This window comes from Flavobacterium sp. 9, from assembly GCF_002754195.1.
Classification (GTDB): domain Bacteria; phylum Bacteroidota; class Bacteroidia; order Flavobacteriales; family Flavobacteriaceae; genus Flavobacterium.
On sequence record NZ_PEEU01000001.1, the window covers coordinates 403,701 to 461,371 of the forward strand.

A 57,671-nucleotide genomic window follows, 5' to 3' on the forward strand; every position below is an offset into this window, starting at 1 on the left:
ACTTTACGGAATGAAAGATGGTCCTTTTGCACGAATTATCGGCGTGAATGGAAATGCTAAATTCGAAGTAAAATATGAACCTGACGCTTATATTGAGTTTTTAAATACGGCGATCGATAAAGTTCCTTCGTTGTATGATTATCAATTAAAAAAGCGGTTGAAATGATAATCTCGCAAAGACGCTAAGTCGCTAAGTTTTTTTAAAGTAATTATTTAGCGTACTGTTTGTCATTTCGACGAAGGAGAAATCTCCACGAGAAGCTCTACAAAGATTGGATTCTCGTTGCGGAGTTACTTGTGGAGATTTCTCCTTCGTCGAAATGACATAAAATGAGAAAAAAAACTTTGCAACTCTGAACCTTTGCACCTAAAAAAAAGCTATGAAATATAAAATTGCTTTTCTGGTTTTACTATTTGTTTCGGGGAATGCATTTTCCCAAAATAAATATCGGCTAAAAAATATCTCCACTACTGACGGGCTTTCGCAGAGTTCTGTTATTGCTATTCATCAGGATAAATTTGGGCAAATGTGGTTTGGTACGCGCGACGGACTCAATAAATATGACGGAAGCAGATTCACGGTTTTTAGAAACGATGTTACAGATAAAACCTCGATTAGCAACAATGATATTTTATCGATTGAAGAAGATAATTTAGGACAATTATGGGTTGGAACTTACAACGGACTTAATTGTTATAATCCTGTTACGAATACTTTTAAAAGATATCTGCATAACAAAACCAATCACACGATAAGCGGAAATGCTATTTGGGCAATCAAGGAAATTGGCGGCGAAATGTGGTTTGGAACATCAAAAGGATTGTCGATTTATAATAAAAAAACGGGATTGTTTACTTCTGTTTTTCATTCAGATACAGATAATACGACTTTGCCGAGTAATAATATTACCAGTATCGTAAAATCTAAAAAAGGAGAAATCTGGATTGGAACTACTAAAGGTTTATGTCAACTTTCAAGCCGAAAAAACGATAAATTTTCTTTTAAAAACTATCCGCTAAATGCTACTGATCTCCTAAATATTCAGTCGATTAAGGAAGATAATATAGGAAATTTATGGATTGGAAGTAAAAACAAAGGACTTCTGAAATTTGATCAATCGGCGAACAAATTTGTTTCTTTTTTATCTGATTCTAATTATAAAGAAATTAGCACTGATATTCGCGCTTTGGCATTTGATAATCAAGGTTCTTTGTGGGTTGGAGCTTATGACGGAATCTATATTTTAGGAAAAGACAAAAGCATTCAAAAAATAAATAATAGCACTAATAACAGCGGAATTGACAAAGTAAAATCGGTATTTATTGATAAAAAAGGTTCGGTTTGGATTGGCTGTTATTACAAAGGCGTGAATATTTGGGATGTATCCAATGTGAATTTTTCAAACTATAATCAGAATTCCAAAAAGATTCCGATGAGTTTTGATGTCGTGAGTTCTATTATTGCCGACAAAAATCAGAATGTATATTTTGGAACTGAAGGCGGCGGAATTACGATTTATAACAAAAATACTGAAGCGATAAGTTACATAAATAGCAAAACGAATCAGACGAACAAAAATGACATTAAATCAATGTGTCTTTCTGAAGATAATATTCTCTGGATCGGGACTTTTTCTAAAGGATTATCGGCTTACAATGTGATTTCTAAAAGAATCGAAGACAACCGAATTGCAAAAGATCTAAGTGATTTATTGAAAGAAAGCGGCGTTTATTCTCTTAAAACTGAAGGAAACGGCGTTTTATGGATTGGAACTTTTGGCAAAGGTTTGATTCGGTATAATACTATTTCTAAGACTTTTCAGGTTATTGGAAATGATCCAACTTCTGCCAATTTTCTGACGAATAATATAGTTCGAACTATTTTGGTAGACAAAGACAAACTTTGGATTGGAACTCAAAACGGACTTAATTGTATTTCGTTAAAAGATTTTCAGCACAATAATTATACGATAAAACATTACTTTTTTGATGCTTCGGCTTTGTCCGGCGATGATATTCTGACTTTGTTTAAGGACAGTCAAAATAAGGTTTGGGTTGGAACTAAAGCGAAAGGATTGCATTATTTTGATGGAAAAAAATTCAACAAAATCAATCTAAAAGTTGGAAACACAATTATTACTTCGATTCATTCAATTCTTGAAGATGCCGAAAAAAAGCTTTGGATTAGTACCAATCAGGGAATTATAAAATACAGTACGACTCAAAAAACGATTATACTTTATGATCAGAAAGATGGTTTGGCAAGCAATGAATTCAATGATAATGCGGCTTTAAAATTAGATTCGAATAAATTTTATTTCGGAAGTCCATCTGGAGCAACTTATTTTGATGCCAAGAAAATATCTCTAAATCAATACGCACCACAGGTTTTAATCACTGATTTGAAGATTAAAAATCAAACGGTACGCGCCAACGATACGACTGGAATTCTGGAGGAAAGCATTGGTTATACCAAAACGATTACGCTGGATTATGACAAATCTAATTTCTCGATCAATTTTGCGATTCCAAATTACATTCGATCAAAAAATAATCAATACAGTTACCGTTTGACAGGATTGGAAAACAACTGGACAACGACCAAAAATACGGAAGCAATATTTGCAATTCAGAATCCGGGAACTTACACTTTTGAGGTAAAAGGCGCCAACAACGACGGTGTTTGGAATAAGGTTCCTACAACTTTGACAGTGATTGTAAAACCTGCTCCGTGGCGCAGTATTTGGGCATTTTTGTTCTACGGAATTGTAATAGGTTTGGGATTATATGGTTTAATTTGGATTATGAAATCGAAAGCAAGTCTGAAACAAAAACTGGAATTAGAATATCTTGAAACAAAACGTATCGAAGAAAATAACAGGGCAAAATTGGACTTTTTTACCAATATTTCGCATGAATTCAGAACGCCTTTGACTTTGATTTTAGGTCCGTTACAACAGATTTTAGCCGATTATAACGGAACTAACGAAATGTACAAAAAGCTGTTGGTTATTGAAGGAAGTGCGAATCATCTTTTGAGTCTGATTAATCGTTTGATGGATTTTAGGAAACTCGAAAACGATCAGGTTGCGCTGGAATCTGCTAACGGAAATATTGTAAAATTCACTAAAGAAATCTTTTTGTCTTTTATCGAATATGCCAAAGATGGCGGTTATACGTATACTTTTGAATCATCAGAAGAGGAAATACTGGTTTATTTTGATCGCTATAAATTAGAACGTGTTTTTTATAATTTGATTTCAAACGCTTTTAGATATACTCCAAAAGGCGGAAATATCAACATCAAAATAAATCACGATCACGAAAATCTTTTTATAAATGTAGAAGATTCAGGAGTTGGAATTGCGGAAGAACATATCGATAAAATTTTTGATTTATTCTTTGAAGTTCCGCTGCACAATAACGTTCAGAAGAATTATAATAAAGGAACCGGAATTGGTTTATCTATCGTCAAAAATATCGTAAAACTTCATAAAGGAAGCATCGATGTGATTAATAAAAAGCCTGAAGGTGTTATTTTTAAAGTAACGCTTCCGTTGGGTCGCGCGCATCTTTTGGACAGCGAAATTATACAGGATTTTAAAATCAGTGATGATATTGCGCAATATACGGCTCAACTGGAAACTCCTGAAATAACAAATCATGAAGACATTGATGATCTTGTTGTTAATGCCGAAAAACAAACAATTCTGATTGTTGAAGATCATAAGGTTTTGAGAACTTTTATGAAAAACTTACTCAAAAAAGAATACAATATTATTGAAGCTGAAAACGGAAAAGTAGCATTAGAAAAAGCATTACAATTTATGCCGAATTTAATTATCAGCGATGTTATTATGCCTGAAATGGTGGGAACAAAACTTTGTTCTCTGATAAAAGAAAACATTAAAACGAGTCATATTCCGGTAATTTTATTGACTTCGAGATCTTCATTGGTCTATAAATTTGAAGGTCTTGAAAGTGGCGCCGATGATTATATCAGTAAGCCTTTTAATTTAATGGAATTTAAACTTCGCGTTAAAAACTTATTGAATTCTGCCGAAAGGTTGAAACTTAAATTTTCAAGTGAAGACAGTTTTGTTCCGTCGGAAATCACGGTTTCGTCTTTGGATGAAGAACTATTGAAAAAAGCTTTTAAGATTGTAGAAGATAATATCTCAAACGAATTATTTGATATTCCGTTTTTCTGTTCGGAATTAGGTGTAAGTCGTACGATGTTATTCTTAAAAATTAAAGCCTGGACGAATTATACGCCAAACGAATTTATTCATGAAATAAGATTAAAACGTGCGGCTCAATTATTAGAACAAAACAAATTGAACGTCTCTGAAGTAAGTTATAAAGTTGGTTTTAACAACCCGAAATACTTTAGCAAATGTTTCCAAAAAAAATATGGAGAAACTCCATCACAATTTGCTGACAAATTTTCGAAACCAATGTCGGTATTTTAAAAAATCCAATGTTTTCAAGGCTTAAAAAAGGGTATCTGTATTTTTAGATACCCTTTTTTGTATTTCTATATCGTTTTCGAAATATACATTTGCCATATGAAATTCAAAAAAACAAAATTCGTATTGCTTCAAATTCTGTTTGTGGCGCTGATAATAGGAATGAGTTTATTGCTTTTTTATTTTATCTAACATTAACCTTAAACCAACAAATGAATGTTTACAAACCAAAAAATTAAGTCGCTTAAATGGTGCTTTCTGGTAGTCTTTTTACTGGGAAGTATTATTGTAGAAGCACAGGAAAGAAAAGTGACCGGAAAAGTTACTTCGAGCGAGGATTTACTCGGACTTCCTGGTGCCAATGTATATGTTAAAGGCTCGTCTGTCGGCGCAACTGCGGATATGGACGGAAATTATAGCGTTTTTATATCTGAAAAAAATGCTGTTTTAGTTTTTAACTTCGTAGGATATCAAACTGTAGAAGTTCCTGTAGGCAATAAAACTGTCGTGAACATAAGCTTAAAACCGGATACTAAAAACCTTGACGAAGTAATTGTTGTAGGTTATGGTACGCGTAAAAAGAGTGATATCACGGGATCTGTATCTTCGGTTACGGCAAAAGAACTTACGGCTTATCCATTATTAAATGCAGAGCAAGCTTTGCAAGGTCGTGCAGCGGGGGTTTCTGTACAATCTAATAATGGTGGCGAACCGGGCGCTCCGGTAAAAATCAGGGTTCGTGGCGGAACTTCGATCAATGCAAGTGGTGATGCACTTATTGTTGTCGATGGTTTTGCGGGCGTTGCAATGCCGGCACCTCAGGATATTGCTTCTATCGAGGTTCTTAAAGATGCATCTGCAACTGCAATTTACGGATCGAGAGGTTCAAACGGGGTTATTATGGTTACAACCAAAAAAGGAAAACCTGGAAAACCGGTTATCGAATTCAGTAATTCAACTTCGGTACAATCTGTAAATCATAAATTGGATTTATTAGACGGAGATCAATTTGTGGCGTATAGAAAAAGTTTTACAACGCATACTTCGGGCGGAGCAAACACAGATTGGCAAGATGTAATTTATCGTGAAGGAATGGTTTCGAATACTTCGCTTTCGTTTTCCGGTGGTTCTGAGAATGTGAGATATTATGTTTCCGGAAACTATTTTAATCAAAACGGGGTTGTAATTAATTCAGGTATTGACAAATACACGATTGTAAGTAATCTTGAAGCTGATTTGTCTGATCGTTTTAAAGTTGGTTTGAATTTATTTCAAAGTAAGCAAAACAAAGACGGAATCATTAGCCAAACCGGCGCCGGAGGAACTGGTGCAGCGGGTGTAATTGCGGCGGCGTATAGATTTATGCCTGATAAAGGAATTTATAACACTGACGGAACTTATACGACAACGGCTCCAATTGGGGACGATATTGATAATCCATACGCAACTGCAATGGAAAATATTCTGGAAACGGTTTCTATCGTAAACAGATCAAATTTCTTTGCACAATATAAAATCACTAAGGATTTAGATTTTAAAACCACTTTAGGTTTAACCGATAATAATTCTCAAACGGGTCGATTTATTCCTTCAACTTTAATTGCCGGAAAAAATATCAAAGGAGAAGCTTCTGTAAACAATACGAGATTTTCTTCGTTCTTGACGGAAAATTATCTTACGTATAAAAAGGAAATTATTGCCAGAGGAATCCTGACGGTTCTTGGAGGATATTCGTATCAAAAGAATAAAAACGAAAGTTCTTATGCTGCTTCAAGAGGATTTTTGACGAATACAAATTCATATCGCAATTTAGGTGCAGGAACTGTATTCTTAAAACCGGATTCTAATTTATCTGAAACAGAATTAATTTCGGCTTTTGGAAGGTTGAATTTTGATTATGACGATAAATATTTATTTACGTTTACAGCGCGTCGTGACGGTTCTTCAAGCTTTAGTGAAAACTATAAATACGGAACTTTCCCTTCTGGAGCAATTGGTTGGAATATTGGTAAAGAAAATTTCCTAAAAGACAACAAAACTATTTCGAATCTTAAATTGAGAGCGAGTTATGGTGCAACCGGAAATCCATCGATTGGCGCCTACTCTACTTTGTCGAGATTCTCTGAAATTTATGATGTAAGCGGTGACGTAATTGTAAATGCGGTTCAATTGACTTCATTGAATAATCCGAACTTAAAATGGGAAACGTCTTATCAGCAAGATTACGGAATTGATTTAGGTTTGTTTGATAACAGAGTAAGTCTTACGGCAGATTATTACAAAACAATTACCAAAGATTTGTTGTTTAACAGACCTTTACCGGGAGTTTCAGGAATTGCTTCTCAGCTTCAAAACGTTGGAGAATTAGAAAATAAAGGTTGGGAATTGGGTATTAATTCTAAAAACTTTATTGGTGCTGATTTCACTTGGTCAACAAGTTTCAACATCTCTTCAAACAAAAACAAAGTATTAAAACTAGCCGATAATAAAGATCTTTTAATCAACTCAACGCCTGGACATTTCCTTGCAACAGATTCTCAGATTTTGAGAGTTGGTCAGCCAGTTGGTGCTTTCTTCGGATTTATTTATGATGGTGTAATTCAGCAAGGTGAAGCGGTTCTTCCGGGGAACTTTGAAACTGTTGCTGGTGGGGAAAAATTCAGAGATGTCGATGGTAACGGAAAATTAGATTCTAATGATAAAACGATTATTGGTAATCCAAATCCTGATTTCATCTTTGGTTTAAACAATGATTTCACTTATAAAAATCTTGATTTAAATATTTTCTTCCAAGGTTCTGAAGGAAACCAAATCCTGAATTATACTTTGATGGAATTGGCTTCTGGAAACAACAATGCAACTACAGAAGTTTTAGACGCTTGGACGCCAACGCACACGGATACAAATGTTCCGGCAAATGCTGCAAGAACAAAAAGGGTTACGTCAAGATTTGTGTATGATGGAAGTTATATCCGTTTGAAAAATGTTTCTATAGGATATAGTTTAGATGAAAAAGTGGTTTCGAAAATTGGATTGAGTAAAGTTCGTTTCTACATCAGTGCGCAAAATCTTTGGACAATTACAGATTATCCGGGTTCTGATCCTGAAGGAAATTACCTGAATGATACTAATGCGAGAAGTAACACGAACTTAGGTTTAGAGTACGGAAGTTACCCAAATGTGAGAACTTTCACTTTTGGATTTAATTTAAAATTTTAGTTTGAAAATGATCTTAAACACATAGAAACATAGATTTTCCTTTGTCAAAAAGAGGAAATTTAAAAAACTAGTTTTCACACATAGTTATACGCAAAATGCTATGATGATTAATGCAAGTGAAACGCCTTATTTAGCATTCCTAAAAGCTATGCTTCTATGTGTTAGAATTATTACACCAAATACCTAAAAAATAATAACATGAAAAAATATATAGCTTTATTTTGTTTTGGAATAATGACTTTGGGCTGTTCTGATCTTGAAGAACATCCGGTTGGAATTATTCGTCCTGAAAACTTTTTTAAGAATACAGATGACTTACAAGCTGCTGTAAACGGAAGTTTTGCCAATATTGCCCACAATAATTATTGGGGAAGAGAATTTACGATTGCGTTAATGCTTCGCGACGATATGGCTGATATTGGCGACAGAACCACTCAGGCTGCCAGAATCGATGTCAATGATATGAATATGAATGATACTAATGCGCTTGTTGCTAACTTTTGGCCTCAATCGTATGTAATTATTACTGCTGCAAATCAGGCAATCGAAGGCGCTAAAAAAACTCCCGGAGATCCTGCAAAAGTAAACGCAATTGTAGCTCAGGCTTATTTTGCGAGAGCTTTTACTTATTATCATTTGGTGAGAATCTTTGGTGATGTTCCTTATATTGATTTTATTGTGAACGATGTTTCTCAGGTAAATTCTCTAAAAAGAACTAAAGAAGCTGATGTTTATCTTAAAATTATTTCTGATTTAGAATTTGCAAAAAAATGGCTGGATGATAAACCAAAAGTAAAAGCTGTTCCGGGAAAAGGTACTGCAGCAGGTTATTTAGCATCGGTTTATTTGACTTTGAAAAACTACCAAAAAGCTTATGATGAAGCAAAATACGTTATCACAAACGAAGCTAAATTTGGTTTGGGATTAGACGCAGATTTTCAGGATTTATTTAATGCTACAAAAACAGCTTCGCTAAAAGAACCTTTGTTTACAATTGATTTTAATAACTTAGTATCAGGAAACTACGGACAAGATTATACTGCATTTTTTACTGGTTCTCTTAAAGACGAAAGTTATAGTTACGGACAAGGATTTTCGGTTGCTGTTCCTTCTTTAAAAGCCTTTAATACTTGGGATCAAAGAGATTACAGACGTGCTGTGAGTTTTGATACTATTATTAGAAAAAAAGTAGGTGGCGAATTAAAGATTTTCCCTTCGAGTGATAATGAAAAAGCGCCACGTCCGCATATTGCAAAATACTATCGTTTTCCAGGTAAAGCGGGCGCAAACGGAAGAACTTCTCAGCACAATTATATCACGATGCGTTTTGCAGAAGTATTGTTAACCGCTGCTGAAGCTCTAAACGAAATCACTCCAGGAACTGCCGAAGCTGATGGTTATGTAAACCGAGTGCGCGCAAGAGCGAGAAATAAAGCCGGGAAACAGGTTTCATTTCCTGCAAATGTAACGGCTGGAATGTCACAATCTGATTTTAGAAAAATGGTTATTGACGAAAGAAGATTAGAATTTGCTTTTGAATATATCAGATGGTACGACATCAAAAGATTGCAAAACGGACCTGAAGTTTTTGGTCCAGCTGGATTAGAACCGCACGCAAATTTTAATCCTAATAAAGATTATTTATTTCCGTTGCCGGGAACTGAATTGGCGATCAATCCTAATTTAAAACCGAATAATCCGGGTTATTAAAAGATTAATTAAAAATTTAGAATTAAAAATTAAAAATCTTGGAAAGCGTAATAGCTATGTGTTTAGTTTTTCATGCAGATTTTATCCACATTTTTGTCATTTCGACGGAGGAGAAATCTCCACAAGTAGCTCGACAAAGATTGGCTATTTAGCAGGCGGAGTTTCGTGTGTGATTTCTCCCTTTGGTCAAAACGACAAAACCATCACAAATTTTTAATTTTTAATTCTCAATTTTTAATTCAAAACAACAACATTAGATTAATTAGTAAGTATGAATAAAGTTAGTTTCATTTCTTTAATTCTTGGGTTTGCACTGCTGACAACAGCGTGCAAATCCGGAATTAATTCTTCAACAAAAGTTACCACGACAACGAATAGTCTTCTGGAAAACAGATACAAAATGTTACTGGATTATCCGGTTGATTCTATGTCGATGCCAAGAAGTATGACGATTAAAAGCAATTTGATCAAAAAAGTTCCTTCGAGAGACTGGACAAGCGGATTTTTTGCCGGAAACTTATGGCAATTATACCGTCTTACAGGCGATGATAAATATAAAACACAAGCTGAAAAATGGACTCCTTTTAGCAAAAAAGAAAGTGTAAATAGTAATTCGCACGACGTTGGTTTCAAAGTGTTTTGCAGTTTTGGTGAAGCGCTAAAAGTGGAAAACAAGCAAGAATACAAAGACGTTATCATTAAAGGTGCCGAAACATTATGTACACGTTTTGATGCAAAAGTAGGTTCAATTCGATCTTGGGATTTTAATAAAGAGATCTGGGATTATCCGGTTATCATAGACAATATGATGAATCTGGAATTGCTTTTTGAAGCTTCAAAATTATCCGGAAATCAAAAGTATCATGATATTGCTGTAAAACACGCCAATACTACATTAAAAAACCAGTTTAGAGAAGATAATAGCTGTTATCACGTAATCGATTATGATCCAAAAACGGGAGCTGTGAGAAAGAAAACAACGCTTCAGGGTTATAATGATGATTCGGTTTGGGCACGTGGACAAGGTTGGGCAGTTTATGGTTTTACAATGTCGTACAGATATACCAAAGATCCTGCTTATTTAAAACAAGCCGAAGCAACTGCGAAATTTTTTATGACTAATAAAAACCTGCCGGAAGATGGAATTCCGTATTGGGATTTTAAAGATCCAAGTATTCCAAATGCGCCACGTGATGCTTCTGCTGCGGCTGTTATGGCTTCGGCTTTATATGAACTTTACAGCTATACTAATAATAAAAGTTATTTGGTTTTTGCCGATAAAATAATCAACTCTTTAAGTTCTGATAAATATGTTTTGACTGCCGATATAAAAGCGCCTTTTATTCTGGATCACAGCACCGGAAACTGGCCAAAACATGACGAAATTGACGAACCTATTATCTATGCCGATTATTATTTTCTGGAAGCAATATTGAGAAAAAAGGGACTGAGAAACTAAGGAACTAAGATACTGAGGTTTTTAGCCTTTACACCTTTGAACCTTTGTTACTCTGAGCCTTTGAACCTAAAAAAAAGTAATGAAAAAACTACCGTACCACTACAATACATTTTATACTTTTGCGCTTTTGTTTTTTTTTCAAATTTGTCTGAGCAGCATTTTTGCTCAGACAAAAATGAATATCAATGACAATTGGCATTATTTAGAAAATAATACTTCAAGCCTTAACGAAGCAAAAAAGGCCACAAACTGGGCTTCTTTAAATTTACCTCACACTTGGAATGCCGAAGATGCAACAGATTTAAATCCGGGTTACAGACGCGATGCAAGCTGGTATTCTAAGCAATTAAATATTCCGAAAATTGATAAAAACCAACGTTATTCTCTCTATTTTGAAGGATCGAATGTAACGACCAAAGTATATGTAAACGGTAAAGAAGCCGGCGGACATATTGGTGGTTATATTGGTTTTACTATTGATATTACAAATTTCATTAACGAAGGAAACAACGATATTTTTGTTCGCGTTGACAATAGTTATGATATCGAAATTATTCCGTCTCAAAAAAGTGATTTCTTTATTTATGGCGGAGTCACAAGGGATGTTTGGTTCGTTTCTCAATATAAAAATCATATCGATAATCTGAAGATTACAACGCCTCAGGTTTCTGCAAAAACGGCTTCGGTAAATATTCTGGCTTCTGTTGTGAATCCTGAAAATACTGCTTTATCATTAACAGTAATTCTGAAAAATCCTAAAGGAAAAAAAGTAGCCAGTAAAACGATTTCTGTTTCGGATAAAACTTCAACTATTAAATTCGAAAACATCAAAAATCTGGAACTTTGGGATACTGAGAAACCAAATCTATATTCAGTTACTGCTTTCTTATCGGAGAAAAAACAAATTAAAGATAGTATTACCGAAAAAGTAGGTTTTAGATGGTTTGAGTTTAAAGATCATGGTCCATTTTTCCTTAACGGAAAAAGATTACTCATTCGTGGTACACACAGACATGAAGAACAAGCGGGAGTTGGCGCTGCAATGAGCAATGCACAACACCGCGCCGATATGGAATCTATAAAAAGTATGGGCGCAAATTTTGTTCGCTTGGCACATTATCCGCAAGATCCTGAAATTTATAAAGCTTGTGATGAACTTGGTCTTTTGGTTTGGGATGAATTGCCTTGGTGTCGCGGGGGAATTGGTGATGAACTTTGGCAAACAAATACTAAAAATATGTTGGTCGAAATCATCAATCAAAATTACAATCATCCAAGTATTATTATTTGGTCCCTTGGAAATGAAATGAATTGGCTTCCTGATTTTCCTGACGGTGATAATACGGAAAAGACGAATGTGTTCTTGACGGAACTAAACAATATCGCACACAAAATGGATCCAAGCCGAAAAACAGCAATTAGAAAGTATTATGAAGGTTCGCAAATTGTCGATGTATTCTCTCCTTCTATTTGGTCTGGCTGGTATTCCGGAAGTTATAAAAGCTACCAAAAAGCAATTGATGTTTACAAAAAAGAATACAAACATTTTATTCATGCCGAATATGGCGGTGATAGTCACGTTGGGCGTCACAGCGAAAATCCTGTTACGGGAGAAAACATCATAAAAGCTGAAGGTTGGGAAGAAGCAATTGTTCAAACCAAAGTGGCAAATATTGCGCAAATTGGCGATTGGAGCGAGAATTATATCGTTGATTTATTCGATTGGCATTTGCATATATCCGAGAACGACCCGATGTTTGTGGGTAACATTCAGTGGGCGTTTAAGGATTTTGCAACGCCATTGCGTCCCGAAGATGATATTCCGTATATGAATCAAAAAGGGCTTGTGGATCGAAACGGAAATCCGAAAGATGCTTATTATGTTTTTAAAAGTTATTGGAGCAAGGAGCCTTTTACTTACATCGAATCGCATACCTGGACGGAGCGCCAAGGACCTGAGAATACTCCAAGAACTTTGAGCGTTTTCAGTAATTGTGAGAAGGTTACGCTTTATCATGAAGGAAAATCTCTTGGAGAAAAACAAAGAAATCTTTCTCTATATCCTGCAAATGGTTTAACTTGGGACGTGAATTTTTTAAAGGGAGAAAATACGTTAATCGCCGTTGGTGAGACTAAAGATGGCAAAAAAGTTTCGGATACTTTGAAAGTTAATTATCGTTTTAAGAAAAATGATACGGCGACTTCTTTACAATTATCATCTCAAAAATTAAAAAGTGGTAATTATCTGGTTACAGCAATTGCGATTGATAATGGTAATTTGCGTTGTCTGGATTATGAAGAAAGTGTTTATTTTCAATGCTTGAAAGGTGGAAAAACCATGAAAAATCAAGGTACTCCAACCGGAAGTGAATCGATAAAAATGGCAAATGGAAAGGCTTCGATTGAAGTTGTTCCGGATGGTTCTGGTGTTCCGATTGAAATGACTGCTTTGAATCAGAGTTTTAAAGGGGAATATTTGAAGATTGAACAATAAATTTAACCGCAAAGAGCGCCAAGTGAAAAACGCAAAGTTCGCAAAGCTTTTTTTAAACTTTGCGGACTTTGCGTAAAATCTTCGCGGACTTTGCGGTTAAAAACGTCCCAAATTTATATAATACAACAAAAACAATTTTACTAATGAAAAAACTAATAACCACATTATTCCTCGCTTTATCCCTTTTTGGATTTGCGCAAAATCAAAGTCTGATTTCTAATGTTCCAAATCGACATACAACTTCTTTAAACGGGGTTTGGAATTATATTGTTGATCCTTACGAAACGGGATTTTACAGCTTTCACCACGATGAATATGATAAACAGGCAAAACCATCAAATGCTGCTTATTTCAATAATTATCATGCGGTAAACAAGCAGGAATTAGTGGAATATGATTTTGATAAATCTCCGAAAATAAATATTCCGGGGGATTGGACTTCGCAAGTTCCGGAACTTAAATATTATGAAGGAAATGTTTGGTTCAAGAAATCTTTTGACTATGATTTGAAAGCTAAAAAACGTCTTTTTGTTTATTTGGGAGCGATTAATTATAAGGCTGATGTTTATTTGAATGGGAAAAAACTTGGAACTCATATTGGTGGTTTTACGCCTTTTAATTATGAAGTTACTTCGATTGTAAAACCAAAAGATAATTATCTGGTTATTAAGGTAGATAATACAAGACATAAAGAAGATGTTCCGACGATTAATACGGATTGGTGGAATTATGGCGGAATCACCCGCGATGTGACTTTAATTGAAGAAAATGAATCGTTTGTTGAGGATTATAATATTCAGCTTAAAAAAGGGAGTTCAGGTTTGATTTCTGGTTTTGTAAAAATCAATAATTCTAATTCTGCATTGAATGTCGTAACGGTTTCTATTCCTGAATTAAAAATTAATTACAAAGGAAAAGTTGGTGCTGATGGAATTGTAAACTTTGAAATTTCGGCGAAAAAGATCTCTTATTGGGCTCCTGAAAATCCAAAATTATATGATGTAACTATTGATTATAACGGAGAAAAATTAAAGGATAATATTGGTTTCAGAACTATCGAAACTCAGGAAGACAAAATTTTATTGAATGGGAAACCAATCTTCTTACGTGGAATTTCAATTCACGAAGAAAATGCAAAAGGCGGACGTGCAAATTCTGAAGAAGATGCTTTGCGTTTACTAAACTGGGCTAAAGAATTGGGTTGTAATTATGTTCGTTTGGCGCATTATCCGCATAACGAAAACATTATCAGAACGGCTGATAAAATGGGATTGATGGTTTGGGAGGAAATTCCGGTTTATTGGACGGTTGAATTTACAAGAGAAGCTACTTATAAAAATGCTGAAGATCAATTGACAGCAGCAATTACGAGAGATAAAAACAGAGCTTGTATTATTATCTGGTCAATGGCAAATGAAACTCCAATATCTGATGCTAGAAATGCTTTTATTAAAAATTTAGTCGATCATACCAAATCTTTAGACAATACAAGATTAATCAGTGCGGCTTTATTGACGCAAAGTGACAGCGCAGGATTTGGAACTATCAATGATGCAATTGGTGATTATCTGGACATTATTGCTTTCAATCAATATTTAGGATGGTACGGCGGAAAGCTTGAAGATGCTGAGAAAATATTCTGGAAAACTAAATATAATAAACCAGTTATTGTTTCAGAATTTGGAGGCGATGCCAAAGCAGGGTTACACGGAGAAAAAAATGAGCGCTGGACAGAAGAATTTCAGGAATACTTGTACATTCAGAATTTGAAGATGATTGAAAAAATACCTCATCTTAGCGGTTTAAGTCCGTGGATTCTGGTAGATTTCAGATCTCCGAGAAGGCTTCTTCCCGGAATTCAGGACGAATATAACCGAAAAGGTCTGATCTCAAATGACGGTCAAAAAAAGAAAGCTTTTTATATTATGCAAAATTGGTACGACAAAAAGAAAAAAGAGCAAAACTAATAACTATTACCAATTCATTAACAAAAAACAGGTTATAACTTATATGATTTTTCTTCATTATTAACTTACTTTGTGTAAACTATAATAAATCATTTACAACTATGAAAAATTTTAATTTATTGATAATTATCTTATTGACTGCTTTTTCTGTCAATGCACAAGATGTTAAATTTGCTCCGCTTGACGCAAGTCCGGTTGATATTTCTTATTTTCCAAATAAAGCTGTTAAGTTCAAAAAAACAGATAATCCATCGCCTGTTGTTAGAGTTATCTATTCAAGACCTTCGGTTAAAGGGCGTGTGATTTTTGGAGATTTAATTAAATATGGTGAAGTTTGGCGCGTTGGTGCAAACGAGAATACTGAAATCAAATTTTACAAAGCGGTTTCTATTGGCGGTACAAATATTCCTGCCGGAACTTATAGCTTATTTGCTATTCCTGAAAAAGACAAATGGACGATTATCATCAATAAAGAGCTTGATATGTGGGGCGCTTATGCCTATGACGAAAGTAAAGATATTGCTAAAGTAACTGTTCCGGTTAAGTCAATATCTAATGTGGTTGAAGCTTTATCAATTGCATTTACAACTCAGGGTTCTGTTGCAAATCTTGTAATAGGATGGGATAAAACAACTGTTGAAGTGCCGATTACAATCAAATAATTGAAATTTCTAAAACATATCTAAAGAGACACTAATTTTTTAATTAAGTGTCTCTTTTTTTATATCTTTAATTCTGTTAACTATGACATAACCAATAAACTAACCAAAAAAAACCAAAAGAATGAAAAAAACTTATTTACTGTTGCTTCTTTTGTTGCCTCTTTATTACGGAAATTCTCAGCAAAAGTTTAAAATTACCTATGAACAATTAAAGGAGTATGAAGGTGTTTATGAATATAAAAATAATACCACTTTGCAAATCGCTGCTTCGCCCAAAGACACGATTTTGTTTGCAATTATCAATGACAGTAAATATGCTCTAAAACCTTCTGAAAAAGATGTTTTTTTGAATATGTCTCAAGAAACTGTGACTTTCCTTAGAGATCAGTCTTCTGGAATTAATGGATATTCATCTGATGGAAAAACTTTTAAATTACTCAATAAAAAAGTCGTTTTTCCGAAAGAAATGTGGTATCCAAGATTAAATGTTACTAAGGATTATAAATATGTGTATCAACAACCTAAAAAAGATTTAGACGGTTTAGTTACCGGAACGCTTGACAATACTGGTTTAGATAAAACTTTATTGAGCGAAATGATGCAGAAAATTGTGGACGGAACTTATGCTAATGTTCACAGCGTTTTGATTATTAAAGACGGAAAATTAGTGTTTGAAGAATACTTTTATGACAATAATAAAGCTAAGTTACACGAGCTTCGATCGGCTACAAAAAGCTTTGTTTCGGCTTTGACCGGAATCGCGATTGATAAAGGATTAATTAAGGATAAAACTGAAACGGTACTTTCTTATTTTCCGGATTATACGATTAAGAATCTTACGGACGATAAAAAACAAATCACAATTGAAAATCTTTTGACGAATCAAAGTGGTCTTGATTGTGATGTGAGCAATCCTAAAGCGGAAGGAAATGAAACGGCAATGAATAATTCTGATGATTGGGTTCAATTTACACTTGATTTGCCAATGGTTGATGTTCCGGGTGGAAAAGGAATGTATTGCTCGGGAAATCCTATTACGTTGGGGAAAATTATCGAAAGAGCCACAAAAATGCCTTTGCCTGAATTTGCCAAACAAACGCTGTTTAAAGATCTTGGAATTAAGAATTTCAAATGGAATTTTAAACCTGATGCTTCTAGTGCCGAAACTTTTTGTCAGGTTTATTTAAATTCTCGTGATATGGCAAAATTTGGTTTACTGTATCTGAATAAAGGTCTTTGGAATGGCAAACAAGTCGTTTCTAAAAATTGGGTTGAACAATCGCTTGCCAAACATTCTGTCGTTCAAGGCGTAAATTATGGCTATTTATGGTGGCTAAAATTCCTGACTGTCGACGGTGTAAAATACAACGGAAAAGCCGCGCAAGGAAACGGCGGACAAAAAATATATATTTGGGAAGAACAAAATATGATCACCGTTATCACCGGTGGAAATTATAATTCGCAATCACCAAGTGATGAATTGATTCAAAAGTATATATTGCCTTCGTTTAACGTGAAAAAAGCAGCTAATTAGAGAAAAGAAAAAAGATTATAGAGAAAAGACTTTCATTCTGAAAGTCTTTTTTTCATTTATACTTGTATTTTAAAGCCGTAATTTAGATCTTAAGTTTTATTAGAGATTTAAAATTTAACTATTTTCTAATTATCAAATTATCTAATTGACACATTATCTCATTATCTAATTTTTCAGAGTTAGTGTATAATTTAATTTTGATTTGATTATTTGGCGTTCCTTGTCTAGCAGGAAAATTTTATTCGGTTCTGCTGAAGTCAAGCCGTAGAATATTTGTTCTCCCTCTGGTTTGTCATAATTAAGGACGTAAATTGTTCCGTTTTGATCTTTTCCTACTCCTTTTTCGGTGTTGAAATTTCCTTTTTGCACGAAGACATTTCCAGGTTCTTTTCCTTGATAGGTGCTTGTCAATTCAAACTTATGACTTTCCATAGTGCCATCTCCCTGATAGATTTTTAAGACCGTTTGAATTCCGCTGCAATCTGCGCAAGGCAATACACCTTCGTATATTTTTGCTTCGCCCAGACTTTCACTTTCCGGAACTATGCTTCTTGTTTCTTCAACAATTGAAGATGTAGTATCGATAGGTGTAGTAATTTTGTTTTCGCTTTTCTTATTATTACAAGACATTATAAGACCTGAAATAACTAACATTACCATTAATTTTTTCATAATTATATTTTTTTAGAATGAGCTAAATATACAGAATATACCTATATTATTCTAGTTTTTCCAATGAAAAAAATTAGAAAACCTAGAATTTAAAAATTGAATTAAGGCATTTTTCTTTCTTATTGAAACTCCTGAAAAATAGTTTTATTGCCTTTTAATATTCTTACAATTTTATTTTTACTGAATTATAATTTGTATGATGAAGTTTTGTATTTTTATCAATAGCAAAATAATTTAATGCCTAACTTAAATAAAAAACTATATGGGAAAATTTGTGATTACTAAAAGAACTAACGGCGAATTTCAATTTAATTTAAAAGCAGGAAACGGGCAAACAATTTTAACCAGCGAAGGGTATACTACAAAAGCAGCGTGTCTTAACGGTATTGAATCTGTGAAAACAAACTCAGCAGATGACAATAAATTTGACAGAAAAGAATCTTCTAATGGTAAACCGTATTTTAATCTAAAGGCTACTAACGGTCAAATTATTGGTGCCAGCGAAATGTATGAAAGTACTGCCGCAAGAGAAAACGGAATTGAATCGGTAAAAACAAATGCGCCAGAAGCAACTACAGATGATCAGACAGCATAAATTTTAATATTTTATATATTAATTAAAAAGCGAGGCAATAAACCTCGCTTTTTTTGTTTACCAAGATATGAATCAAGAGTTCAAAATGTACCGCTAGGCACTAAATATTGGTAAAAAACATGAATTGGGAGGCGTTGGCATGCCGTAGGTACGCAATGATTAACGTTTTGTTGCGTACCTACGGCACGCCAACGAATTTTGATCCTATTAATTACTACCAATATCTTGTACCTAACGGCACAAAGGGAAGTCACATTACTTAATTGCATTAACTCCAGCATGCGTTGGAATTATTTGTTTTATGGTTCCATCGGGATTAAACTCTAGTTTATCAATACAAACTTCTCTGTGGAAACCTCCTGCATCGCCCATTTTTATTCCGGTTGGGTATGAAAATCGGTGATATGCAATGTACCATTCGTCTTTGTTTGGAATTTGCAATACGGAGTTATGTCCTGTTGCATAAATTCCCTGATTGGGATTTCCTTGTATTACGATATTGTTTTCCGGAATTTCGATTAGTCCAAGTGGTGATTTCGAAATTCCATATCTTACTTTGTAATTTGGACTTCTGGTATCGTCTTCGCTCCAAAAAAAGTAGTATGTATCGTTTCTGTAAATAACGTAAGTTCCTTCTCTAAAGGTATTGTCGACTTTAATTACTTTTACGCTTCCTTTTTTAATAGAAGTCATATTGGCTTTTAATTCAGCTACAGCCATATAACCATTTCCCCAATACAAATAACTTTTTCCGGATTTTGGATCTGTAAAAACATCTGGATCGATTTCCTGACCATCTTTTATACCTTCTGGTCTTTTGTTTATCAAAGCTTTTCCGCTGTCTTTAAAAGGTCCGGTTGGATTATCTGACGATGCAACTCCAACTTTTTGCGCTGCTGTGAAATAATAGAAATACTGATACTTTCCACCTATTTTTTTCTCTACAATACATGGCGCCCAGGCATTTCTGTTTGCCCATTTTACATCTTTTCTAAGGTCTACAATAATTCCTTCGTCTTTCCAATCTATTAGATTATCTGATGAAAAAGTCTTGAAATAATTTCCTGACCAGCCGTCAAATCCATCACTTGTTGGATAGATATAATATTTATTGGTTTTGTTTGAATATAAAATTTCGGGATCTGCATAATATCCTTCTAAAACCGGATTATTCTTTAATTGTGGATATTGTGCCGGCAATCCCCATTTGGCAATCAATCTTTTTAATTCAGAACGTGTTATGGGTAAAATTGTCCCATGACGCGGGTTAAAATCCATGGAAATATCGTTATCAATTACGGTGAAATTTTCTAAATCTTTCGTTTTTGTAAACTGATATTTTCCTTTGGTGTAAATATCATACATCAAAATATATTCATCGGAATTGTTTAGTTTGAAAACGCTGGAACCTTCAACTCCATCATTTGTTTGTTGCAGATAATTGTCGTTTTCAATCCATTTTCCTGATGTTAAATCAGTTGTTGTTGCGACTTTAATTCCTGCTTTTTCAGTTTCTGTTTTATAGAAAAGATGGTAAACTCCGTCTTTTTCGATAATATCTCCGTCGATGCAAGCTCTTTCTGATTTTGGCACAAATAATAATTTTGGAGCACTTTCCAGAGCAGTGAAATCTTTATTCGCATAAGCGTAATAAATTTTATCAGGACCTCCGGCATATTGCATACTAAAGTAAATCATATATTTACCTGCTTTTGCATCGTAAATTGTTTGTGGCGCCCAAACACGTTTCAGGTTTTCATTTCCTGAAAAAGCGGTTTGAATATTCACGACGCTACTCTCCCATTTTACAAGATCTGTGCTTTTTAATAAAATCATTGCGCGATTACTATCCCATCCTTTTGAAGATGTCATATCGGTTAAAACCATATAAAATGTTTTGCCATCGTCGCCACGCAAAATATGCGGATCGCGAACGCCTCCAGTTGAACTAATCGTTTTACTATCAATAACAGGCTGATTATTGTTCAGATTGTAATAGTGATAACCGTCTGCGCTGATGGCATATCTTACGGCTTCTTCTTCGACATTATTTCCGGTGAAATAAACGAACAAATAGGCTGTCAAATCTTTCTCAGCAATGACTGGCGGAATTCCTTTTGTGTTATTTTGGGCTTGTAAAAAATTAAAAAACGCTAAAAACGATACAAGCCAAAATTGTAATCTCTTCATTATTTTTTGCTTTTTAATTGATATAAAATGGAACTGTGCGGCTTTAAATCGGCAGAAATTTCTTTGGCAGAAACTTTTGTTTTTTCTCCTGTCCAAAGATTTAAAACTTCGGCAGAACCTGAAATTCCAAGATCTGAAAGATTTACAGCTATTTTCTCAGAAGTATTATCTGAGATATTAAACAATGCCAAATAAACGCTTCCGTCTTTAGGATTTTTTGAGGTTACAGCAATTTTTCCATCTTTCTGGAAAAGTTGTTTTATGTCCGTACTTTCATTGTGCATTTTCACGACATCTTTATTGGTTAATAATGACAAGGTAAAAGCGTCATTACTTGGTAAATCCCCTCCAAAAAACAACGGCGATTTAAAGATATTGAAGAAGGTAATCAACGTATATTGTTCGTCTTTTGTCAAACGAGTCATTCGGTCTTCGCCACGTTCTCCTCTTAAAGAAATTCGTCCAAGCGGAATCATATCGCAGTCTGGCCAAGTTCCAGGCGCAATGTATAGATACCATTTCTGGCTTACTTCCATCAAATGTGTAATGTGTGGCCAAGTGTCCCAAACATCGTCTACCATTCTCCACATATTAGCATGTTCTTTTACGTGTGAAGCCGCAGTAATAGGCGTTTCTCCAGGCGAAGTACTCAATACAATTTTACTTCCGCATTTGTCGATTGCATTTCTGATTAAGTTTATTTCTCCTTCGTGATAAGGTCTTGATAAATCATCGATTTTAATGAAATCTACGCCCCATTGTGCATAAAGTTCAAACAATGAATCGTAATATTCCTGTGCTCCGGGTTTGTCTGCAAGAATAGTATAATTGTCTTTTAACCATTCGCATTGTAAAGCAGTTGTATAAATTTGATCGGCAGTGATTCCGTTTGCGCCTTTAATAGGCAATTTATCTTCAACGGCTTTTTTAGGAATTCCACGCATGATATGAATTCCAAATTTCAATCCTTTTTTATGAATATAATCTGCTAAAGGCTTAAATCCTTGTCCGTCTTTCGCCGATGGAAAACGGTTTACGGCTGGCTGATATCTTCCGTATTGATCGATTACATATCTAGGATCTGTTTGATTGTATCCGCCTGCTTTGTCATTTTCTACAAACCATCTGATGTCTACAACTATATATTCCCAACCAAATTTTTTCAGGTTTTTAACCATATAATCGGCGTTGGCTTTTACTTCGTGTTCTTCTACTGTCGAACCGTAACAATCCCAACTATTCCAACCCATTGGCGGCGTTTGTGCCCATTGTTTGAACTTGTCTTTTGCGAATGTTTTTGTCTGCGCATTTAAAGAAATTGATGCTAAAACAACTCCAAGTATTAAGGCTATTCTATTTTTTATTTTCATGATAATTCCAAATAAGTGTTGTTGTTACACTTTAAATATAATAAACTTTTTTTAATATCTGTATTCTAATTTAAAATTAGATCCGACAGTTCCCAAGCCTCCGGATTAAAAATCTGTCGGATCTTTGTTGACTACTTCAATCTGTTTATCTTTTTTTAAAGCTCCAGCGGAGCAGCATATTTATAGAAAATTAAAATTGTTGGCGAAAACAAGCTTCAGCGAAGCGACATCGTTATTGTTATTTCGTCATATAATATTTTACCCCAATGGGGTTCTTTTCATACCCGTTTTAATTTTCTATAAATATATCGTCCCACTGGGACTATTTTTAAATGCTTACTTCACATTAACAGTAACCTCAACTGGTTTTAACCATTGACTTGTAAATGTCACTTTTATAGGTTGCGCTTCTCCGGTTGATTGAATATAAGCGGCAATATGACCGTGATAAACTCTTTGAACATTATCTGTATAATCTGTCATGTCGCTATTATTTCCTGCTTCAAGACCTAATAAAATTCCAGGTCCGCTAATTGTACAAGTAACTTCATTGTCTGAAAGCATTACCGGTAAACCATTTTGATCTTTAACCTGAACCATTATTTTGGCAACGCCTTTATCTTTTGTAATGGTAATATTTTTATCAGCAATTGTCAATTCAACTGGTTGTTGTGTAGAATTAATCGCGTATCTGCTAACTTCTTTGTCGTTTTTATCTAAACCAATTGCTTCTAATTTTCCCGATGCAAACGGAATATCCCAATAAATAATTCCGGTTTTTTCGTCGTAAGTTTTTGCTTCTCCAACTACTTTTCCGTTTAATTCTAAGCGTGCTTTTGCAGCATTTGTGTAACACACAACACGAATCATTTCACCTTGAGTGTAATTCCAGATTGCCCATGCATCTTTAGAAACATCTTTTACATCTTTTAACGGATAAGTTCCCACGTAAGCCATTGGTTTATCTGACCAAAGTGATTGGCGGAAATATCCTCTTGGCTTGATTACTCCTGCAAAATCAACTAATCCTGAGTAAAATCCTCTTGACGGCCATCTTCCTGATTCTCCTAAATAATCGATTCCTGTCCATAAGAATTGTCCAAAAATATGTTTGTTGTTTTTTACCGCTAACCAAGGTTCCATGTCGTGAACATTCTCACTTCCGAAAATGACTCTGTTTGGATATTTTTCGTGATCTGATTGGTATTTGCTTTCTGTATAATTGTATCCTGTAATGTCTAATGCGCCCGGATATTCTGTTTCGTTAGACATTGCAACACCGGCTAATCCTGCTGTTGTTGGACGAGATTTATCGTATTTTTTAACTGCTGCAACCAGACGTTTTGCAATTACGCCAAGACGCATTGCATCTGGTGCATCTTTTTTGTAACCGCCATAAGCTGCTTGTCCAAAACCGTCTTTTCCTTTGTCTAAAACTGGGTGAGAATACGGATCGTTTGGATAATCTACTTCATTACCAATGCTCCACGCAAATACCGAAAGATGGTTTCTATCACGACGAACGAAGTCTTCAAGGTCTTTTTCTCCATAATCGGCAAAAATATCAAATGAACCTTCGAATCCCGGAGTTCCGTAATTCCAACCTTCTAACCATTTACGTTTTGGAAATTCCCATTCGTCATAAGCTTCGTTTAAAACTAATAATCCTAACTCATCACATAGTTCATAAAAAACAGGCGCTTGCGGATTATGACTTGTACGAATTGCATTTACGCCAATTTCTTTCAATGTTTTTAATCTTGTTTCCCAAACTTCTCTTGGAACTGCTGAACCTAAAACTCCTGCGTCATGATGTAAACAAACTCCTTTCATTTTCATCCATTTTCCATTTAATGCAAAACCGTTATTTGCATCGAAAGTAAAAGTTCTAAAACCTGTTTTTGTTGTTGTTTCATCTATTTGTTTTCCATCTTTTAAAACGGTTGTTTTAAGCTGATACAAATTAGGATTTTCTAAATCCCACAATTGAGGATTTTTTACATTTATTTTAGTCGAAATTTTTTCGTTTTTGTTTGCTGCAATTTCAACTTTAGAAGATGATTTTCCAACAGATTTTCCGTTTTTAGAAATCAATTCATTTATTACGGTTACACTAGATTTTGCTGCTGAATTGTTTTCAACATCAACCTCAACATTTAAAGTTCCTGTTCCATTTTTTACTTCGGGATATGCGTAAACTCCCCATTGTGCAATATGAACCGGATTTGAATAAACTAACCAAACATTTCTATAAATTCCTGAACCTGTGTACCATCTTGAATCAGCGCTTTGACTGTGATCTACGCGAACTGAAATGATATTTTCCTGGCCGTATTTTATATAAGGAGTTGCATCATAAGCAAATGAAATATAACCGTTTGGACGTTTTCCTAAGGAATGTCCGTTAAGGAAAACTTCGCTTCTGTTGTAAACGCCTTCGAAGTATAAATAGACTTTTTCGCCCGTTTTATTTTGCGGAATATTAATTGATTTTCGATACCAGCCAATTCCGCTCGGCAAGAAACCTGTGCAACTTGCTAATGTTGGGCTCAATTGTCCTTTTACGCTCCAATCGTGCGGCACATTTACGGCTTGCCATTTACTGTCGTCGTAAATTGCTTTTTGTGCATCCGGAGTATCTTGCAAATTAAATTTCCAGTTGTCATTGATTTTTTTGGAATCTCCAAACGATATCTGACTGAATGCAGACAAACACGAAAAGAGAAATACGGGTAGTAAGATCTTTTTTGTAAACATTTTTTTTAAAGGTTCTAAGGTGCTGAGATACTGAGGTTCTGAGCTTTTTTAATACTTAATTTTTGTTTATTTTGTTTCAAGTTTCAAGTTTCAGGTTTCAGGTTTCAAGTTATCGCAAAGAACTTGAAACCTGAAACTTGAAACTTTTTAATATTCTAATTCTCCAACAAACGTCACAACTGACTTTGCAGGAATTTCCAGATTATCGATTTTTTGAATTTCTGTTCTTTTTAGATTTGTATTTTCAGAAGTTACATAAGGCGTTACTTCGTTGTTTTTTACGGCTCCTTTTGAAAGATTGAATTTGTATTTCTGGGAAGATTTTCCGCAATTTACCGCAACTACAATTAGTTTTTTGTTCTGTACATCTTTATAAGCAGTTAACATTACGTCGTTTGCAGCGTCGATTTCGTTTTGATTTGGAACATCGATTCTCAACATTCCGGGACGTACGAATAAAGAATAATTTCCTAAAGCCCAAAGTAGTTTTGATTCATGAAATTCTCCATCGTTTCTCACATAATCCGGTGCCGTTCCTCCGTTGCTTTTTCCGTCATCGAGGTAGATTAAACCATCTTTATAATCAACTCTTGTTATCGACGTCCACCATTGCCATGAAGCGGCGTTTGCAACTGCAATATCATTGTGAATTAAACGTGCTACGAATAAGGCTGTTTGCATTCCTAAATCTCTGCCTCCGCCTGAACCTCCAGGAATTTCTGCTTCTCCCGGATTTTCTAAAATGCAATATTCTGATTGCCAATATTTCAATCCCGGATTTTGTCTGATGTTTGCCGCGATTAGTTTTCGGCTTAAAACTTGTTTCTCAACTGGCCAAGTTGTAAAATAACTGTGTCCTAAAATCACATTTTTTGCATTGGAGAATTTCGAAATGTTTGTTTTTGTTTTTCCAAAGAAATACTCAATCTGATTGTCTCTGTTTTCGGCATTTACATTTTCATATAAATAATTGATTTGTCCGGCTTCGGCAATTACGATTTCAGTACTCATTTTATTTGCTTTGAGTTTTTCCGAAAGTGATTTGGTCAAATCATAAATTTCCTGATTGGTTCCCGGCGTTCCTTCCTGACTGTTTTTGCCTTCGTTATTTGGCATCCATTCCCATTGTGGTTCGTTTATTGGACTTACATAATCGAATTTGATTCCTTCTTTTTTCTCTAATCCCTGAATACTTTGAACTAAGAAATCGGCAAATTTTGGAATTGCACCATCTTTTAGATTCAGTTTATTCTTTTGAGTTGCAAAAGACAATCCGTTGTTTGTCATATAAACTGGTGGACTATTTGTGAAAATCAGGAATTTCTCGACACCACGTTTTTTAGCGGCTTGCAAAAACCATCTTTGACCTTCTTGTTTAGAGAAATCATAAGTTCCGTTGGCTTGCAAAAAAGATTCGCTTCTTCTCCACTCGTCCGAAACTCTACTGTTTTCGCCTTGTTCTGTACTTCCTGCTCCAAGATTAAATCTCCAGATCGATAATCCGATTCCTTTTGGGTTTCCTTGTGTATCTATTTCTTTACTAAAAAGTAAATCGGCAATGGCATTCTTTTTTTGGTCAGGCCAATTTTTTCCAACAAACTGACATCTCCATGCATCAGAACCTCCAAAACCGTCCATGGTCTGCACTACATTATCTGTGCTAATGGTGATGGTTCGCTGTGCAAATGACAGCGAACTCATGACCAATAAAAGCGAGATATATATTTTTCTCATTGTTTTATTCTTTTTGTTTTTTTAACCGCAAAGACGCTAAGTTTTCGCAAGGTTCGCAAAGTTTATTCCTAGCTTTGCGAATTTTTGCGGTCTTTCTTTGCGTACCTTGCGGTTAATTTTTTACTCTTACTTATAAGTTCCTACATAAGTCACTACAGACTTCGCCGGAATTACAAAATTCGTTGCATCGACTGCGGTTCCTTTTTTCAAACTCAGGGTTTCTGAAGTCGTATAAGGAGTTAATTTATTATCTGCTAAAGTTCCTCCTGAAAGATTCAGTTTGTATGTTTTTGCCGATTTGCTAATGTTAACCGCTACAACTACTAGCTTTTTTGTTGCTGCATCTTTGTATGCGGTTACCATTACATCATTCACGGAAGTGGAATTATCGACACTTGGAATTTGAACTCTGACCATTCCCGGTTTTACGAAGAAAGAGAAGTTTCCTAATGCCCAAAGTGTTTTGGCATCTCTGATATATCCGTCGTTTTTGCAATAATCTGCATTTCCGGCGCCGTTGCTTGAACCATCGTCTACGTGAATTAATCCGTCTTTGTAATCTCCGCGGCTAATTGCGGTCCACCATTGCCAAGACGTTACGCCTCCAACTGCAATATCTGTACTGATAATACGTGCTGTCCAAAGTGCCAACGGCATTCCTAAATCTCTTCCCGGACCTGCTCCACCAGGAAGTTCTGCGGTTCCAGGACTTTCTAAAACACAATATTCTGATGACCATAAACTTAATCCTGCTACTGCTTGTGCTCTTGTTGCAGCTGATTGTCTTGAATAAACCAACTCGGTCAAAGGCCAAGCTTGCCAATAACTGTGTGCTGAAATTGTTTTTTTGACGTTGCTTAATCCTGCAATATTTCTAGCTGAATTTACGCCAAAGAAATAATCGATTTGGTTGGATCTGCTTTCTTTACCTGAGATTGTTTTATAAAGTGGTTCATAAGAACCGCCTTCTCCTACTACAATTTTAGACTCTAATCCTTTTGCTTGTAATGCTGGAGAAAGAACCTTTACAAAACTGTAAATATTAGCGTTTGTAGCCGGCGAACCTTCTTGTGCAGTTCCATCCCACTCGTATTGTGGTTCGTTGAACGGGCTTACATAATCGATTGTTAATCCTTGTTCTGTTTTTAATTTGTCTAAAGATGTTGTCCAGAAATCAGCTAATTCAGACATTTTTCCATCTTTCAAATTATAAAATTCTTTGATGGTTGCGTGCGCTTTTCCGTTTTGCGTTAAGTAAACCGGAGCACTATTTGTGAAGGCTAATAATTTTTCAAGACCACGTTCTCTGGCGGCTTTCATAAACCAAACCTGACCGGCTTGTTTGTTCATATTGTACGAAACTCCATCTGTTGTAAAACATTCTGTACGTCTCCATTCGTCGCCAATATCGCTTGCATCGCCTTGTTCTGCGCTTCCTGTTCCCAAGTTAAAACGCCATAATGATAATCCGATTCCTTTTGGGTTTCCGTCTGCATCAAGTTCTTTACTGAAAAGTAAATCGGCTATTTTATTCTTTTTATCCGATGGCCAATTTCTTCCTATAAAATTACATTGCCACGCATCAGAAGCTCCGAAGCTTTCCATGGTTTGAAGATTTGCATCCAAATTGATACTTAATTCGGCTGTAGCATTTTCGGTGTTTGAATTGTTATTGTTTTCGGAATCGCAACTTACTAAAATAGTGTTTGCGAAAAGTAAGCCTGCACATAGCAGACTTACTTTATTTTGGTTGATAAACTTCATATTAGTAACCAGGATTTTGTGTAATTAAACCTCCACTTAAATCAATTTCTAATTGTGGTATTGGCCACAATAAGTTTTTCGCAGGATTAAAATTGATTCCTTTGTCTTGTGATTCTCTTAAATTAGTAGTTTCATAAGAATCTGTAGAGTTCAGATTGTACTGAACAAAAGTTCCGCTTGGTCCCATTAAACCTTCGATTACCGGTCTTCCTGTAGTTGGATCTTTTTCACGACGAATATCATATAAACGTAATCCTTCGAAAGCCAATTCTAAACGACGTTCTTTATAGATTTGTTTTAGAAGTGTTGGTCCTGCCAATCCTGTTTTTGGATCTAATTTTACACGTGCTCTAATGATGTTGATATCTGCTAATGCGTCTCCGCCAACATGATAACTTGCTTCTGCTCTTGTCAAATACATTTCTGCCAAACGAATCAACGGAATATTCAATGGTAAGTGTCCGTCTTTTTTATCTAATGCGCGACGTGTTGCTACGGGAATATAGTATTTACGGCAAATACGTCCTGATTTATTATCGTTTAAACTGAATTTGTGTGTTGGGTTTAAAACTTCGTCTCCATAAGCTGCTTCTCCCCATTTTGTAATGGTACTTCTGCGACGAATTACATCATTTTCAGAAAGATAAGCGTTTTCTAAATCACTGGTTGGCATACACCATCCCCAACCGTCAAGAACATCTACAGCGTCATTACTTGGAAAATATTTTTTGTCTTCTCCTCTTGCTCCAGATAATGTTGGTAGCATTGATCCTAAACTTTTGTCCTGAACTGATGATGATTGTGCTTCAAGAATTGATTCAACTCCGTTGTGGTTGTTTACATTCCAGATGTTTAGGAAATCGCCTTCAAGAGAATATGGTCCTTCTGAAATTACTTTGTTTGAATATTGTTTTGCTTCTGCCCATTTTTCCTGAAACAAAGATACACGAGCCAATAAAGCATATGCTGCCCATTTGTTCACTCTTCCCTGTCTGTTTACCGGAATTGTTTCTAATTTTTGAGCTGATTCTTTAAGATCGGCTTCGATTTGTGCATAAACATCGGCAGCTGAACTACGTTGTAATTTTAAATCGGCTGTTCCCAGAGATTTTGTGTATAACGGAACTCCTCCAAAAAGATTCACTAATTCATAGTAACAATAGGCACGAACGAATAATGATTCTCCCATATATTGATTTTTTTGAGTTTCAGATATTGGCGATGCAGCCATTTTCTCTAAACCAATATTAGCAGATTGTATGGTGTAATAATGAGCTGTATAAATACTGTTCATGTCTCCCATATTATCAGGCGTAATAATATATTGCGAGCAAGGTCTGTGTGCCGAATTATCCTGTCCTGTATTCCCCATCCAGGCATCGTCTGTAGACATTTCGTTGGTAACTCTTGGCGCTACTAATGCATACCAATCATTAGGAATCAGCAATCTACGTGTCAATTCATTAACGTAATTCTCACATTCTTGTGCAGTTTGAAAGTAGTTTTCAAGGGTTTGCTTTCCTCTTTCTTCTTTTTCAATAAAATCACTGCAGGAAACTGCCAGTAATGAAAAAGTTATTATTGCTATTATTATTTTTTTCATGTCGTTTTTTATTAAAATGCTACATTAAGACCCATCAAAATTGTTGGTTGAACGGGATAGTTCCATCCTCCAAAACCTGATCCTTTAACTCCATCATCTTGATTAGGATCTCCTCCTGCAACTTCCGGATCAACTCCTGTGTATTTTGTCCAGGTCCATAAATTCTGACCTGATAATGAGATTCTCAATTTGTCTAAACCAAATTTATTAAAGAATGAAAATCCAACCTGAAGGTTTTTCATTCGAACATAAGAACCATCTTCTACATAAAAAGAAGAGAATTTGCTGAAGTTTTCGTTGTTATCGTCTTTTGACAAACGCGGAACATAGTTTGAAGTTCCTTCTCCATGCCACGCCATTTGATCTAATCCGCTTACTTTGTTGGTTAAACTTGTACCATTGTATAAATCTGAAATGTTTTGATTAACGATATCATTTCCAATGCTTGAGTAGAAATTTGCAACTAAATCAAATTGTTTGTAAGCAAAATTCAAATTCAATCCGATGTTGTAATCTGCCCAAGGTGAACCAATTTTTGTTCTGTCTTTATCATCCAGTTTTACATCGCCGTTTACATCTTTAAAACGAATATCTCCTAATTGTGCATATGGCTGTAATTTGGTTCCATGTTCATCTGTATGTGCATTTAATTCTGTTTGATTCTGGAATAATCCATCAGCAACATATCCGTAAAAATATCCCGGTTCTTCGCCTTTTACTGTAAGTGTTCTGTTTCCTGCTCCGTACAATCTTTCTCCATTTGCAGAAAGTGACAACATTTTTACGTTTACGGTTGTAAAAGTTACATCTGCTCCATAAGAGAAATCACCTTTTTTATCTTTATAAGAAATCAACAAATCGATTCCGCTTGATTGCATTGAACCTACGTTTGTCCATATTGTTGAATAATTAGGAAATCCACTGTATGTTGGAAATTGTTTCTTGAACAACATATCTTCTGTTTTCTTCTGATAATATTCTAATGATCCTGAAAGTTTGTTTTTCCATAATCCGAAATCAAGTCCAAAACTGATATCTTCAACGGTTTCCCATTTAATGTCTTTGTTTGCCATTGATGACGGAAAAGAAGTATCTGTAACAACAGAACCAATAGGGTAAAATCCTTGTCCGATATTTGATTGATAAACTGCTGTTGGTAAACCTTGATTTCCTACTTTACCCCAACCTGCTCTGAATCTTAAATCGCTCAAAACATCTTTTGTCGATGACATAAATCCTTCGTTTAAAATTCTCCATGAAACAGAAGCCGAAGGGAAATTTGCCCATTTATTATTGGTCATGAATTTTGAAGAACCATCACGTCTGAATGTTCCTGTAAAATAGTATTTACTGTCGTAGTTATAAGAAAAACGCGAAATGTAAGACATCAAAGAACTTGACCAGCTATTACCACCACTATTACGGTTTTTGGTTGCTGCATTCAACTCTCTCATTGCATCGCTGTTGTTAGGAACGCCTTCTCCATATCCCCAAAGATCTTTACCATTGTACTCTTCCATGGTGTTACCAATCATTAAAGAAGCGTGGTGTTTGTCTGCAATTGTTTTAGAATATGTAGCCGTATTTTGCCATGTCCAGTCTACATTTGTTGTATTCCATCTTTCGATTGTATTGATCTCTGCTTTTTCGTGGGCTGCATCAATTACAAAATCAGGTGTAAATCTGCTTCTTACTTTGTCTCCAACTTCGATAGAAGCTTGTGTACGAAATACTAATCCTTTGATTGGTTCGTATTGTAAATAACCATTTGTATTTAAATTGTACTGATCTGTATAATCATCATAACGTTTTACGGCTGCAACCGGATTCCAAACATACGATGGAGAACGTGCATAAATACTGTATTGGTTTTCTAATCCTGTTAATTGATCTGCTGGTTTGTAAATTGGTGTGATTGGATCAATTTTTTCAAAATCTGCCCAGTTTCCAGGTCCTCCGTACGTTTCATAACGAGGATTCAACGTAATTCCGGCTTTGAATTTATCCGAGAATTTAAAATCATTATTGATTCTCATCGTAACTCTTTCCCATCCTCCAACTTCATAAATAGATTCAGAATTATAATAATTCAAACTAACAGAGTAAGTATGTGTATCAGAACCTCCGCTAACTCCTAAAGAAGCATTGGTTACGGGAGCGCCGGCTTTAATTCCTGCATCCCACCAATTAGTCGTTTTTCCTTTGTATTGAGAAGGATTTGGCAAATAATCAGCATATCCAGAATTGTTGTACGCTTTATTCATGATTGTGGCATAACCTTCGGCATCAGCCATATGATAAGGATTGTTCATCAATTGCATTCCTGAACTCATATCAAAATTGAATCTTGTTTTACCGGCTTTTCCTTTTTTGGTTGTAATCAAAATAACTCCATTAGAAGCACGAGAACCGTAAATTGCACTTGCAGAAGCATCTTTAAGAACCTCCATAGATTCGATTTCGTTATTGCTCAAGAAGTTAATACTTGTTCCCATCGGGATTCCGTCAACTACATAAAGTGGATCTGTACTAAGGTTTACTGTAGAAATACCACGGATTAAAACTCTTGGCTGAGCGCCAGGACCACCTTGTCCTGTAACCTGAACTCCGGAAACTTTACCTTGCAAAGATTCGGCAACGTTACCAACTGTCATTGTTTGAAGTTCTTTTCCTTTTACTGAAGAAATTGAACTGGTTACATCGCTCTTTTTAACGGCTGCATATCCTACAACTACGATTTCGTCTAATGCCTGACTAGATTCCTGCATAACAACATTGATCTCTGTTTTGTCGCCAACAGGAACGATTTGATTGGTAAAACCAACAAATGAAAATTCGATTTGAGCGTTTTTATTTGGAACACTAATTGCATAATTTCCGTCAAAATCAGTTGCGGCTGTCGTTGCTGTACCTTTTACGATTACATTAACTCCCGGAATTGGCACATTGCCTTTGTCCTTAACAGTACCTTTTATTTTTATTTGTCCAAATGATACTGCGGTACACATCAGGGCAATAAAAAATCCTATATATTTAAATTTCATATCAAGTTATTTTATTAATTAAATGTTATAACTGGGTTACAACTACTTATTTTTTTGTGATAAATACTCTTTCTAACTCAGTATCCAACAATACTTTGTACACTCCCGGAGCAGCAGGATATTTAGCATTTCCGTTTTCTCCCGGTGACATTGTACAAATACCATTTTTAATTAATCTCCATGACGGGCTCCACCATTGACCTGTAAAAGTTGCTTCCATTTGTCCTGTCAAAGTATATTCTCCCACTAATTGATAAGGGTTATTTGGGTTGTTTGCCAAGTGTAATCCTGTTTGAACCCATGCCGTCCAGGTATCCCAATCTGCACCTTGAATTCCGCCACCGCAAACACTTACAAAAGGTCTTCTTTGCGCTTCATCATCATGCCATAAACCGTTTGCAACATCTGCCCAAACTTTGCTTGATGGCGTATATTTTGTAGCGGTGTATGTCAAGGTATTTGGATTTACTTTTATGATATAATATCCTTTTGTAGGTAAAATAATTGGTGTTGAAGCAACATCATCAACTAAAGTTCCTGCTTCGTTCAAACCAAAACAATGTGGGGCAAAATCTGATTCCTGACCTAAGAAATAAACTTCTTTATTGTCTTTGTCTGCATAATATTTAAATTCAAAATCCTGTCCGTTTTTCTCATGGAAATACATCGGAACTCCAACTGCATCTGTCGTAAGATTGGTTCCTTTTGGCTGATCGCATAAATAGATTGCAGGATATTCGTTTGTCGCAACTATATTTACATTTAAAGTTCCTGTGTTTGGAATCGCAAATTTATCTCTCGCAGTAATTGTCAGTACATAATTTGCCGCGGTCACTGGCAATGTATACGTTTTATTGAAAGTATAAGATTGTGGCGCTCCTTGTAACTGAACCATTTCATCGATTCCTAATTCAGCACATTTTACCTCGATATAATCAATTCCTGAATCGTCATTAACTACAAAGTTTACCGGCATTTCTTTGCTTGTTGACAATAAGATAACTGCTCCTTCTTTTGGCGTTATCATTGTTATTGCCGGTGCAGCAAATTCTCCGTCTAAACGTAAATTAATTTCTTCATTGATTGCATTACCGGAAACATCTGTAATGATTAGTTTTATTTTGAATGCTTCAGAAGTTCCTCTGTTAGCAGGAATTTCAAAAAAATAACTCAAATCATACGATTTAAGTAAAGGATCTGTAGCAAATGAAATTACTTTATCCAAAGACAATTCGGGAATTTGAATTTGCACACTTTTTAATCCCAAATCATCAGCCAAAGCGGCTTTAATTTCAAATTTTCTACTTGGTGCGCCGTAAATTTCTTTTGTCGACACTACCACCGTAGGATTATCAGAACTTGGAAAATCTGATTCGTTATTTTGGCATCCGGTTAAAAGGAGTCCAAAAAGGGTAAGAAAAAATAAAAATACATTTCTTTTCATTTCTTTAATTTTAAGGTTAGGTTAGTTAGTTTGATAATCAGAAAATGAGATTATTAGATAATTGGCCAGATTAATAATTTTCGCATTGACTTTCTCTTTAATTTGATAATTAGAAAATGAGATAATTAACCTCCATTTAATAATTTTCGAATTTTCTCTTTATTATAATTCGATAACGAGATATTTAGTATCAGTAATAATTATCTACTTGACTAATTATCTCATTTTCTCATTATTCCTTTCGTTTGAAACATTCTTTTGAAATCTATTTAAACCCGCAGCTTTTTTACTGCGGGTTTGATAAGTAATCACGTAAAACCAACTCTTACTATCTTATTTTAAAGAAGGCTCAATTCTTTAAACAGATAAAAAAACTTATCGTAAAATAAACACTTATAACATACACAGTAATACAACTTAAATATTACTATAAGTGCAAAGTAATGTCGAGTTTAAACTTTTAAGGAGGGGTAAAATGGAAAAAAAAGGAGGTCAAAATTGTAATTAACTATTATTTTGGGTTAAAAATTACGGAGTGTAAAAAAATAACTGCAAATTTTTAAACAATACGCAATTATCTGATTTATTAATTATTGATTGTTAGTTGTTAATTATTGATTCGAAAATGAAGTTTGTTACGAGATCTTTGTCAAAGTTTAAAACTTTGACAAAGATAAAACGCATGAAACTCTACAAAGTAAACACGATATTTGTCATTGCGAGGAACGAAGCAACCACACTAACAAAAATCACGAATTGTATTCAGTAAATGAGATTGCTTCGTTCCTCGCAAAGACCAATCTTTGTCGAATTACTTGTGTGTCCTTCGACTTCGCTCAGGATGACAAGATTGTACTCAAATCAATCACAATAAGAACTTTTTACTTAATAATATTCAAATCTGCGTTGAATGAACTTTTGTATTTTTTAATGTATTCTGAAGGTGTCATTCCAAATAATTTTACAAACTGTTGTCTGAAATATTTTGGGTCTTCAAAACCAACTTCGGCACTTGCCTGCGTGATATTAATATCTTCGGTTAGCATTAACATCGCAGCTCTTCGAATCCGGACAGAACGTATAAAGGCATTTAAGGTTTGTCCAGAAATGATTTTAATTTTTGTGTAAAGTGTTCTGTGGCTCATTCCCATTTCGAGTGCGAAATTTTTGATCGTGAAATCTCTTTTGTGAATGTTCGCTTCTACAATATCAATGCATTTCTTGAGGATTTCCTGATATTCTATCGGAACCTTTTGTGTGTTTTCTTTGAGCGTGATACTGTCCAGGAAATAAGTTCTAAGATTACTGCGGTTTCTTAGCAACGACTCTACACGCGCCACGAGTATATCATCATCAAATGGTTTTGTGATATAATCATCGGCTCCATCGCTGATTCCTTGTAAATGTGTTTCCGGATTTTTTGATGCCGTTAATAAAATTACCGGAATATGAGACAAAGCGGGATTCTCTTTTATTTTTCGGCACAATTCGAGACCGTCCATTTCCTCCATCGTAATATCACTTATTACTAAATCCGGCATGTGTTTTTTGGTCAGCTTCAAACCTTCTTCTCCATTTTCGGCACTATAAACTACATAGTTTTCAGAAAATAATTTGATGAGATATGCTCTTATTTCAGCATTATCATCAATTATTAAAACAGTGCGTTTGTCTGTAAGCATTATTCTTTGGAAATCATTTTCTGAAACCGAAGTATTAGAAAATGAATTATTCTCTTCGATTTCATCCACAATCAATTCATTAAACAATTGACTTCTTTGCGGAATTTCGGTTGTAATTTCTACGTCTTCAAAATGACTGTTTCCTTTTAGAAACGTTAGTTTAAAAATACTTCCCTTTCCTATTTCGCTTGTACAGCTTACGGAACCTTTGTGTTTGTCTACAAAATATTTTACGATATAAAGTCCAATTCCAAAACCGGTTCCTACTGAAACTTTTGAATTGATTTGTTTGAATTTTTCGAAAATAACATCAATATCTTTTTTTTCAATTCCGTCGCCACTATCTGCAATTTCAAGAATTACTTCACGATCATTCTCATTGAGATTAAGATTAATCGTTCCGCCAATTGGTGTATACTTAAATGCATTCGACATTAAATTGAATAACGAAATTTCAATTTTTTCATAATCGCCTATAATTTCAATTTCATGATCAGGAATATTAAAATTGTAATGAATACTTTTTTCTTTTGCCTGATTGACAAAACACTGATAGACTTCGTTGCATAAATTATTGACATTGATTGTGGATAATCTTAGTGAATCAGCATCATTTTCGGCTTTTCTAAAAAGCAATAACTGATCTACAAGACTCAAAAGTCGGCGTGCATTTCGATGCGCAATTGCCAAATCACTCCCCGAAGATCCATTTTGGACACTTTCTTTCTGAACCGCTTTTTTCAATGGATTTATAATCAGGGAAAGTGGCGTGCGAAATTCATGCGAGATATAAGTAAACATCGACGATTGTTTTTCAGCAATTTCTTTTTCTTTCTTGCTTTCCAGTTCGGCTATTTTAACCTTGTATTTTAGTTTTTCTTTATTTTTATGATATTCCAAATAAGCAAAAATACTAGCAATACCGGCTAATAAATATAAAGCATAAGCCCACCACGTTCTGTACCAAGGCGGCAAAACGTTTATGATAATCAAACTTTCTTCTTTGTTCCAACCGCCTTTAAAATTGGTTGTTTTTACTTTAAAAGTATATTTTCCTTCGGGTAATCTCGAATAATTTGCTTTTCGGGCCTGACCTACAAAATTCCATTGTTCGTCCCAGCCTTCAAGGAAATAAGCATAATTTATTTTATCGGCATTATTATAGTCGAGCGCAACAAACTCCAGCGATAATGTGGTTTGATCATAAGGCAAATTGACTACTTTGACTTTATTGGAATCCCATTCTGAAATCAAATCTGTTTTGTTTTCTTCAATTGGTTGATTGTTTACGTAAAAATCCGTCAGCAAAAGATTATTCTGCTGATTGTATCCTTTGATTGCTTCGGGAAAAAAGATATTAAAACCATTAATTCCGCCAAATAAAAACTCTCCGGTAGACAATTTAATTCCTGCATTAAAACTAAACTGATTGCTCTGAAGTCCATCGTTTACAGAGAAATTCCTAAATGTTTTTTGCTTTTTATCAAATCTGCAAATCCCATTATAAGTGCTCATCCAGAGATTACCTTCTTTATCTTCGAGCAATCTTAAAATCGTGTTCGAAGGCAAACCATCATCTGTAGTTAATCTTTTGAAAGTATTCGTTTTTCGGTCAAATAACAACAAACCACCTTCCTGAGTTCCCAACCAGAGATTTTTGTCTTTGTCTTCGTAAATACATCTTACAGGATTTCCAATGGTTATTTTATTGATCTTTTTTGTTGCTTTTTCAATAGAAAATAATGAAGTATAATTTCCGCCCCAAAGTTTACCATCACTGGTTTGAGTCAGACATTGCAAATTTGTGATAGATTTATCAAAAAGTTCAAAATTATTAGCCGTTTTATTAAACAGATATAAAGAGCCTTCATTTGTGGCGCTTGCCCAAATATTGTTTTTGGAATCTTTGTAAACAAACCAAACGTTCTTTTCAGTTTGTTTTGTAAACGGATTGTAACAAGAATAATGCGTAACAGTATTCGTCTTTGGATTTATTTTATTTACTCCGCCAGCCCAGGTCGATAACCAGATTTCGTTATTATTGTCTCTAATTATACTTGTAATAAAACTACTCGAAAGCTTATTACTGTAATTGATATAAGTGTTATTTTTTCTATTCCAATATTTCAATCCTGCGCCGTCAGTACCAACCCAAAGATTGTTTTTTTCGTCTTCGCAGAAAGATAAAATGAAATTTTCGGCAGGATCATTGGCGTTGTAGCGAATACTCTTAAAATATTTGGGCGTATTACTCAACATACTAATTCCGCCACGTAAAGTACCAAACCATTTGTTTCCTGTTTTGTCTTCGTACAAACTCCAAACCGAATTACTTTTGACCAGATTATTGTCTTTTACCGTATTTGACGGAATTGCTTTTTTGTTTGTTCCAATAACTCTGTAAATTCCGCAGCCATCTGTTGTAATCCAAACGTCTTTTTTCTTATCTGTAAGAATGTCTGTAACACTACATTTAGTTGCAAAATAATTCTCTGAAAGAGTTCCTGATTGCGTATTAAATAAAAAAAGTCCTTCGTCTGTTCCCAACCAAAGATTTCCGTCAAAAGCGCGTTTCATCGCTTTTACTTCTATCGAAAGCGGAAAAACAACGTTTAACTTTTTTGTTTTATAATCAAAACTGCAAACACCAACGTTTCTGACATAAACCCAGGAATGGGCTTTTTTCTTGTCGTCCTGAATTGCTATCGCATCGTAGTTATCAATGTTTACTTTATTTTCTTTCGCTTTAAGCGGAATATGTTTCCCTACTAATGATCCGTTTTCAAAACTTAATAAACCTAAATTTTGTGAAGCCACCAAAACCATATTAGAAGAAATAGCGCTGGTTTGATGAATAATATCTTTTAAATATTGTGGTTTCTTATTCGAAACGACATACTCAACGGGACGAAATGTTGCATTTGTTTTATTATAAATACAAATACCATTCGTTCCTCCAACCCAAATATTATTTCTTGAATCGCCTTCGATATTATAAATCGTATTGAATAACAGTGAATTTTTATCATTAATTCTATTGCGATATACTTTAAAGTTATAACCGTCATAACGATTTAATCCATCATAAGTTCCAAACCATAAGTAACCGTCACTATCCTGAAATATTGTTGTTACAGAATTGTTCGATAAACCATCTGATATATCCAGAAACTTAATGGGATTATCCTGTGCCTGAACGACGGATATAAAACCAAATAATAGTAGAAAATTTAGAATGAAATACTTCAAAATATGGTGGTGTTTTTTGGTTTGGTGTAAAAAGCACAATTATAAGCTAATTTTGTATATATTTCACAACAAAAGGTAAACAAAATTCACATATACTCCTTTATTTATAAGACTTTTTCCTTATTTCGTATTTTTAGTAAACCAATCCCTATAAATAATAATTCCGTTTAAAATCAAATTAATCTTAAACGGAATTATATAAAAGTGGTTTGTAAATTATCTTAAAAACAGAAAAGTGATTTCGTTTAAGACAAGGCATAAAAAAACCCCGCTTTATTCAAGCGAGGTTTTATTCTGAATACAAATATTATTTTTTTGATTCTTCGATAGAAACTTTTCTAAACTCTTTTAAAAGTTTTTCAATTTCCAAAGTTGATTTACGTGCTCTTGGTCCAGCAGCTTTAACACCTTTTTCAGTTAAAGATTCAGCTTCTGCTTTGAATGTTTCGATTTCGGCGTTGATTTTTACTAATAGATCTTTCATGCTTATACTTATTAAATTAAGTCGCAAAAATAAAATTTTAGGCGGTAGTTTCAACAAATTTGATGTTAAATTTATCCCACTTTTAGGCACTTGAGCAAAGATTTGTCACAATTTGAAAATTTAAAATCATAACACTCTATTTATTATGTACTTACAAAAAGCAATCTTTTATACAGCACTATTTAAAAAATAATAAAAACGCCATTTACAGCAACAGAGTGCCATTTTTAAACAAAAAAAGCGCAGGATATAGAACAACATATACCCTGCACCAACCAGTTTCTAATCTATGAGAATAGAAAATATAAAAAACACACTAACTACTACATTAAGAAATACACTGCTTTGTCAAAATTGCTGAATTTAGTTTTTAGTGCACTCAAATTTTGAGAAATCACTCGCGGTGCAGTTGTTGTTGGATTGGCAAAATTTGTTTTTTCTTTAAAATACAATTTTAAATCCTTTATGATTTCGGCCTTATTATTAGTACCGTCAATCATAATTAAACTTTTAAGATCATTTAAAAAAGTCAAACTACTATATAACTGTTTATTGAAGAGACATACTAATATGTTTGTGCCTTTTTTGTCTAATTTTAAAAAATTAAGAAATTCAGCCTTATTGTAGACTACATAAATGCAACGATCAAAATCTAAAGATTCATTTTCATTGACATCTGAAAATGCAGTTTCATTAAATTCAAATTCATCTTTGAACTTTCTTTTAAACATTTTTAGAAATGTACCCTGATTATCACGTACCAAAACTTTTTCCTTCTCCATCTTTCTAGTCTTTAAAAATCTTTTAATAATAAAACTGTGCAAATTTAAGCCGACTATCAATAACCAACGGGACCAAAAAAGTCATAAAATGGACAAATTAAGACATTTAACACTTGGATCGTTTTCTTTATTTATTTACTAAGACTAACCATAATTTGAGCTTGAACAGAATTATTACGCTTTCTACGCATTGAAAAAGTTTCTTTTATTCTTTAAAAAATGAATCAAAAAATAGAATTATAAAAGATATAATTAGGAGGATTTTTTGAGAATAAATATCAAAAAATTTACCGCTTAATTTTTTCGTTTTACACGCTATTATTAAGTAAAAAAAAGACCTGAATTTTTCTTTATAAAAATGGAATCTTCTTCAATACAAAAACCACACTAAAAGGATCATTTTTTTCGATTTTTTTATCAAGAAAATGAAAAGTGAAGTTCTTGATTAAGATTTTGATTCTTTCAAAAAGTAAACTTTTGTCTACATAAAAAAGCACGACAAAACCACCTGAATAAGTTAAAAAAGTATCAGTTTAAGACTTATAAATCAATCCTATTTAGTTTGTTTTCAAATAGTTAAATAAATCTAATCAAATATAACACACATTCAAATATTTAATTACATTTGATTACAATTTAAAAAGATTATAAATAATTTCCTACAAGATGAATTCTGCCACACCACAAGAAAAACTCAAAGAAAGGGTCAAGGAATTGACTTGTCTATATGAGATTTCAAAAATAATATCACAGTCAAATAACATCGAAAAAAAGGTATTAAAAAACCTTATTTTCATCATAAAAAAAGCATGGAGATTTAATGACGATGCTATTGTCGAAATCAAGATTCCAGACTACTTTTTATCAACATCAAAAATTATTTCAGAAACGGTTTATCAAGTGAGTTATATAACGATTGGTAATTATAATGCCGGTTATATTAAAGTTCATTATTTAAAGAATAAACATACTCAAAATGATTTTCTGGCAGATGAACAACAGCTTCTGGACACAATTTCGATAGAAATTGGCAATTATATCGAAAAATCCCAAAACTTAGAAAGAGAGAAGCAACTTAAGAAAACTGCCGAAAGAATGGACCGATTGTCTATTCTTGGCGAAATGACGGCAGGAATCGCTCATGAACTTAATACACCTTTGGGCAACATATTGGGCTTTGCTGAATTAATTAAGAGTAACAATACAAATCCCGAAATTGAATCTGATATTTCTATCATCATAAACTCAGTGATGCATTCTCGTGAGATTGTAAAAAAACTTATGTTTTTTTCCTGCGAAATGCCACAACAACTAATTGTAAAAGAAATTAAACCAATTGTAACTTTTGCTTTGTCATTTTTAAATCAAAATTTTCAAAAAAAACAAATCAAAACTGAATTGGTATTTAAAAACGATGCTATTCGTGCCAAAGTTGATTCGGTACAAATAACACAAGTCCTATTTAACTTACTCATAAACGCCGTTTATGCTTCTCCAGCCAATAGTATTATCAGAATTATAGTTGATAGTGATCCCGAAAATTTATTTATAACAATTGAAGATCAGGGAACCGGAATACCGGAAAGCATTAAAGAAAAAATATTTGAACCTTTCTTTTCGACTAAACCCTCAATTGATGGCACTGGCCTTGGACTTAGTGTCGTACACGGAATTATAAAGAATCATAATGGCGAGATAACTGTAAAAGACAACTGTCCGTCCGGATCAATTTTCATAATAAAATTACCTATAAACTAATATAAAATGAGTTTAAGAAAAGAGAATATACTGATTGTAGATGATAATTATGATATGCTTGATGTACTTCAACGAAATCTAAAAACATTTAATTATCGCACTTATAAAGCTTCTTCTGTGGCCGAAGCTCTTGATGTTTTAAAATATAATACTATAGATCTACTGATTACGGATCTAAATATGCCGGAAATAAATGGTATCGAATTATTAAAATATGCTGAGGAACATTTCCCCACAATGCCCAAATTGGTCATAACAGGTTTACCATCTATCAATAATGCAATTACAGCCATAAAATCCGGAGCATTAGATTATCTCCCTAAACCATTTACAAGCGAAGAACTTTATAATGCTATTGAAAATTCTATTATAAAAACAATAAATAATGCAAAAAAAGGTCCGTATGAGGGTTCTACACTTTCAGACAAAAGCTTTTATGCGGGTATAGTTGGCCACTCTAATCAGTTTAAGGATTTAATTGAAGTCATAAAACGCGTACAGAATAATAAAGTAAATGTTTTGATTGAGGGCGAAAGTGGAACTGGTAAAGAACTAATTGCCAAAGCAATTCACTATGAAGGTGCGTTGGCAAATATGCCTTTCGTTTCTATGAATTGCGGAGCCATTCCGGAATCTTTAATGGAATCTGAACTTTTTGGATATACTAAAGGGGCTTTTACCGGTGCATCTGAATCCAGAATTGGTCTTTTTCAGGCGGCTTCAGGAGGAACTATTTTTCTGGATGAGATTGGTACGGCTTCGATGGCAGTACAAACAAGGCTTTTAAGGGTCTTGCAAGAAAAAGAAATTACTAAAGTAGGTTCCAGAAATCCCGAAAAACTAAATGTACGAATCATAAGTGCTACCAACAACGATTTGTACAAAATGGTTCAGGAAGGTACTTTTAGAGAAGATTTATATTATAGAATTAATGTTGTCAATATAAAAACAACACCGTTAAGAGAGCGAAAAGAAGACATCATACCGCTCGCTAATAGTTTCATTTCAAAATATGCAATTGAATATAATAAACCTGCAATTTTGATGAATGAGAAAGTCAATGAAATTTTATTGCGCTATTCCTGGCCCGGTAATATCAGAGAACTCGAAAACATCATTCAGCGCATGATTATTATGAGTGATGAAGTTATAGATATCCAGCAAGTTCCGGAACATCTAAAATACGCTATACCAGAAAAATCAGTACTTTTTAAATCTTTAAAAGAGTACGAAAAAGAACAGATCTTAAAAGTACTTATGGCCGTAGGAAATAATAAAACTAAGGCAGCCAATATTCTAAAAATTGATCGTAAAACTCTTAGTCAGAAAATAACCTAACCAAAAAGCGGGTAATTACACCCCAAGCGACACTAAATTTCCTATAGCAAAAACAGTGATTATTCTATTATAGTATTAGAATGATTTAATTATCAATGCGTTATATTTTATACAGCTTTTCAGGCATATGTTTTGCCTATAATAAGTCAAATTAATATCAAAATAAAACATAAATGTCAATACTGGTACGGTGTAACATAACAAGGCTAAAATTATTCAACACTAATTATCAATAAATCAAATGATTAATATTCTAGCAAAACAATGATGCATTTATAAAAATTTAACGAAATAAAAACATTTTACTAACCGAAAACACCACCAAACAATCTGAAAACCAAATACTTAACCTAACTTTAAACAATACAATTCTTATTAATATGAAAATAATTGAACATTCATACGGCGCTGACTTAAGTTGGGTAGAGAATTTAGCACAAGAATATGGAGGAAAAATAGACGGTAATTTTATCATAGCTCCTGAAAGTGATATAGCAACAGGAACACGTTATTTTCTTGATTGTGGCGAAGGTATAATCGCTTACCCTTTTCCTCCAGCTAAACCTGGTGCTCCAGATATACCATCTTTTCCGTCTTTTCCGTTGATTGGAATCCATTTCGTAGGATCATTCGTATCACGAACATAAATGATTCCGGTAGCGCCATCAACATACATTACTGTATTGGCGTCAATTCCTTTCTCACCATCTTTTCCTGGTACTCCGTTACCTCCAACAAAACCGTCTTTTCCGTCTTTTCCGTCAAGTCCGTTTATTGCTGAAACTTCTTTCCATCCACTTGGATCGCTCGGATCTTTTACATAAACAATACCTGTATCTGTATTTATCCATGTAGTGATTCCATCTGCAGGGGTTACTCCATCAACTCCGGATGCTCCCGGAATTCCTTTTCCTCCAGCTAAACCTGGTGCTCCGGATATACCATCTTTTCCGTCTTTTCCGTTGATTGGAATCCATTTCGTAGGATCATTCGTATCACGAACATAAATGATTCCGGTAGCGCCATCAACATACATTACTGTATTGGCGTCAATTCCTTTCTCACCATCTTTTCCTGGTACTCCGTTACCTCCAACAAAACCGTCTTTTCCATCTTTTCCGTCAAGTCCGTTTATTGCTGAAACTTCTTTCCATCCACTTGGATCGCTTGGAACTTTTACATAAACAATACCTGTATCAGTATTTATCCATGTAGTGAGTCCATCTGCAGGAGTTACTCCATCAACTCCGGATGCTCCCGGAATTCCTTTTCCTCCAGCTAAACCTGGTGCTCCGGATATACCATCTTTTCCATCTTTTCCGTTGATTGGAATCCATTTCGTAGGATCATTCGTATCACGAACATAAATGATTCCGGTAGTATTGTCAATATACATTACTGTATTGGCATCGATTGCTGGTGTTCCAGGTGCGCCAGGTACTCCTGCTGCTCCCGCTAAACCGTCTTTTCCATTTTTACCATCAAGTCCGTTTAGACCAGAAACTTCTTTCCACTCTTTTGTAATTGGATCCTGAACATAGATAATACCTGTTGATGAATCAATCCATGTAGTGATTCCATCTGCAGGAGTTACTCCATCAACTCCAGATACTCCCGGAATTCCTTTTCCTCCAGCTAAACCTGGTGCGCCGGATATACCATCTTTTCCGTCTTTTCCATTAATTGGAACCCATTTGTCTGGATTATTCGTATCACGAACATAGATAATTCCGGTAGTATTGTCAATATACATTACTGTATTGGCATCGATAGCTGGTGTTCCAGGTGCGCCAGGTACTCCTGCTGCTCCCGCTAAACCGTCTTTTCCATTTTTACCATCAAGTCCGTTTAGACCAGAAACTTCTTTCCACTCTTTTGTAATTGGATCCTGAACATAGATAATACCTGTTGATGAATCAATCCATGTAGTGATTCCATCTGCAGGAGTTACTCCATCAACTCCAGATACTCCCGGAATTCCTTTTCCTCCAGCTAAACCTGGTGCGCCGGATATACCATCTTTTCCGTCTTTTCCATTAATTGGAACCCATTTGTCTGGATTATTCGTATCACGAACATAGATAATTCCGGTAGTATTGTCAATATACATTACTGTATTGGCATCGATAGCTGGTGTTCCAGGTGCGCCAGGTACTCCTGCTGCTCCCGCTAAACCGTCTTTTCCATTTTTACCATCAAGTCCGTTTAGACCAGAAACTTCTTTCCACTCTTTTGTAATTGGATCCTGAACATAGATAATACCTGTTGATGAATCAATCCATGTAGTGATTCCATCTGCAGGGGTTACTCCATCAACTCCAGACGCTCCCGGAATTCCTTTTCCTCCAGCTAAACCTGGTGCGCCGGATATACCATCTTTTCCATCTTTTCCGTTGATTGGTGACCAATCCCCAACTTTTGTTGGATCCCCTTCTGGTTTCAATACATAAATTGTACCTGTATTATCAATAACCATATTAGCTCCTGATGGAATACTTACTCCATCTGTTCCAGGTACACCTGAAACTGTTGGAATACTTGCATTTCCAGAACTTTCTCCCGCAAGTGCCATTCTATTCCATTTACCTTTCAGCCAATAGTAGTAACCTGGAGTAACATCAGCTGCCGTAGCTGTATTAAAAACCAATAAGCTTTCTGCAGGATTATTAATTGGCAACACATTATCCGTGGTACTATTTAACTTAACATTTGGTATTAAAACACCACGATTTCCAGCCACAACATGTAATTGAGCTGAAGGATCAGGGTTGTTTGTCCCTATACCTACCTGTGAATAAGCCGAAAAACTACCTAAACCTAATACAACAAATAGTGGGAGTAATTTATTCTTCATAACTTTAATATTATGTGTTATTATTATTTCTTTAAACTCTATTAATCTAAATCTTAGGTGATTACATAAATATCAATTTTAAACACCTCATTTTGAAGATGCAAAGGTCTTGCGAAAGTCAACTTTTTTTGACCTGTAAAAGTTTTTAAACTTATAGATTAAGACATACCTTTTATATGAAGAGATTTTAGTCACCAAAACACATCTTGCTCATTTTTAGTTACTTGAATAAAAAAAAGTGTTTTTACAGGCAAAAAAGACTATTGCCAAATAAGATTAAACAACTCTAAGCAGATTTTATTAATTAATCAAATAATTAAAACCCTCAGTAGTATTGGACTAAAATAAAAAAGAGGAAACCTCAGTTCCCTCCTTTTACCTAATTAATAACCACCACAATAAAATTGATTTGAAAAGAATTATTATCACAAATCTTTAAATAAATTATTTTGAAAAAATGGATTTAATCAAGCATAAAAAGTATAATTATAATAGTGTATTGTACTCCGCCGAATTTTATTTCATCTACTTTACTTATCATCAAAATTTAAATTAATAAAAGAAAATAGACAGTATATAACCTCAAAACCAAATGATTGTCTAAAATTTTATCCTACAATAAATTAAAAACCGGTCCATATACTGTCTAAAATCAATGAAAAAAATAATTATAAAACTTTTTACTGAATCTTTTATTGAATTAAATTAACAAGTCAAATGTCATTTTAATTACTTACAGATATTACCCTTAAAAGTTTTTTAAGTAACAGATTAAAACAATCTTTAAATTCAAAAGAATTCAATTTGAGAAAAACAGCTTAATACAAAATTGATTATTTACGAAAAATTATCGCAAAAAAAGAGAGAACCTAAATTCTCTCTTTTTAAAAAGCTATTAAAAATACTAAGAAATAAAAAACAATTCAACCACTAACCACTAACTTAGTATTAACTACAAATTTCTGAATCATTACAAACTTTTTTTACTCCTAAAAGTTTTTAAACTTATAGATTAGAGTATTTCTAATGATTAAAGTCCTCTAAATTGAAATTAAATCTAAAAATTCAGTATTACTTAATACTTTTTTGGAGTTTTCCCAAAGATGGATCTTCTAATAATTTAATCTGATTTACTACAATTTGTGCAATAGACATTGCTCCCAATAAAGACAGATGTGTATCATCAGCCTTCTCCTTATCATAATACGCATTTTCACCAGCTTTAAAATGCAAATGCAACTGTTTTGATTTTTCCGGTCCGTAAGATTGTTCCAATATTTCAGTATAATATTCTAAATCAATAAAAGGTACTTTATATTCTTGTGCTACCATTCGGGTTTCTAAGGGGTAATCTCCATGCGTAGGCACTAATACACCTTTTTCATTAAAATTTCGTCTGGCAATAGATGTGAATAATATTGGAATTGCACCTTTCTCACGACTTTCTTTTACAAAACGAATTAAATTATACCTATATAGAGTATGTGGATTTGTATATCTGGTTGAATCTTCTATTTTTTCATCATTATGCCCAAATTCAATAAAAACATAATCCCCCCTTTTTAATTTCTTATAAATAGAATCCCAGCGGTTTTCGTTAATAAAGCTTTTTGTACTTCTACCATTTACTGCTTTATTTTCTACTATCACATTATCTTTAAAAAATGGCTGTAATACTTGTGCCCAACCATGTTCCGGATTTTTGTCAGGATCTTTTTTATTCGCCATTGTAGAATCTCCTATAGTATATAAGGTAGTTTTTTGAGCAAAACAGATTGTTGTGATTAATAAAAAGATTATTATATAGTATTTCATTTTTTATAAGTTTGCGATTAATAGCACGCGAATTTTACGGGTTTAGACGGATTTTTACTGGTGCATTTATTCTTTATCAAGTTTTCGTGTTCTAACAGTAGACGCACTGCTGTGCGCCTCTACGGAAAATCTTTGCGCCTTTGTTCCTCTGTCCCTTTGTAACTTTGAACCTTTGAACCTCAAAAAAAAAACCTATTTCGCAGCCGAAGGAACCGTTGCTTTATCTCCAATAAAAACTTCATTCAATATTACGTTTTCAGCATTTTGACTTGAAATCGCATTTTTTGCCCATTTAATCTCTATATTATTTAAGGTGATATTGCGAACTTTTTTATCCGGAAATCCCTGAATTACAATTCCTGATTGAGTTGCTTTATTGCATGTAATATTTGAAAAATAAATATTTGATATTTCCGATTGAAACCCACTTCCTTCACCATGATAATTTGCCGTGATATACAAACAGTCTTCTACAGTATCCAGATTAATATTTCTAACAAATATATTTTTAATAAAACCACCTCTGTCAGCATTGGTTTTTAAATAAATTCCTCTTTTTAAGTAACCAACCGTTTTACAATTTTCAACATAAATGTTCTGAACTCCTGCTGACATTTCGCTTCCGATAACGACACCATGAAGTCCTTTGAAATTACAATTTCTAATGACAATATCCTCACTCGGTGTTGCTGAATTTGCTCTTCCTTCATGATCTCTTCCGGCTTTTATTGCAACATTATCATCTCCATTATCGAAGGTTACATTTTCAATTAAAACATCTTTTGCATACTCCGGATCAATACCATCATTATTATAATTTAATGATTTATAACGTACTCCACGAACGGTAATACTTTGTGATTTTAATAAATGTAAACACCAAAAAGGCGAGTTTTCAATCTTAATATTTTCGACTAAAATATTTTTACAATTGAAAAACTGAATCATTTGTGGACGCAAAAAATAACCTTCACCAAACTTTCTGTCTTTCAGTGGTATATTATTATGATTCATTTCTCTACTCAGCTTTTTACCAACTTCTTCTTTTGCTTTAAAGCTTTTCCAGTTCTTTCCTCCTTCTCCATCAATTATTCCTTCGCCTGAGATTATAATATTCGAACATCCGTAAGCATAAATTAATGGACTATAGTTATAAAGCATTGTACCTTCCCAACTTGTTAAAACCATTGGTAAATAATCTTTCGGATTATCGCTAAACTTAATTTTTGCGCCTTTTTCAATTCTAAGATTGACGTTACTTACAAAATGAATTGGACCATTGATTTTATAAATCCCTTTTGGAACAATTATAGTTCCGCCATTGTTCTTTTTACACAGCGCCATTGCTTTATCAAAAAAAGCTTTATTGTTGGTAATAGAATCTCCTTTTGCTCCCAATTTTAAAACATTAATTTGATTAGACGGAATTACCGGAAGCTGAATTCTATTGACAATTGAATCTACTTTAGCCGATGGAAATTCACCATTCTGAGCAAATGAAATGCAAGAAATAAATAGAAAAAGGAGATATTTAATGTTCATGTGTGTATGTTTTAGCCCACGGGTTTAAGCGGATTAAACGGGTTTACGCAGATCTTTTTTCTTTGTTGAAACGATTAATTTAAAATATAAATCAGTGTAAATCCGTTTAATCAGTATAATCTGTGTGCTATTTTTATTTTGAATACCAATTAGAAATCGAATCTTTCAATATGTTTTCGATTGTATATTTTTCCGCTTCATTTTGTTGAAGCTGATGTGACCATGAAACTCTTTTTGCTGGCTGAAAACCTTCGCCTTTACAATTATATTCTGCATAAAAAGCGCTTTTTTCGGCTTCAGGTTTTGACCAATTCTCCCAACCTTCCGGTCTGATATGTTTCCCCATATCGCAATTGATATAAACGGTTTTAGCATAAATACGCCACGGTCTTCCTAAATAAACTGCATCTACTGACGAACTTGCAGTAAGTTTACAATTTTTAAAAACAAAACCAAAAACAGTATCCTGAGGTGTTGAAGCTGCCGTGATATAGGAATTCTTAAGACTATGAATTTCACAATTTTCAAATAAAGCTGTCGCACTTCCAAAAATAAAATCAGTTGTTCCTTCGATATAACATGCTGCAAAATATTGTTTTACCTCTTTTCCTGACAAGTATAAAGTATCCTGATTTCCAAGAATATTACAATTCGAAATCTGAGCACGATTCCCTGTCAAAGATAATGCGATCGCTTGCCCGTTATCACCAGACGTATTTTTAATCGTTAAATTTGAGGCCGAAAAATCGTCAGCTTCAACCAAAACTGTATAGGTATAAAAAGTACTATTTCGTCCTGAATTGATTTTCGAAAAATTATCATCAAACTGAATAATAGTTTTCTCCTTGCTTTCTCCAATTAAAACCAAATGTGTGTTCCATTCCGGAATCCGAACTTTTTCGGTATAAATCCCGTTTTTTATATAAAGCGTTACTTTTTCATATGGAAATGACGGACAGGCATTTATAGCATCCTGAATTTTTGTAAAATCTCCTGAACCATCTAAAGCGATCGTAAAAAAATTATCTTTTTTTTTATCCGAAGTTTCTATTGCCGAAACTTTTACTCCGTTTTTGATTGCCCAGGCAGCATATTTTTTAAGTACTTCTTTTGGTGCATCTGTATACCACGAATAACCATTTCGACGTTCTGAACCAATTTCAGCAAGAGATTTTTTCTTAATTCCATCACGATCACAAAAGAAAGGTTCGTTTGTATCAAGATCCATAAATCTCGCCCATATTGGTGCTGCATTTTGAGTAACAATCATTTTCTTATCTACAATTTTTCCGGCATCATTCAAAACACGTTTCTCTTCAAGATTGGTGATTTTAGTTTTTTCGAACCAAATCTGAGCACTTTTAATCGCCGTTATTATTTCCGGCGAAGGCTTTTCGATCGACATTAAAAGCAACACAATTTTTGCCGATTCATAACCACTAAGCGACGCCAGTTCAAAAGCTCTTGCATTTGCCGGAGCCAAAGTAACCTCATCATGTTGTGCACACCAAACCGTCAATATTCCGTTTTGTTTGTACTGTGTTTTTAAGATACAATCAACGCCTTTATCAAATGCTTTTTTACTTTTCTCAACAATCTCTTTTGATGGTTTTATACTATAAAAACCCGTTTCTTCACTCACTTGTTTTAAGACATTCAGAATATTAACCATCGAATCGTCATTGTAAGTAATATGTGTGTAATACCCTTTTTTTAAAGGATAAAACTGAGGCCAGCCACCGTTTTTATATTGAGCTTCTAATAAATAATTTAGCCCTTTTAAAAACGATTCTTTATACCTTTCATCTTTGACCTGAGCATACATTCTTGACATGAAAAGCATTTCCTGACAAGTCGCGCCGTTATCTGTTGTAATCTCGTGTAAGTCACTTTTTAGTGCTATAAGTTTTTGCTTTTCTGATTCACTAAGCACACTTTGCATTTGAATATTTTTTGGCCATCCGCCAATATTTCTTTGATAGAGCAAAACATTTTCAGCAATATTTTTGGCTTCTGCCGAAGCAAACCAAACCGCGTCATTTTTTCGAATAATATCAGGCCAATTCTTAAACGTATTCTGAGCAATTGACTCAAAACTCATGATTAACAAAAAGAATACTATTGCTTTTTTTAATGGAATCATTTTCTTTTAATTTCTATTTGTCATTTTTATTTTAATGCAAAACCTAAACACTATAAAAGGTCAAAAAATCTATTTTTTATAAATTAAATGATTTAAACTTCATTAAAACCTTTTATTTTTCTTACAATATATCAAACTGTCATTTTTATAAATTCGTTCAAAAAAACACCGTTTACGGAAGTCATTTTTTCACAAAAACTAATCCTGATTTTATTTCTGACCTTTATTTATTCTAAACCAATCTACCGCAACATTACCGGAATCATTTGTTATTTTCTTGCTTAAAGCAAAAAGACCAACTTTTGCGCCAATCCATTTTCCTTCTTTCGAAACAAAATCAGATCCAATTGGCTCATACTTTTTATCATCTAAACTATAGGAGAAACTACAAGTGCCTCCCTTTTTAATTTTTACTCTAAGATAGATTGTATTGTTTGAAATTAAAATTGGTGTGGTTTCTGTTTCTGAAACTTTTTTATCAAAAGTTCCGGTTTTCTGATTCAGATATAATTTTCCATTTTCATTTTTGAAATTCAGGTAACTATAATCTAATCCCATTATCAAAAGTCCTGTTGATTCTCCGTTTAGTCTTGTATTAAATGTTAGTTTGGTTGTTGCGGTAAATTCTTCGGCTGGGAATTTTTGCAGTAACAAATTTGGAGCTTCAAAAATTTTCTGATCCTCCTTAATTGTTGGTAAACAAAACAAATTCAAATATCCCAGACTTGTCGGAAAACCCCAATTGATTTGAGAATTTGCCTGCCATTGCCATTGTAAACCTAATTTTGGTTCGTTAAATTCATCTGATGTTTCGGGAACTTCTATCGGATATTCCTTGCCTACGTTTGGTTTTTTGAATGTAGTAACAGGTTCACCTATTCCATTTTTATCGAAATCTTGTCCCATTACTGGCCAATCGTTTTCCCATTTCATAGGCTGAAGATGAACTATTCTGCCATACGTTCCTTTATCCTGAAAATGAATAAACCAATCTTCTCCAGTTTGTGTTTGTACCCAAGCACCTTGATGCGGACCATTTATAGTGGCTTTTCCTTGTTCGAGAACCTTCTTTTTTTCATAAGGACCAAAAACTTTTTTTGATCTTAAAACAGTTTGCCATCCTGTAGAAACTCCGCCCGCGGGAGCAAAAATATAATAGTAATTGTTTCGCTTATAGAATTTTGGCCCTTCAATTGTGCCTTCGCTTTCATGACCGTCAATTATCATAACCTCATCAGTATTCACAACCGTTCCTTCAGCGTTCATTGTACAAACGACTAATAAACTTTTTATCTGGGCGCGGCTTCCTGCAAAGGCATGAACGAGATAATTCTTTCCTTCATCATCCCATAACGGGCTTGGATCTATCAAACCTAATCCAGCTTTTACCAAAAGTGGTTCTGACCAAGGTCCTTCAGCATTTTTGGCTTTTATCATATAAATTCCAAAATCAGGATCAGGATAATAAATATAAAATTCATTGTTATGAAAAGTAATACTTGGCGCCCAAACTCCGTTACCATGCTGCACTTTATTATAAGTTTCAAATGGCGGTTGTTTACTAAGCGCATATCCTATAATTTTCCAATTAACCAAATCTTTAGAATGCAAAATAGGTAATCCCGGAATGCAATTAAAAGACGATGCTGTCATATAAAAATCATCTCCAACACGAACTACATCAGGATCTGAATAATCTGCATGAATTATAGGATTTGTGTAAGTTCCGTCTCCATTATCGGGCACCCAAACCTGAGCAAAATTACTTTGCATCAAGAAAAATGAGCATAACAGAAAAAGGACTTTTATATTTTTCATTTATAATAATGATTGTTTTCTAATCTATTTTTATGCGCATTTTGTGTCATTTCGACGAAGGAGAAATCAGGTAATATTGAGACATTCTGTGTCGAGTTTCTTGCGGAGATTTCTCCTCCGTCGAAATGACAAACTTTGTGGCTAACTCTTTTACTCTTTACTCTTTACTCTTTACTCTTTACTCTTTACTCTTTACTCTTTACTCTTTACTCTTTACTCTTTACTCTTTACTCTTTACTCTTTACTCTTTACTCTTTACTCTTTACTCTTTACTCTTTACTCTTTACTCTTTACTCTTTACTCTTTACTCTTTACTCTTTACTCTTTTCACTCCTCGTTTATCTATTCAATTCTAAAGCTGCCAAAATAAAAGGTCCGGTTGCTTTAGGATCGTTGTCTTTTTTTCTTTCTTTAACGTAATATTCATAAGAACCATCTCTGTAAGGTGTTCCTCCTAAACCTGCAACAGCACAAGCTTCTGTTAATGTAATTGATCCGTAAGTAACTACTTTTATCAATTGTTTCGTTAATCCATCAAAGGCTTTATTTGCCAGTTTTTTATATTTTGAAGGTAAATAACCTTTGTTTGCTCCTTTTGCAAAAGCATAAGCAAACATTGAAGATCCTGATGCTTCAAGATAATTTCCTTCTTTGTTTCCTTTATCTGTTACCTGATACCACAAACCAGATTTATCCTGATATTTAGCTAAAGCTTCAGAAACACTATTCAAATATCCAACAAGTTCTTTTTGTTTAGGATGTTCTTTTGGGAAATAATCCAGAACATCTACAAGCGCCATAGCATACCAACCTAAGGCTCTTGACCAGAAATTTGGCGAAGTTCCGGTTTCTTTGTTTGCCCAGGCCATTTGTTTGCTTTCGTCCCAACCGTGATACAATAATCCTGTTTTAGGATCTGTGGCATGTTTTTGAATCAATTCAAATTGTTTTGCCACATCGTCCAATTCTTTTCCGTTTTCAAAAACTGTTGTGTATTCTGCATAAAACGGTTCTCCCATATACAAACCGTCTAACCACATTTGGTTTGGATATATTTTTTTATGCCAAAATCCACCACTTGCTGTTCTTGGTTGTTCTGTCAATTGTTTACGTAACAACTGTAAAGCTTTTAAATATTTTTCTTCTTTAGAAGTTTCGTAAATCTTAAAAAGTAAACGACCGGAAACCACCATATCAATATTATAATTATCAAGATCATAACTCTTAATACTTCCGTCATTTTGAACTAAAGCATTCACATATCCTTTAATATAAACAGGATATCTTGGATCAGGATTTTTTTTATACAATTCTTCCATTGAATGCAAAACCAAACCATGAACATAATCCCATTTTGGATTCTTGGCATCATCAATCATATAGGCTTGTGGATGGCGTTTCATTATCGTTAAAGCCATTTTATCAGACCATTTCATATCCTTAGAAATAACAATATCCTTACTAGCCGATTCCTGCGAAGTCACTTTACAACTTGTAAAAGCCATTGCACAGATCAATAAAACCGATACGAAATAACCTTGTCTTATATTATTTTTCATTTTTAAACTATTTTATTTTCTACTTATCTAATTCAAGCGCGCTCAACAAAAAAGCAGCTAAAGCGGGCGAACCATTATCTTTTGTTTTTCCACTAATATAATATTCATTTGTACCGTCTCTAAAAGGTTTTCCTCCTAAACCAACACTTGGCGAAACGTTTAGAATATTTACCTCAACATTTTCATCTGTTTTGACAAATTCTTTTATAAAAGCATTAAAAGATTTTTGCGCTATTTTTTTATAATTTGATGCTAAATATCCTTTGTTGACGCCTTTAGCCAAAGCATAAATAATCATCGCAGAAGCCGACGGTTCTAAATAATTCCCTTTCAAATCCGGTTTATCAGCAACCTGATACCACAATCCTGAAGAACTTTTATACTCAATTACACTTTTTGATATCTCGTTCAGATAACGAACTAATTCTTTCTGTTTTGGATGGTTTTTTGGATAATAATCCAATGTTTCTACCAAAGCCATCATATACCAGCCAATTCCTCGTCCCCAAATTGTTGGCGATGTTCCCTTTTCCGGATTTGCCCACGCAATTTGTTTGCTTTCATCCCAACATTGATATGGTAAACCACTTTTTTTATCTAATAAATGATCGTGAACCAATTCAAATTGTTTTGCAATATCGTCCAGACTTTTACCATTTTCATACTTAACCGTATATTGTGTATAAAAAGGTTCTGCCATATACAAACCATCAATCCACATTTGATTGGGATAAATTTGTTTGTGCCAAAATCCTCCGCTTGCAGTTCTCGGTTGATTTTCGAGTTGTTTTCTTAATTGAACAATTACTTTTTGATAGCGATTGTCTTTCTTTTTATCATATAAATCAAAAAGAATTTTTCCCGGATTTACATAATCAATATTGTATTCTTTCTCGTCATATTTTTTAATATTTCCAGAACTGTCGATCATTTCATCAGCATATTCTTTTATATAATTCAGGTATTTTGAATCGTTTGTTTTCTGATACAATTTCTCGAAAGAAAACAGTAAAAAGCCCATTTTATAATCCCATTTTGGTTTTTCGTTTCCATCAATTTGCCAAGCTTTCGGATAATTATTTAAAATTGAAAGTGCTGTTTTTTCAGACCATTTTAAATCTTTAGAAATTACATATTTATTTTGACCAAATATTAAAATACTGCAAAACAACAGAAAAACAATTACCCAACTCGAATATTTTATTTTCATGAAAACACTTTTAAGCATGTGATTAGTTCTGTAATTCTTTCACGCAGATTTAAAAAGATTTAAGCAGATACGCACAGATTTTATTTTTAATTATAATCCAAAATAAAATCAGCCCTACTCTTTACTCTTTACTCTTTATTCTATATTCTTCACTCTTTTACATCTTCCCTTTCTTATTCAGAACTTCTAATTTTTGATCTAAATATTTTACAAATTCTTCTTTCGATTTTATTCCGTTTTGTTCTTGTTCCCAAGCTCCCAAAAAGTAAAAAGAATGTGCTTTAGTTGTTGGCTTAAATACTATTAGATAATCTAAATCAGTATCAGCAACATTTTCAACTTCGCTTACTTCATAAAAAATTGCCATTCCTAATTTATCCGGAACTAACGATTGTTCACCATAAGTTGCCAAATAAGCCCATTTTTTGTTTTTGCTTTCTTTTTTAAGCAATTCAGTATTCTTTTGTTTTACAATTCCCGTGCAAATTCCTTTAATTTCTTTTGAAGCCTTAATTTTATGTTCTGTATAAAGTTGGTCCGGCTTAGTCGTTAATTCTGTTGTAAAATCAATATTATCAGAAGCCGTTTTCCAGCCATAATATTTTACGATAACTTTAGATTCATTTGCTTTATTTTCAACATTTGCAATCGTTGAATCTACCGTATGAAAATGTAATTTTTCGTTGTTTAAATAACGATCAATTGAACCAATTCCGATACCTTTTCCGGCTTTCAGAATATCAGCTCCCC

The 57,671-nt window shown here is 34.1% G+C and carries 32 protein-coding genes (2 of these 32 cut by a window edge); 12 read left to right on the forward strand and 20 right to left on the reverse strand.

Annotation, left to right across the window (positions count from 1 at the left end; translation table 11 throughout):
* The 9 genes from CLU81_RS01480 to CLU81_RS01520 form a co-directional block, all read left to right on the forward strand.
* Positions 1 to 166, forward strand: partial view of a DUF4955 domain-containing protein gene (locus tag CLU81_RS01480; protein ID WP_099708205.1) — the 3' end only. 1,472 nt of this gene lie to the left of the window's left edge; 166 of the gene's 1,638 nt are visible here — the last part of the coding sequence; its start codon lies beyond the left edge, outside the window; its stop codon occupies positions 164 to 166.
* Positions 167 to 380: 214 nt separating this feature from the next.
* A complete protein-coding gene (locus CLU81_RS01485; RefSeq protein ID WP_099708206.1) occupies positions 381 to 4,472 on the forward strand; it encodes a hybrid sensor histidine kinase/response regulator transcription factor in 4,092 nt (1,363 codons plus the stop codon).
* Between the two features lie 213 nt (positions 4,473 to 4,685).
* Positions 4,686 to 7,688 carry a TonB-dependent receptor gene (locus CLU81_RS01490; RefSeq protein ID WP_099708207.1) on the forward strand — a complete coding sequence of 1,001 codons (3,003 nt, stop codon included), beginning with the start codon at positions 4,686 to 4,688 and terminating at the stop codon, positions 7,686 to 7,688.
* Between the two features lie 198 nt (positions 7,689 to 7,886).
* A complete protein-coding gene (locus CLU81_RS01495; protein WP_099708208.1) occupies positions 7,887 to 9,398 on the forward strand; it encodes a RagB/SusD family nutrient uptake outer membrane protein in 1,512 nt (503 codons plus the stop codon).
* A 271-nt stretch (positions 9,399 to 9,669) separates the two neighbouring features.
* The gene (locus tag CLU81_RS01500; RefSeq protein WP_099708209.1) at positions 9,670 to 10,857 is read left to right on the forward strand and encodes a glycoside hydrolase family 88 protein; all 1,188 of its coding nucleotides are present in this window, start codon (positions 9,670 to 9,672) and stop codon (positions 10,855 to 10,857) included.
* A gap of 79 nt (positions 10,858 to 10,936) precedes the next feature.
* Positions 10,937 to 13,351 (forward strand): glycoside hydrolase family 2 protein, encoded by a 2,415-nt coding sequence (locus tag CLU81_RS01505; protein WP_099708210.1) that lies wholly within the window; start codon positions 10,937 to 10,939, stop codon positions 13,349 to 13,351.
* 143 nt (positions 13,352 to 13,494) lie between these two features.
* Complete coding sequence (locus CLU81_RS01510; RefSeq protein WP_099712637.1) at positions 13,495 to 15,318, forward strand: glycoside hydrolase family 2 protein; 1,824 nt, start codon at positions 13,495 to 13,497, stop codon at positions 15,316 to 15,318.
* 101 nt (positions 15,319 to 15,419) lie between these two features.
* A complete protein-coding gene (locus CLU81_RS01515) occupies positions 15,420 to 15,980 on the forward strand; it encodes a DUF2911 domain-containing protein (RefSeq protein ID WP_099708211.1) in 561 nt (186 codons plus the stop codon).
* Between the two features lie 121 nt (positions 15,981 to 16,101).
* On the forward strand, positions 16,102 to 17,514 hold the full coding sequence (locus CLU81_RS01520; protein WP_099708212.1) for a serine hydrolase: 1,413 nt from the start codon (positions 16,102 to 16,104) through the stop codon (positions 17,512 to 17,514).
* A gap of 165 nt (positions 17,515 to 17,679) precedes the next feature.
* Here the strand turns inward: CLU81_RS01520 and CLU81_RS01525 are convergent, their stop codons facing one another.
* Positions 17,680 to 18,186: a copper resistance protein NlpE gene (locus CLU81_RS01525; protein ID WP_099708213.1), complete on the reverse strand. Its 507-nt coding sequence runs from the start codon at positions 18,184 to 18,186 to the stop codon at positions 17,680 to 17,682.
* Between the two features lie 262 nt (positions 18,187 to 18,448).
* On the opposite strand from CLU81_RS01525, the gene CLU81_RS01530 reads away from it, so the two are divergent.
* Positions 18,449 to 18,781, forward strand: coding sequence for a YegP family protein (locus CLU81_RS01530; protein WP_099708214.1), 333 nt, complete (start codon positions 18,449 to 18,451; stop codon positions 18,779 to 18,781).
* A gap of 255 nt (positions 18,782 to 19,036) precedes the next feature.
* Here CLU81_RS01530 and CLU81_RS01535 read toward each other — a convergent pair whose 3' ends face one another.
* The 11 genes from CLU81_RS01535 to CLU81_RS01585 all read right to left on the reverse strand — a co-directional run bounded on the left by CLU81_RS01535 (position 19,037) and on the right by CLU81_RS01585 (position 40,884).
* Complete coding sequence (locus tag CLU81_RS01535; protein WP_099708215.1) at positions 19,037 to 20,971, reverse strand: family 43 glycosylhydrolase; 1,935 nt, start codon at positions 20,969 to 20,971, stop codon at positions 19,037 to 19,039.
* Entirely contained in the window at positions 20,971 to 22,341 is a 1,371-nt protein-coding gene (locus CLU81_RS01540) for a glycoside hydrolase family 27 protein (protein ID WP_099708216.1), read from the reverse strand. Before CLU81_RS01540 ends, CLU81_RS01535 begins: the two co-directional genes overlap by 1 nt.
* A gap of 336 nt (positions 22,342 to 22,677) precedes the next feature.
* Complete coding sequence (locus CLU81_RS01545) at positions 22,678 to 25,098, reverse strand: sugar-binding domain-containing protein (protein WP_099708217.1); 2,421 nt, start codon at positions 25,096 to 25,098, stop codon at positions 22,678 to 22,680.
* A 147-nt stretch (positions 25,099 to 25,245) separates the two neighbouring features.
* The gene (locus CLU81_RS01550) at positions 25,246 to 26,832 is read right to left on the reverse strand and encodes a glycoside hydrolase (RefSeq protein ID WP_099708218.1); all 1,587 of its coding nucleotides are present in this window, start codon (positions 26,830 to 26,832) and stop codon (positions 25,246 to 25,248) included.
* Positions 26,833 to 26,958: 126 nt separating this feature from the next.
* On the reverse strand, positions 26,959 to 28,596 hold the full coding sequence (locus CLU81_RS01555; RefSeq protein WP_099708219.1) for a glycoside hydrolase: 1,638 nt from the start codon (positions 28,594 to 28,596) through the stop codon (positions 26,959 to 26,961).
* A 1-nt stretch (position 28,597) separates the two neighbouring features.
* Positions 28,598 to 30,199, reverse strand: a complete 1,602-nt coding sequence (locus tag CLU81_RS01560; RefSeq protein WP_099708220.1) for a RagB/SusD family nutrient uptake outer membrane protein — start codon at positions 30,197 to 30,199, stop codon at positions 28,598 to 28,600.
* A gap of 11 nt (positions 30,200 to 30,210) precedes the next feature.
* Entirely contained in the window at positions 30,211 to 33,243 is a 3,033-nt protein-coding gene (locus tag CLU81_RS01565) for a TonB-dependent receptor (protein WP_099708221.1), read from the reverse strand.
* Between the two features lie 46 nt (positions 33,244 to 33,289).
* Entirely contained in the window at positions 33,290 to 34,687 is a 1,398-nt protein-coding gene (locus tag CLU81_RS01570; protein WP_099708222.1) for a hypothetical protein, read from the reverse strand.
* A gap of 881 nt (positions 34,688 to 35,568) precedes the next feature.
* Positions 35,569 to 39,618, reverse strand: a complete 4,050-nt coding sequence (locus tag CLU81_RS01575; protein WP_099708223.1) for a two-component regulator propeller domain-containing protein — start codon at positions 39,616 to 39,618, stop codon at positions 35,569 to 35,571.
* A gap of 307 nt (positions 39,619 to 39,925) precedes the next feature.
* The gene (locus tag CLU81_RS01580) at positions 39,926 to 40,102 is read right to left on the reverse strand and encodes a histone H1 (protein ID WP_099708224.1); all 177 of its coding nucleotides are present in this window, start codon (positions 40,100 to 40,102) and stop codon (positions 39,926 to 39,928) included.
* Between the two features lie 323 nt (positions 40,103 to 40,425).
* Positions 40,426 to 40,884, reverse strand: coding sequence for a hypothetical protein (locus tag CLU81_RS01585; protein ID WP_099708225.1), 459 nt, complete (start codon positions 40,882 to 40,884; stop codon positions 40,426 to 40,428).
* Between the two features lie 666 nt (positions 40,885 to 41,550).
* Here CLU81_RS01585 and CLU81_RS01590 point away from each other — a divergent pair.
* A complete protein-coding gene (locus tag CLU81_RS01590; RefSeq protein ID WP_099708226.1) occupies positions 41,551 to 42,642 on the forward strand; it encodes a sensor histidine kinase in 1,092 nt (363 codons plus the stop codon).
* Between the two features lie 6 nt (positions 42,643 to 42,648).
* Positions 42,649 to 43,980: a sigma-54 dependent transcriptional regulator gene (locus CLU81_RS01595; RefSeq protein WP_099708227.1), complete on the forward strand. Its 1,332-nt coding sequence runs from the start codon at positions 42,649 to 42,651 to the stop codon at positions 43,978 to 43,980.
* 541 nt (positions 43,981 to 44,521) lie between these two features.
* Here the strand turns inward: CLU81_RS01595 and CLU81_RS01600 are convergent.
* The 8 genes from CLU81_RS01600 to CLU81_RS01640 all read right to left on the reverse strand — a co-directional run.
* Positions 44,522 to 46,834 carry a hypothetical protein gene (locus CLU81_RS01600; protein WP_099708228.1) on the reverse strand — a complete coding sequence of 771 codons (2,313 nt, stop codon included), beginning with the start codon at positions 46,832 to 46,834 and terminating at the stop codon, positions 44,522 to 44,524.
* Positions 46,835 to 47,905: 1,071 nt separating this feature from the next.
* Positions 47,906 to 48,649: a rhamnogalacturonan acetylesterase gene (locus tag CLU81_RS01605; RefSeq protein WP_099708229.1), complete on the reverse strand. Its 744-nt coding sequence runs from the start codon at positions 48,647 to 48,649 to the stop codon at positions 47,906 to 47,908.
* 192 nt (positions 48,650 to 48,841) lie between these two features.
* On the reverse strand, positions 48,842 to 50,191 hold the full coding sequence (locus CLU81_RS01610) for a glycoside hydrolase family 28 protein (protein WP_099708230.1): 1,350 nt from the start codon (positions 50,189 to 50,191) through the stop codon (positions 48,842 to 48,844).
* Between the two features lie 133 nt (positions 50,192 to 50,324).
* A complete protein-coding gene (pelA, locus tag CLU81_RS01615; protein WP_099708231.1) occupies positions 50,325 to 52,334 on the reverse strand; it encodes a pectate lyase in 2,010 nt (669 codons plus the stop codon).
* 210 nt (positions 52,335 to 52,544) lie between these two features.
* Positions 52,545 to 54,152 carry a glycoside hydrolase 43 family protein gene (locus tag CLU81_RS01620; RefSeq protein ID WP_099708232.1) on the reverse strand — a complete coding sequence of 536 codons (1,608 nt, stop codon included), beginning with the start codon at positions 54,150 to 54,152 and terminating at the stop codon, positions 52,545 to 52,547.
* A gap of 338 nt (positions 54,153 to 54,490) precedes the next feature.
* Positions 54,491 to 55,711 (reverse strand): glycoside hydrolase family 105 protein, encoded by a 1,221-nt coding sequence (locus tag CLU81_RS01630; RefSeq protein WP_099708233.1) that lies wholly within the window; start codon positions 55,709 to 55,711, stop codon positions 54,491 to 54,493.
* A gap of 19 nt (positions 55,712 to 55,730) precedes the next feature.
* On the reverse strand, positions 55,731 to 56,921 hold the full coding sequence (locus CLU81_RS01635; RefSeq protein ID WP_099712638.1) for a glycoside hydrolase family 105 protein: 1,191 nt from the start codon (positions 56,919 to 56,921) through the stop codon (positions 55,731 to 55,733).
* Positions 56,922 to 57,078: 157 nt separating this feature from the next.
* Positions 57,079 to 57,671: the 3' portion of a DUF4861 family protein gene (locus tag CLU81_RS01640; RefSeq protein WP_099708234.1), read on the reverse strand. It continues 376 nt past the right edge of the window; only the last 593 of its 969 coding nucleotides appear in the window; its start codon lies off the right edge, out of view — the gene reads right to left on this strand; its stop codon occupies positions 57,079 to 57,081.

Excerpts from the sequence above, each read along its gene's own strand:
- CLU81_RS01590 (WP_099708226.1), top strand. The coding sequence starts at position 41,551 with ATGAATTCTGCCACACCACAAGAAAAACTCAAAGAAAGGGTCAAGGAA.
- CLU81_RS01510 (WP_099712637.1), top strand. The coding sequence starts at position 13,495 with ATGAAAAAACTAATAACCACATTATTCCTCGCTTTATCCCTTTTTGGA.
- CLU81_RS01500 (WP_099708209.1), top strand. The coding sequence starts at position 9,670 with ATGAATAAAGTTAGTTTCATTTCTTTAATTCTTGGGTTTGCACTGCTG.
- CLU81_RS01525 (WP_099708213.1), bottom strand. The coding sequence starts at position 18,186 with ATGAAAAAATTAATGGTAATGTTAGTTATTTCAGGTCTTATAATGTCT.
- CLU81_RS01505 (WP_099708210.1), top strand. The coding sequence starts at position 10,937 with ATGAAAAAACTACCGTACCACTACAATACATTTTATACTTTTGCGCTT.
- CLU81_RS01595 (WP_099708227.1), top strand. The coding sequence starts at position 42,649 with ATGAGTTTAAGAAAAGAGAATATACTGATTGTAGATGATAATTATGAT.
- CLU81_RS01540 (WP_099708216.1), bottom strand. The coding sequence starts at position 22,341 with ATGAAAATAAAAAATAGAATAGCCTTAATACTTGGAGTTGTTTTAGCA.
- CLU81_RS01620 (WP_099708232.1), bottom strand. The coding sequence starts at position 54,152 with ATGAAAAATATAAAAGTCCTTTTTCTGTTATGCTCATTTTTCTTGATG.
- CLU81_RS01570 (WP_099708222.1), bottom strand. The coding sequence starts at position 34,687 with ATGAAAAGAAATGTATTTTTATTTTTTCTTACCCTTTTTGGACTCCTT.
- CLU81_RS01520 (WP_099708212.1), top strand. The coding sequence starts at position 16,102 with ATGAAAAAAACTTATTTACTGTTGCTTCTTTTGTTGCCTCTTTATTAC.
- CLU81_RS01605 (WP_099708229.1), bottom strand. The coding sequence starts at position 48,649 with ATGAAATACTATATAATAATCTTTTTATTAATCACAACAATCTGTTTT.
- CLU81_RS01530 (WP_099708214.1), top strand. The coding sequence starts at position 18,449 with ATGGGAAAATTTGTGATTACTAAAAGAACTAACGGCGAATTTCAATTT.
- pelA (WP_099708231.1), bottom strand. The coding sequence starts at position 52,334 with ATGATTCCATTAAAAAAAGCAATAGTATTCTTTTTGTTAATCATGAGT.
- CLU81_RS01585 (WP_099708225.1), bottom strand. The coding sequence starts at position 40,884 with ATGGAGAAGGAAAAAGTTTTGGTACGTGATAATCAGGGTACATTTCTA.
- CLU81_RS01630 (WP_099708233.1), bottom strand. The coding sequence starts at position 55,711 with ATGAAAAATAATATAAGACAAGGTTATTTCGTATCGGTTTTATTGATC.
- CLU81_RS01490 (WP_099708207.1), top strand. The coding sequence starts at position 4,686 with ATGTTTACAAACCAAAAAATTAAGTCGCTTAAATGGTGCTTTCTGGTA.
- CLU81_RS01565 (WP_099708221.1), bottom strand. The coding sequence starts at position 33,243 with ATGAAATTTAAATATATAGGATTTTTTATTGCCCTGATGTGTACCGCA.
- CLU81_RS01560 (WP_099708220.1), bottom strand. The coding sequence starts at position 30,199 with ATGAAAAAAATAATAATAGCAATAATAACTTTTTCATTACTGGCAGTT.
- CLU81_RS01610 (WP_099708230.1), bottom strand. The coding sequence starts at position 50,191 with ATGAACATTAAATATCTCCTTTTTCTATTTATTTCTTGCATTTCATTT.
- CLU81_RS01550 (WP_099708218.1), bottom strand. The coding sequence starts at position 26,832 with ATGAGAAAAATATATATCTCGCTTTTATTGGTCATGAGTTCGCTGTCA.
- CLU81_RS01535 (WP_099708215.1), bottom strand. The coding sequence starts at position 20,971 with ATGAAGAGATTACAATTTTGGCTTGTATCGTTTTTAGCGTTTTTTAAT.
- CLU81_RS01600 (WP_099708228.1), bottom strand. The coding sequence starts at position 46,834 with ATGAAGAATAAATTACTCCCACTATTTGTTGTATTAGGTTTAGGTAGT.
- CLU81_RS01485 (WP_099708206.1), top strand. The coding sequence starts at position 381 with ATGAAATATAAAATTGCTTTTCTGGTTTTACTATTTGTTTCGGGGAAT.
- CLU81_RS01555 (WP_099708219.1), bottom strand. The coding sequence starts at position 28,596 with ATGAAGTTTATCAACCAAAATAAAGTAAGTCTGCTATGTGCAGGCTTA.
- CLU81_RS01515 (WP_099708211.1), top strand. The coding sequence starts at position 15,420 with ATGAAAAATTTTAATTTATTGATAATTATCTTATTGACTGCTTTTTCT.
- CLU81_RS01495 (WP_099708208.1), top strand. The coding sequence starts at position 7,887 with ATGAAAAAATATATAGCTTTATTTTGTTTTGGAATAATGACTTTGGGC.
- CLU81_RS01545 (WP_099708217.1), bottom strand. The coding sequence starts at position 25,098 with ATGTTTACAAAAAAGATCTTACTACCCGTATTTCTCTTTTCGTGTTTG.
- CLU81_RS01635 (WP_099712638.1), bottom strand. The coding sequence starts at position 56,921 with ATGAAAATAAAATATTCGAGTTGGGTAATTGTTTTTCTGTTGTTTTGC.
- CLU81_RS01580 (WP_099708224.1), bottom strand. The coding sequence starts at position 40,102 with ATGAAAGATCTATTAGTAAAAATCAACGCCGAAATCGAAACATTCAAA.